Consider the following 57,671-nt stretch of genomic DNA (forward strand, 5'->3'; position numbering starts at 1 on the left):
GCTAGATAGTTCGCAATTTGAGTGGTATTATACTGATCCGAAATTGTGGTCTAAGGTAGCAGTAGGAGAGTTGCAGGTTTATCAAGTGCCGGGTGATCACCTGGGGATTCTCAAAGAACCCAATGTGACAGTTTTAGCAGAGTTTCTGAAAAAATCTTTGCAGCAAGGATAAGAGGCAATACCGTGAGGCAAAACAGGATGGAAGTCGAGCAAATTTCCCCAAGGATATCTGATAATAAACCGGGCAAACATTTACAAGATTTTCCCGAAGATGGGGAGCAATTGACGAGCCAATCACCGAGTAAAGGTTTAAATTTGCGCCCTTTGATGCGGTTATCTTTGCGGCGGTGGTATTTGATTGTTGGTTTCACGGCGTTGGCGGCTACAGCGGTTTGGTTGTTGGGTTTAAAAAAGCCGTCGGTTTATAAAAGTAGTTTTCGGTTATTAGTTGAGCCGGTGACTTCGGAAGCAAAATTAGCTGAACCGACAACGCTAACTCGCAGTGGAGGGATGCCGAGTGAGGGAATGTTTGCGTTAGACTACGCGACACAAATTCAAATTTTAACAGATAATCAAATGCTGTCTAAAATTTTAGAAGATGTGCGGGTTCGCTACCCTCAATTATCTTATGGTGCTCTCAAAGAAGGATTAACTGTAGAACGTGTGGGACAGGGTGATTCTGCTCGCACAAAATTAATAGAAGTTAGCTATCAAAACCACAATGCTGATGTGGTGCAGTTGGTTTTAGAGAGAACCGCTTATCGGTATTTAAAATATAGTTTAGAAGAGCGGAAAAGTCGTCTCAGCCAAGGGGTAAAATTTATCGAAGAACGGCTGCCGAAATTGCAAACTCAAGTGACGACGCTGCAAGCGCAATTGCAAAAGTTACAAGAGCAGTATGATTTGTCTGATCCCAAACAAAAAAATGATTTTTTGTATAAACAATTTCAAGATGTAACGGCGCTGCAATTAGATACGCAACGACAGCTAAAAGAAAATCAAGAACTTTATGCCAACCTTCAACAACAATTACAACTTACTCCTAGCGAAGGGTTAGCGGCAACAGCTTTAAGTGAAAATCAAAATTATCAGCAACTTGTCACCAAATATAAAGAAGTTGAACGACAAATTGCTACGGAGTCGGCGCGGTTTCAAATGGGGAGCCCGCAAATGCAAAATCTTGAAGCTCAACGCCAAAATTTGCTGGGTTTGATGCAGCAAGAAACGCAACAAATTGTCGGCGCAAATGTAACCACTTCTGGGGAAAATGGCGCTAACCTGGGAACGCAAAACCCGACTCGTTTAGTTTTAATTAAACAGTTGGTAGACACCGGCAATCAAATTAATGTGCTGGAAATTCGCAGCGCCGAAGTTGCCAAAGCAAAAGCCGATATTGAGCAACAACTTAACACAGTGCCGGCAATTTCTCGCCAGTATGATGACTTGCTACGCCAGTTAGAAATTGCCACAAAAACCCTTGATCAACTTTTAACGCAACGGCAAACGCTACAAATTGAAGCTGCTCAAAATGAGGTGCCTTGGGAATTGGTTTCTAAGCCGCAAGTATCGCGGGATGAAAAAGGCAACGCTGTGGCTGAACCGGCGGACTTGAAAAAGCAAATGACTCAGGCAATTATGGGAGGATTGCTGTTAGGTTTTCTGGCGGCTTTCTTGTTAGAAAAGTATCGCAATATTTATAATGGTACGCCTGATTTGGAAGATGCTGTAAAAGTGCCGATTTTGGGCGAAATTCCTTACTCAAATCTTGCAGCCAATCGGGTGGAAGATGGTAGGGAACAAAATAATCAGGCGCAGTTTTTTGATGCTTTTGAATCGCTTTATGCGAATCTGCGATTTTTATTTACTGACCGGCCTGTGCGTTCTTTAACTGTTTCTTCCGCCACCGCCGGCGATGGCAAATCAATTGTGGCTTTAAACCTTGCTAAAACAGCCGCAGCAATGGGGCATCGGGTGTTATTAGTAGATGCAGATTTTCGCTTTCCTCGCCTGCATCAGTTGTTGAATTTACCCAACCAAAAAGGTTTAACTGATTTACTTTCGAGCAATCAACCGGCCAATAATTTCATTCAGCGTCCCTTGGCAATGGATAACTTTTCGGTTCTCACATCTGGGCAACCTTTGCCTAATTCAATTCGCCAGCTTGCCTCGTCAAAAATGCAGTATCTCATCAAAGAATTTCAAAGCAATTATGATTTAGTTATTTATGATACGCCGCATCTTTTTAATTTGATGGACGCTCATTTTTTGGCAGATAATACCGATGGAGTTGTGATGGTGGTGGCGGTGGGCAAAACGCCGGCATCTGCTGTTACAAAAGTGATCAAACAGTTAGAAACCTATAGCATTCCTTGTTTGGGAGTTGTGGCAAATAACCTTAACCCCAAGGGCAAAAAAGCCCTACCAGCCACGCCGCCGGAAATGCTGGATGAGGTGGTGGTTGGTTAGGAGATGGTGGTTTTTTATTAACGGAACTGCCGAAAGGCGCAGTTAATAAAAAATCGCCCTTGTGGCAAAAACCCCTACCAGCAAAGCTTTAGCGTCCCAAAAATGTTAAAATAGCAACGATTGCAAGTTGGGAGAAACACCACACATGGGACGCCGCAAAGCCACCGTTACCTATACCGTAAAAGCCCACCCAGGAGTTACTATTACGGTGCCGGGAAAAGTTGATGATCAAAAAACCAGAGCAAGTGCGCTCGATGAAGCCTTGCGCTTGATGACAGAAGAAACCGGCCCGCTGGATAGTGATAGTTTCCCCGATGGGTTGGGAGTGGAAGATCTAATTTTTGTCGAAGCTTCCCACTCCGGGCTAACCGAAGCCGAAGAAACCCGGACGGAAAGAGAACTCGAACCTATGGAAAAAGCGGCAAAAACTGTTGCTGAATTCACGCTAAAACGGGCGGCTTTGCAACAACAACAAGCCAGCGCCCAAAAATATTTAGGGTTAATTGAGGCTGTATTTTCTCTGCAACCCCTCAGCGAAGAACAAATTGAAATGGCAACCGATAAAGCCTTCCCCAAAACTATCGAAAATTTAGCCATTGCCAAAATAGAATTTGATAAATTGCAGCCGCAAGCTGAAGACGCCTGGAAACTCTTAAAACCGGCCTTTTCCGCCGCTGAAGAACAAAAACCAGCGCCCAGCAACGGCACTAAACGGGAAAGTGAGCCGGTGGCCAAGGTAAAATAGCTGGTTGTCAATGGTCATTTGTTAAGGGTTTTTTGCCCCTAGACTAATGACTAATGACAAAACAAGGTAAACTCTAATATTGCACGTTAAATAGAGTCACCCGACTGCACGGAGTGAAACCTTGGGAATCGAGTTACGCAGTTATGTATATTTAGACAATTTGCAACCCCAGCACGCGGCGTATATCGGCACCGTTGCTCAGGGGTTTTTGCCATTACCGGGGGATGCGTCTTTGTGGATAGAAATCTCTCCGGGGATAGAAATTAACCGCATTACTGATGTGGCATTAAAATCTGCTACTGTGCGTCCTGGCGTGCAAATTGTGGAGCGACTTTATGGCCTCTTAGAAATACATTCTAGCAAACAAGGCGAAACGCGAGCCGCCGGCAGTGCAATTTTAGATATGCTTGGAGTGCGCCGCGAAGAATGTATTAAACCGCGTATTATTTCCAGCCAAATTATTCGCAATATTGACGCCCACCAAACGCAACTTATTAATCGTACCCGACGGGGACAACTTTTGCTGGCAGGACAAACGCTTTATGTGCTCGAAGTTGAACCGGCAGCTTATGCCGCACTGGCAGCCAATGAATCAGAAAAAGCAGCCTCTATTAATATATTAGAAATTCTGCCGGTGGGCAGCTTCGGACGTCTTTATTTAGGCGGAGAAGAACGCGATATTTTAGCTGCATCACGCGCTGCTATTGGTGCTATTGAAAATATCCCCGGACGAGATAGCCTTGCTGCCGGTGCGGGAAGGAAAGAATAAAAAACAACCAAAAACAAGAGAGTGGTGTCGTGATGCGATACATTGGAAAATTGGAAACTTGGGATTAGAAAAAAACCGGCTCATGGCAAATCAACAACATCTGGCACTGCTCAAACAAGGCGCAGTTAAATGGATTGAATGGCGCATCAAAAATCCCGACATTGAACTTGATTTAAGCGAAGCTTTTTTGAGTGGGGCAAATCTTCGCGGTGCCCAATTGCAGGGCGTAAATTTGCGACACTGCGACTTAGGCAACGCGAAACTAATAGCAGCTAATTTAAACCAAGCAAATCTCAGCCTTGCCAACTTATGCGATGCTGCCCTTGTGGAAGCTTGTTTAAATTCCGCTAACCTCACCGGCACTTATTTAATCAATGCCTTACTCAATGACAGTGATTTAACTAATGCCAATTTAATTGGTGCTGATTTGACTGGGGCAAATTTAACTGCTGCTGATTTAAGTTCGGCAAATTTGGTGGGTGCAAGTTTAAGAAAAGCCATTTTGCGCGAGGCAAATTTGTCTGGGGCAAGCCTTTCTCACGCCAGCGTCCAAAATGCCGAATTTATTAATGCTTATTTGTATAAAGTTGATTTCCAAAAAGCTAATTTATCCGAAGCTTATTTGAATGGATCTTATCTTTTTAAAGCCAATTTTACTGAGGCTGATTTGAGTGGGACAGATTTACGCTATTGCAACTTAAGCTATGCAAATTTGACTGGTGCAAACTTAAAAGGGGCAAAGTTGCGAGGGGCAAATTTAAAAGGGACGATTTTGGCAGGGGCTAATTTGGCGGGCGCTACTATGTCGGATGATACCTCACAGGAATGATGCGGAAATTACGCAAGCAAACTCAATAATAGTCGGCCTGGATTAGAAGTTTTCTGTGATAAAACAAGAGGCCGGTAGAAATGAGAATCGCTAAAAAACTAGACAAAAATCAGAAAAACAAACCACATAAACCAGTTAAATTGTTCCGGGGTAGATGGGATAGGGGAGTTGAGCTTTCTAAGATTTGCACAACTCCTCTACGCAAATACACGGAACTTTTATTTAAAATCCCACAAACTTTAAAGAATTTGATAGGGTTAATTATGAAGATATCACTCAAAAGGTAGAGGCAATCAACCGACCTCACTGTTACTTTAGAGAGTAGGTATCCGAGAAACAATCGAGCAGATACTTCGGGTTTCTGCCATTTAGTCCATGTCGAATTTGAGTAAAAATTAAGCTCAAACTCCAGGGTTGTATCTACCCAAAAATCTTTTACCTGGAGTCCACAAAATGTCTGTAAAATTATCTTCAACCCTTACAGAGAAAAACCTTCAACCCACTCCTGCTCGTTCTCTTGTCGTCATTGATAAAGGCGTAGAAAACTACCAAAGTCTCGCCGCCGGCTTGCCTCCCAACACCTCAGTAATTTTCTTAGAAAGTAATGCCAATGGCATTGAAACCATCACGAAAGAATTAGAAAAATATGCGTCACAAAATCAAAAAATTGATGCAATTTCTATTTTTTCTCACGGAAGCGCCGGCACTTTACAACTTGGCAACACAACTCTGTCAGCAGATAGCCTTGAAACTTATCAAATTCAACTGCAAAAATGGCAAACAGCCCTGAGTGAAAAGGCAGATATCCTGGTTTATGGTTGTGATTTCGCGGCTGGAAATGGCAGTGAATTGATTAACAAGTTGAGCCAAATAACCGGCGCTGATATTGCGGCTTCGACTGACTTAACCGGCAATGCGGCAAAAGGTGGAAATTGGAATCTCGAATATAACACCGGCAACATCGAAAGCACCAACCCTTTGTTAGCAGAAACCCAGGCAAATTATCAGGGAGTTTTAGCAACTATTACCGTTACCAATACAAATGATAGTGGTAGCGGTTCCTTGCGTCAAGCAATTGCGGATGCGGTTGCCGGTGATACCATTGCTTTTAATTTACCCGCCAATTCAGTTATCACCCTCAACAGCCAACTGGTGGTTAACAAAAGCATCACCATTGATGGTAGCGGTGCAGCAGGATTAACCCTCAATGGAAACAACGCAACCCGGATCATTTATAGTGATTGGGATTGGCAAACTCCCAACGGTTTTGTAATTAATCTCAGAAACCTTACCCTTGCCAATGGTAACACGAATGATGCCGAAGGCGGTGCCGGTGTTCGCACAGGATATTTAGGGCAATTAACTGTCGAAAACGTCACGTTTAGAAACAACATTGCTCAACAAGGTGCGAGTATTCGCGGCGGAAATGAAAGTAATATTACTGTCATTAACAGTGTTTTTGACAGCAATAATGCGACTTCTGGCACAACAGGTTTAATTCGAGAACGTGGTGCCGGTGGTATTACAGCACAAGGCGGAAATTTAACAGTAACCGGCAGTACCTTTAGCAACAATAAAGGTATTGTTGGCGCTGCAATAAACATCCTCAACACCAATTCAATTATCGAAAATAGCCGGTTTCTTAATAACGATACGACAGCCGGCGTTAACTTCTCCGGCTTTCAAAGTGGAAACGGCGGTGCTATTTATACCGATGGTGCCAATTCCCCCGGAGAAGTTGGCAGTATTATCGTCAAAAATAGCCGCTTTGAAGGTAATAAAGCAGCCGGTTTGGGGGGTGGATTGTTCTTAAGTGCCTATACACCTCATACCGTTTCAATTGAAAATTCCATCATCCAAAACAACGAAGTTATCAGAGATGCCAATAACAATGCTTTGGGTGGAGGAATTTACCATCAATCTGTGCCTTTAACTTTGACAAATTCTGCCCTTGCTAACAACAAAGCTGTTTATCAAGGAGGAGGTTTATGGTCAGATAAAGGTCAAGTTACTATCAGTAATAGTACCGTTTATGGCAACCAAGTCACAGATGCCAGTACCGGCTATGGCGGCGGAATTCGCATCGGCGGAACTAGCTTACCGGCTACCATCACAAACTCAACAATTGCTAATAACCGTGCTGGGTTTACTGTAGGTGGAATTTTGGCAGATAATACCACGCCAGTGACACTGAGAAATACGATTTTTAGTAACAACACTGCCGGCAATCCTTGGAATATTCAATACAACACCAACCGCGAATTAATCGATGGTGGTGGAAATATTCAATTTCCTGCCAAAGCTACGACTTTAGGCAATGATTATAACGCCACTGCAAGCATTACGATTGCCGATCCAAGATTGGGAACTCTGCAAGAAATTAATGGCGCTTTGGTGTTACCATTGCTGCCAGGAAGTGCTGCCATTGATGCAGGGGTAAATGTGGGCGCACCGGCAACGGATCAACGCGGTTTAGCACGTCCACAAGATGGTGATAATAATGGTTCGGCGTTGGTGGATAGTGGGGCTTATGAATTGGCGGGTAGCAGTCCAGAAATTCAAGTTTTGGAAGGCGCTACGGCGATTGCAGATAATTCCACAACGGCGATTAATTTTGGAACCACGAATCTAAGTACGCCAATTTCTAAAACGTTTACCGTCCAAAATATTGGCACTTCCGATTTAACTCTAAGCGGTTTATCATTGCCTTCTGGCTTTAGTTTGGTTGGCACTTTACCCGCTACGGTTGCTGCGGGGGGAACTGGGAATTTTGGTGTTCAAGTTGATGCTTTAGCAGCCGGCAATTTGTCGGGTGAAGTTTCATTTATCACCAATGATACTGATGAAAATCCTTTCAATTTTGCGATAGCCGGTGTTGTCAATTCTCCGACGCCAGATCCGACGCCAGATCCGACGCCAGATCCGACGCCAGATCCGACGCCAGATCCGACGCCCACGCCGACGCCAGATCCGACGCCCACACCAATAGAAGAAAATTGCCTTTCCGAGGAATTTCCCACACCGGCATTAATGCCAAATAGCGAAATTGCCACAACAATTCCTGGCACAGAAACGAATGATATCTTGATGGGAGATGCGTCAAATCAAACAATAAATAGCCTGGGAGGTAATGATATTGTTGTTGCACTGAGTGGCAGCGATAATATTGATGGAGGAATTGGCAACGATTTATTATTTGGCAACATGGGCACCGATTATATGGCCGGTGGTGAGGGGAATGATACAATTTTTGGAGGCAAAGATAACGATGCAATTCTGGGAGGAATTGGCGACGATATTCTGTTAGGAGATATTGGCGACGATACCCTAGATAGCGGTTCCGGAAATGATTTAGCCTTTGGAAATATGGGCAATGATTTTATTGCAGCCGGTGATGGGAATGATACAGTTTATGCCGGTCAAAATGATGACATTCTCAAAGGAGAATTAGGCGACGATATTCTACAAGGGGATGTTGGCAACGACAGCATTTCTGGAGGAGATGGAAAGGATTTGCTATTTGGCAATCAAGGTGCCGATTTAATCGATGGATGTGATGGGGATGATACCCTGTATGGAGGCCAAGAAAACGACTCTTTGATGGGGAATACCGGCAATGATTGGGTTTATGGAAATGCCGGCAACGATTTACTCGATGGTGGCACCGGCAATGATACCCTCATCGGCGGTAATGGAATAGATACCTTTGTTTTGGGTTCTCAAAAAGGAATAGATGTCATTACCAATTTTGAAATTGGGGTTGATTTCATTGGGTTAAGTGGAGGCTTAACGTTCAACGATTTAAACCTCACAGCCATTAACAATGACACCACAATCGCACTAAAAACCAGTGGTGAAATATTGGCGCAATTAAATGGCATCCAGCCAGCGTCTTTGACAGAGCAAAATTTTAGCCTGATTTAATATAGGGCTTAAGCAAAAAAACCCTGGTTTCTTAGAGAAACTGGGGTTTTCTACCCAAATCTTAGATTTGGCGATTTAGTTGTGATGAAAAACCTGGTTTGTGAATGTCACTCCCCAAACCCGAATTAAAAGAACAATCAAGAAACCTTCGTCAAACCAACATTAGCCGGTGCAACCGTAGCCACACGAGGGGAAGCAGAAACCGATGTTTCACGCGGACGAGGTAACAACAAAGACAAAAATTGTTCATCCATAATAGAACTGGCTAAAAGACGTCGGTATAAATCACTTAACTGGATAGCAACTCCCGCCCAGCTAAAATTTTGAGTTACCCGAACCGGCGCCAAACGTCGCAATTTTCGAGCCCATAATTCATCCATTAAAATGCGGTCAATTGCCGCCGTAAAACCGCTAACATCTTGAGGAGATACTAACAAACCGGTTTCTTCTGGAATTACCGTAAACTTCAAACCACCAACATTTGAAGCCACAACCGGCGTACCACAAGCCATTGCCTCAATAGCAACTAACCCAAAAGGTTCATAATGACTGGGAACCACACAAACATCAGCAGCCGCATAATAAAGGGGCAAAATATTGTGATCCAAACGCCCAGGAAAAATCGTTTGTGCGCTGAGTTTTAATTCTTCAACAAGTTTTTCAATGCGCTGGCGTTCGCGTCCATCTGCGCCTTCTTCATCACAACCGCCGGCAATAATTAAGCGGAATTTTCCTTCTTTTCTGGCTTCAGAAATTGCACAAGAACGTACTAAAGTTTCAATACCTTTGCGAGGGTCAAACCGGCCCACATAAAGCACAATTTGCTCATGGTGATCTAGCCCTAATTTTGTTCGCGCCTCCGCCTTTGGCAACACGCGGAAATTAGTAATATCTGTCCCGCAAGGAATCACCTCGACATGACCTTTTGCCGAAACTAAAGACCGCAAAACTTCTTCTTCTTGGGGGCTAGTTGCGACCACACAATGAGCTTTTTCTAAAATTTCTTGCTCAACTGCTAAACGAATTTCTGCACTGGCGGGCCGGTGGGAAACTGCTTGATATTTCACCGCACCCAAAGAGTGATAAGTATGAACTAACTGGATATTGCTTTTTTGTTTGAGTTGCAAACCCACCCAAGCCGACATCCAATAATTAGTATGAATTACGGGGTAACTTGTGCCTTCTTTAAGTTGGAACTTTTCAAAAGCCTCAACAAAAGCAGGCATATAATCAAACAACTCATCACGGGGAATAAACTTTTCTGGGCCGGCTTTTAAACGAATGGTTCGACAGTGAGGCGAATGTTGAACAATTGTCGGATCTTCTGGCTTTGTTTTGCGGGTAAACATATCAACTTGCCACCCCAATTTTGCCAAAGCTTCGCCAACTTGACGGACATAGACATTTTGGCCGCCGGCTTCTTCTTTACCAATTTCTGCCGCCGGATCGCCATGATCAGAAATTAAAGCGATTGGTTGCCGCCCCGGAATGGCCGGTCGTGCGGAAGCAAAAGGTGAAACTGAACGCTCACTTTTTGAAGGGGAAATTGGCGAAGAAATTTCCGTTTTCATTAGAGAAATCGGCTGTCCATCTTTCAAAGACATACCTGTACCCTCCTGCACCGAGTTGGATTAAATAAAAAGCCAGACGGGGGTTTTACGAGGGCTTCATACACCAGCCCTCACCCCGATATCACCTCTGCTTGATATTCAAATCGTTACAAAATGGTTGTTTACCAACCAGCCTGTAGGCAATTTTCAAGCGAGGAAATCGACAAAAAAGGTGGATTAAAATCCACCTAAACAGCACTTAAACTAGGCGTATGAAGATGACCATTTTTTGCAAAGCTTTGGCTGACAATTTGCCGGTAAACTGCTTCATATCCATCGGTCATCGCCTGGGCGCTAAATTTTTGCTGCACATAATCTCGACAAGCACGCCGGTTTAATTGCACAGCTTTATCAATGGCTGCAACGCACTCATCAACGCTATGGCATAAAAAGCCACTCAAATTATCTGCAATGACTTCCGAAGTAGACCCCAATTCCATCGCAATTACGGGGGTGCCGGTGGCCATTGATTCAATCATTACTAAACCAAAAGGTTCGCGCCAAGTAATCGGGAATAACGTTGCAACTGCATTCCCCATCAGCAGCGATTTTTGGGCGTGGTTGGCTTCACCGAGATATTCAATTTGTTTGCCGTCAATATGCGGCTTAATTTCGTTTTCAAAAAATTCTTGATCCACCGGATCTACTTTCCCAGCCATTTTTAAATGCCAGCCAGATTTCTTGGCAATTTCAATGGCTAAATGCGGCCCTTTTTCTGGAGAAAGTCGGCCTAAAAATGCTAAATATGGCGGATCTTGTGGCTTTTCATAAAATTGGTATGTGCTGATATCAACACCGTTATAAACTGTGGCAACGCAGTTTAACTTTAATCTCGGTTCCCTCTGAGCATTAGAAATGCTGACATAAGGTTGTTTGGCAGCGTGCCTAAACATTTTTTCGTTGTCGGGGGTAAAAATGCCGTGCAAAGTGTGAACTGTTGGAGTTTTGACTAAATTTGCAAACGGTAAAGCTGCACAACCCATGTGCGAGTGAATAATATCAAATTCACTTGCTTTTTCATAAACTCGGCTTAGTTGCAGCATTTCATAAATGCCGTATTCTTTTACCGAATTGTCTAGGCGAAGTGCTCGCGGGTGTACCGATTCTAATTTGGCGAGGCTAATTGAATCACCGCTTGCAAATAATGTTACTTCGTGACCCCGCCGTACTAATTCATCACAAAGTAATCCTACGACTAATTCTATACCTCCATAAGCTGGAGGGGGTACGCGCTCCCATAAAGGGGCAATTTGAGCAATCCGCATTATATACCTCCTGTTTGAGGTGAAGTAAATTTCACCCTCTTCTGTGCTGGTTAATTTTCTTTATCTGCTCTTGAACCTGCACAGGCTGTTACGTTTACACAAACTTTATATCTTTATGATTTGTTAAGCAATACGGTAAACCGAACTCAACAAAGTTCGGTTTTCAAAGTACACAGCACATCTGCTTAAAGATAGAAACCCCCTCAAACTTTAGACAGATTTTATGCTATTTTGAATTGTTTGTTTTGTTCGATAAAGATTGGGATCGCGTACTCAAAGGGATTTCGCTTTTTCCTTGATATCAGATTCAATCCTCGCTTCATAATCTTTTTTTCCAAAAATCTCAACAAATTTTGCTGATTACCCTGAGCGGATGCTTTTGATTTGTAATATTTTTTGCTTTTTCCCGCATAAAAGCCTAATTGTTAAGAATTGTTTAAATATTATTTAAAAAATTTTATAACTTTAGATATTTGGTAGGAATTACTATTTAAGTCTCAGGGTTGTTGACAACTATAGAGTTGTTGTTGTGGCCGGTTGCTAAGTGCTAGGGACAGGGGGCCGGTGCTTGCAAAAGCAATGAGTAATCTTACTTACAAACCTTTTAGGAGCCGGACTGTCTTCACAAAAATTTACTCTCAACCCCCTTACAAAGATTTCAGTAACTTTGGTAACATTTTTGTTATAAGTCAAGAGTTTTTAACAAGAAACCCTTTATTGAAAACATAGATAGCCAGCGAGTTGAAGGAGAATAACATGGTTGCCGTACAAATTTGGAACGACGAAGCCTTTGAAGACCAAGAAGCCATTACCTATCGTGCCGGTCAGAAAGTCGAACTCAAGAACCGACCGGGGAAGGTGTACACCATTGCCGAGTATGATGCGATGATGGTGCCGCCGGTGTGGCTAGAAGGCGACGCCAAACCCCGCTATCCCGAAGAATTAAACCTAGTTCAACAACGCCCCGTCAGCATGGGCTCAGTCAACCTCCCCAGTGGCTGCAAAATTCACTACATTGATTTTCAAGGTCACGTCAAAATTCTCAGCAAGACTTGTTAAAGTGGATTTCAACTCGGCAGGCTTTTCGGGCCATTGACTCCATTATTTTAGATCGTCGGCCAATCTCACAGCGCGTGTGGGTTGCCGGCGATTATTTTATTGGCCTGTAACTTGTGAGGTACGGAAGCTCTCACAACCAAGCCACAAAGCACTTTATCAAAAACTTAATGGCAAGAACCGACTGTTTTGGAGGAGATGTATATAAAATAGGGCGAAATTTTTACGAATTTGTGCAGAATTTCTGTTTGGGAAGAAAAGCTTACGAAGTTCTCCCCGAATTTATGCAACCAGACTTAGAAAGTATCCGACCTACAGAGGGCCGGTTTAAACTGGTTTATTAACAATGTGTTATTTTGTTTGTTTATGATTCATCTTGCTACAAAACCGGCCCGCCTCCTATCCCTTGATGTCTTTCGCGGTATCGCCATCACCGCCATGATCCTCGTCAATAACCCCGGAAGTTGGGATTATATATATCCCCCCCTCAAACACGCTAAATGGCATGGTTGCACCCCCACCGACCTTGTTTTTCCCTTCTTCCTCTTCATCGTCGGTGTCGCAATGCCATTATCCCTATCTAAATACACCCCAGAAAACCGGCCCACCAAAACCGTATATCAACGTATTATTCAGCGCTGTTTAATATTATTTGCTCTTGGTTTATTCCTTGCCATTCTTTCCCTCACCCTTGATGCCATCTTTAACAGCAAACCTTTTGATATTTCTACTCTCCGCATCATGGGAGTTTTACAACGAATTGCCCTTTGTTACCTTTTTGCTAGTTTGATCGTTCTCAACTTCTCGCCAAAACAACAATTTTTAACCAGCGCTATTATCCTAATAGGATATTGGTTAGCACTGCAATTTATCCCCGTCCCTGGCTATGGCACCGGCAACCTATCACCCAACGGAGAAGGCACCCTCATCGCCTACATAGACCGGCTCATTCTCACCCCTAAACATCTCCTTAAACCCAATCCAGGTTTCGATCCAGAAGGACTCCTCAGCACCCTTGCTGCTATCGTAAACGTATTAATTGGATACTTCACCGGCACCTATCTTAAACAAAACCCCAAACCCCAAAATCAAACCTGTATCCTCTTAATTATCACCGGCCTTTCTTGCCTCATTATCGGGCATTTGTGGAGTTATCTTTTCCCCCTCAACAAACAACTTTGGACAAGTTCATATACTCTTTATACAAGCGGATGGGCCTTATTATTACTTGCCGCACTTTACTACATCATCGACATTCGCAACGTGCGAAAATGGGCAAAATTCTTTGAAATCATGGGATTAAACGCCATTTTTCTCTTTGTCGGTTCTGGAATTGTTGCCCGTTTTCTGATTAAAACTCACATTGGGGCCGGAGACAAACCCCCCACAACTTATACTTTTATCTATGAAAACTTGTTTCGAGCCTGGGCCGGCCCCCTCAATGGTTCTCTAGCATTTGCAATTTGTACAGTAGTTTTTTGGTGGGGAATTTTATATTTTATGTACAAACGTAAATGGTTTTTCAAAATTTAATCTCAGCCAGATAACACTTATATAAAAAATAAAATTGCACCCCTAACAGCAACGGAGGTGTAAAAACCCTCCCCCTCCGCCCTTGCCTTATAAACGCTGTAAGATGCTTTTACCGTGAGTATCGGTACCACAAGTATTCAATAAACCGTACTCAGCACCAAGCTTGCACACCAAATCAGTTTGCCGCTCTGAAGGACGCCAAGGAGAAGGATTATTGTAAGCATAAAAAGCCTCAACCCCATCAATTCCCAACTGACGCGCCGCTGGAATTAAGTTTTCAACAGGAAGACGATACCGCTGCGGGTGAGCCAAAACCGCCAACCCACCGGCCCAGTGAATAGCCTCAATCACAGAACCGGCCAGATAATCCTTACCGTTAGTCGCTTTCCCTTGTAAATAAGGCTTCATCGAAGAACTTTCGGGATTAAAAGCATAACCGAGAATATGCACCTCACATCCGAGTAAATCCGCATTGATTTCCACCCCCGTCCAGAGATGAGGTAACGAAACATCAGAAGAGGATTCCTGCCGGTCAGAAAGCCAACTTTGAGCAACTTCATAACCACCGATACTGTGATGATCAGTAATTGCCAATCCTTGCAAGCCAAACTCAATAGCCTGCTCGATCAATTCTTCTGGCGTTAACTGACCGTCGGAATAAATCGTGTGCAGGTGAAAATTATACTGATGGGGACAAGAAGCAGCACCAATGCTTTGAAAGACTTGCTTGAGTGCCGGCATATCTTGTGCTGGTGGCTTAACCGAGAAACGAGCCAAAGCAAGATTAACCGCCATAACTGCCACAAAAAAAGTGAGTTCTTGTCTACTATATCTGAATTTTTGTAAAGAGTGCGACGTCAGGGGATTAAAGATTTTAAATTTTAGATGTAAGATTTTAAAAGCCTATTAAGCACAAGGCTTTGAAGATATCGCATAGCAGAGTAGTGATAAAATTGAGCCTCATCACTTGATGCTTGCCGACAGAGCAGAACCTTAAAAAACAGCGACCTGGTATAATTAACTAAACAAAAAGTTGGGGAAATAAGCATAAATAACTACCCCAAAAAGTCAACAGCGAACTTTTTAACAGGCATCAAAAGCTGGTGGCCGGTGAGGGAGAAAAACACCCCCTCAAACCGTTAACACAGCGTAGCTCATTATTGCTCCCCTCCATTACGAGTTTCCCAAGCTTGGTTTAAAAGCTGAGTCCAGCGTTTTTGCAATTGTTTTGCAGTACACTTGAGTGTTTTGGAAATTTCAGCATCGTTCAAACCACTGCGCTTAAGTTCCATAAGCTGCCGGTCTTCAGGGGAAAGCTTGCTGATAAAAGCTTGCCATTGTTGAGGAGCCATGCCCAAATTTTGATCAAGATCCGCACCTAACCACTGGTGTACCAACTTCCAGTTATGTGAGCGAGCAAACTTTTCGACATGATATTTAAAGCGCTGTTGCAGGTAATCACGTTGGCGGGCAGTCAGACCCAAAATTTCATCAATTTCTTGGGCCGCTAAATCTTGCAACTTCAAAACCAAATAATCAACGCAATCTTTTTGACCTTGAGCTTCGAGATATTCCACCAACTCCGCCACCACGCGGTCGCGCAACACAGCCTCAGCCGGGTCAACCGTATCGGCCACCATTTGTTCCCGCACTTGCTGGGCCGCATGAGAACGGTTTTGCGATTCAGCTTCCTCACCTTTGGGAAACTCCACCGCTTGCTCAATGTCAAGGACGGTTTCTTCTGGTTGGTTGTTAGCAAAACCTTGAGCGCGTAAAACAATCAACTGCTGAGCACCACGTCCCAAACTAATGCGGCGTTTGGCAAACTGTTCGGTAAAAGCCATATATTCGGCTAATTCAAGCTGGGTGCGGGGTTGATAGTTTTCTGGCAGTTGGTTTTCGCGGCGGAAGGCTCGCAGAGATTCAATGTAGAAACCTTGGAGGAAGTCTTCAATCAGGTTATACCGGCCTTGAAAACCGAGACGTGAACGCAAAGGAGCAACGTGGCGGTAAACCATTGAACTGAGGTTGCTGTGCAATTCAACGCGGCCTTGTTTCGAGCCTTTTTGGTAGTAATGCAAGCATTTTTGGACGCGATGACGAGCTAAAACTTGCTGCCAAGAGCGAACTTCACCAGAGTTTTGAATGCGGGGGCTTTTTGAGCAAATGCGCTCAATTTCTCTCGCCAAGCGCAGGGCAACCTCTGGGACACTGCGAGAGCTAGAGGAAATTTTATCGTGGAGTTCTTTGATGATTAAATTAGTAAGAGAAACTGTGTCAAAACCTGGCAGGTTATCGGTTACGGCTGTTGACTGCTCGGAATTGTCACGCTCGATATTGTTATCTGAATTTTCTGCATCCGGGTTGATGCTTACGTTGTTGGAAGTTTGATAAAAAGAGTTAGTGAGTGGGGAGTTCATAGTTAAACCTCTGGTGACGCACGCGGTGGGTTGTTTAGATAAAAAGTCAGAAACCGAAGCTGAATTTTTCAGTGTTGTTTCGTTTCAACTTTCTATACTCTGAATGTATGCGACTCCAAAGGTTGATAGGGGTGCTGGTGTGTGACTACTCAAAGCGGTATTGAATGAGTTTTTGCCAAGCTTGCCAGTTACAAAAGTAACTCTAAAAAACCGATCTGGTGAGCCTCTGTTTATGAGAGAGACTTTTTTTTAGTCAAATGGTTGCTGTGTAAGAATTGTTGGCTTGTCTGGCTGCGTGAGGAAAGCGATTTTTTGGCAGGGTTTTTAGAGTGGTGCCGATAGACAGTTTTGTAAGTGTCTTTTGAAGAGATTGGTTTGTCTGGGTAAAAATCAACCGACTGCCTAAGTGGCACAGTCTCTAGGGAACTAACTTAACTCAGCGGTAATTGAGGGGGGTGTAAAAAAACCTGATCACACAAAAGTTCAGGGATGCTGGATTGGCATCAGGATAGAAAACGAGGGGGGAGTAGCCCCCCAATCTCCAATCGCCAATTTTATTCGACCGGCACAGCACCCCAGGCTGCCGCTTCTTGCCATCCTAAACCTTGGCGGAGGATGACCGGTTCGCTGCCGGTGAGGTCTAAAATTGTGGAAACTTGATAGCCTGGTTCTTCGCCGCTGTCTATAATGATGTCCACTAAGTTGTCTAGGGCGTCAAAGAGTTCGGCGCGTCCGACTTGGGTTGTGATCATCGGCTGGCTGACGTCATCGTTAAAAAGGTGGGCGGAGGTAGAGATAATGGGGTTTTCGAGGGCGTTGAGGAGGGCTAAATTGACTGGGTGATCGGGAACGCGAATGCCGGTGGTTTTGCGTTTGGGGTTCATTACGACTTTGGGGACTAATTTTGTGGCCGGTAAGAGAAAGGTGTAGGTACCAGGCACTAAATGCCGCATGATTCGGTAGGCTTCATCGGTTACTACTGCATAATGAGCGACGTTGGAAAGTGAGGGACATAGAAAGGTTAAGGGTTTTTCGTTGGACATCTGCTTGATTTGCCGGACTCGTTCGATGGCGGATTTGGCGTTGAGATCGCAACCAATTGCATACACCGTATCGGTGGGGTAAAGCATGACAGCGCCGTTTTGCAGGGCGTTTTTGATTTCTTCGATGCGGCGCGATTGCGGGTTTTTTGGGTGAATTTCGTATATTGTTGCCATTGTTGAATTCTCAAGATTTGGTAAGAATTATCGAGCAACAGCAGCAGAAGAGCTACCTTAAAGAGGCTGTTGAGCGACTCAGAGTTTGTAAGGGTTTTTTGGGAGAATTGTTTTCTGTGCTACAATTGTACGGAAAAATGAGGCTCTGGTTTTTGCCGCCAATGCTGGAGACCCTTACAATCGTTAACGTTTGTGTACGGTTTACTCAGAATTTGGTCAAGTTGTGAGGCGATTTATTAACCTTTTTCTAAGAGTTGTTTCAAGTTGTGTTTTTTGGAGTTGGTTTTTTCTAAATTCAGGTATCGTAGTAGGAGCAGCCAAATAATTAAGGAAATCTTAAGATATGGGATGCCGGTCTGAGGGCCATTGGCCGTAAAGACTGATTTACCTACCATCACTCTCGATGGATTCACGCTTACGCGGAGGTTGTATGACTCCCTCAATGCTTCGCCAACTTTGGACGGTTGTTGAAAAAACTCAAGCAAATTTTCTGTTAACTTTGGATGATGCTAGTTTGGAGCAGTGGTTGCTCAAGCAGTTTAATCAGGAGCAGTCTCTTAATAGGGACGAGACGAATGTGCTCAATGGTTATATCCGCTCTAAGCTTTCTTTGATTCGCGATTTGGCGCAAGAGCGCCAGTTAACTGAACTGTTTGGGTAGGCCGGCGGAGAAACGGCACTTTCATCAAATAACCCTGACTCTTGGCTCCTGGTGCCGGCATCCAGCCACAATGATATCTAATGAAAATTGGGGCTGGCTAAGTTTTATGCCGGCTGAATTTTGCTGTCAAGAAGAGTTGCTCTGGCCTTATGTTTGTTGGGCCGGTGGCTGTATTTTGCTTGACTTTTGGAGGTGAGGGGAATTTTTGAGGTTGGTATGGTTTTTTGTCTTTGCCTCTAATTATACCAGGTTTGGTATTGGTTTGGGGATGTTGGGTTGGATAGATTCTTTGTTTTTTTGAGGGGCTGTTTTAGTGATTGGTTGGCTGCAAATGCTGAGAGTGAGATCAAAATTTCCTGAAGCTTAATCTCATAAATTGCATCGGCATCAAGTGATGGCTGCATATTTGGGAGGCAAATGTCAAGAACTCAAATATTTTTTTAATTATACCCCCCTAGATGGGTCTGTCCTCAAGGGTCTATCATAGGGAAGAGGGATTTGCATCCCAAAAAAAAACAATGTTCAAGTGTTTACACGAAAAGCTGATCAGGAGGTCTGCCTCAATGCCGAATAAAATTTTAGACACAAATATAGAAACAGCGCAGATTTTGATAAGTCCGCTTGAAATAAAATCAAAACTGCCTTTGACGGTGGCGAATAGCAATACTGTGGCGAAGTACCGCAAAGAAATACAAGATATTTTAGAAGCAAAAGATAATCGTAAATTTATCGTGGTTGGCCCTTGTTCGATCCATGATATCAAAGCTGGTGAAGAATATGCCCATCGCCTCAAAAGTTTATCGGAAAAAGTCAAAGATAAGTTTTTGTTGATTATGCGTGTTTATTTTGAGAAACCTAGAACTACGGTGGGGTGGAAAGGGTTAATTAATGACCCAGATATGGATGATTCTTTTCAGATTGAGAAGGGGTTGGAATTGGCGCGAAGTTTTTTGTTAAAAATCACGGATTTAGATTTACCAACGGCGACAGAAGCGCTTGATCCAATTGTGCCTCAATATATTGGGGAATTGATTAGCTGGACTGCGATAGGGGCGCGGACTACGGAATCGCAAACTCACCGGGAAATGGCTAGTGGTCTTTCGATGCCGGTGGGTTTTAAAAATAGTACGGATGGCAGTATTGAGGTGGCGCTAAATGCGATGCAAGCAGCGCGTACTCCTCACAGTTTTTTGGGGATTAATGCGCGGGGTTTGGTGTGTGTTTTTAAGACGAAGGGAAATCCCTATGCTCATATTATTTTACGGGGGGGAAACACCGGCCCGAACTATGGCACGCAGCACGTTACGGCGGTGGCGGAAAAGTTAAAGGCGGCGAATTTGCCGACGAATATTGTGATTGATTGCAGTCATGGCAATTCGAGTAAAGACCACCGCAAACAAGGGGTGGTTTTTAATAGTGTGATTGACCAAATGATTGAGGGAAATAAATTGCTGGTGGGGATGATGATTGAGTCTAATTTATATGAGGGCGGTCAATCAATCCCTTGTGATTTGGCACAGTTGAAGTATGGGGTTTCTGTGACGGATAAGTGTATTGGTTGGGAGGAAACTGAGGAGTTGATTTTGTCGGCTCATGCTAGACTTTAAGGTTGGTGTTTAAGTTGCCCCCTCTTTTTTTAGAGGGGGGCTAAGTAGGCGTAGGTGATGAGATTTTAAGGTTGGGTGTTCAAGGCGAGGTCACTGAGGTTTCACAGCTTGGTACAAGAGGGTATTTAGGGTTTTTTGGTTTTGTAGGAGGGTTGGTAGGATTTGCTGTTTCTGATTTGTCACGATATGCTGCAAAATGTTTGAAGTATGCAAAGGTACAGGTTTTTAGGATAAGTAAGGATGTCTGTCAAGTTTTCGCGTCGTCGGTTTCTTCAGTATGGTGGTTCGGCGTTTTTGGGTTTTGCTTCGACTGCGGGATCTAAGGCTTGCGCTCAGTTGAAACCGGAGGTTTCTGGGGATAAAATTGTTGCGAATTTGGAACGTTATATACCTGAGCTTATGCAGCAAGCAAGGGTGCCGGGGGCGGCGGTTGCGGTTGTTAGGGAGGGGCGTGTTTTGTGGGCGGGTGGCTTTGGGGTGAAAAGTGTCCAAACGGGGGAACGAGTAACAGAAAATACGGTGTTTGCTGCGGCTTCTTTGAGTAAGCCGGTGTTTGCTTATGCGGCGCTGAAAATGTGCGAACGGGGGCAGTTGAGTCTTGATTTGCCTTTAACTAATTATACTGCAAAACCTTATATTTCTGATGAGAGGATTCAACAGGTTACTACTCGAATGGTGCTTGCTCATACGGCGGGTTTTCCTAATTGGAGTGGGGATGAGCCGGTGTGGTTTGATTTTAATCCGGGGGCGAAATTTGGTTATTCGAGTGAGGGTTTTATTTATTTGCAAAGTGTGGTGGAACGATTGACAAAAGAGAATTTTAATGATTATATGATTCGCAATTTTTTTGCACCGTTGGGGATGGTAAATAGTAGTTATGTTTGGAGGCCGGCTTTTGAGTCTATGGCGGCAAATGGGCATGATCGGGGGGGTAAGGTTTATCCTTTAAACCGGCCAAAAGAGGCTGTTTCAGCGGGCAGTTTGCGAACGAATGTTACGGATTATGCTAAGTTTTTAATGGCGATGATGGAACCGGGGGTTTATGATAACCCGTTTCGTCTGAATGAGGATAGTTTGGCGCAAATGGTTCGGCAAAATAGTGCGATTAATTCTAATTTGGGTTGGGGGTTGGGTTGGGGTGTTGAAAAGACTCGCAATGGTGATTTTTTTTGGCATTGGGGGGATAGCGGAATTTATAAAAGTTTTGCTTTGGGTTCGCGGATGTTTCAAACCGGCGCTGTGATTTTAACGAATAGCGAAAATGGTTTAAAAATTTGCGATAATATTGTTAAGATGGCTTTGGGTGGAGAACATCCGGCTTTTGATTTTGAGATGATTGAGTATTAAATTTTGGCAAACATTAATTGCTTATTTGCTATAGGCTGCGTCGATTTGCGGTTGATTAAATAAACCGCTGATCAACCCAGCCTATAACAGATGATAGAAGAAAATTATGGCAGAGAAAGGGAGATTTAAAATTAGGCCGGTGAAGGTAGTTGTTATGATGAGGTTTCAATATATATTGATTTCCCAATCAAATTGTTATTATAGTGGTATAGTCTCTGCTCTGGCAATTGAGGATTTTTTGCATGACAATTTACTTTTACACTACCGGCGATAAATACGGCTGCTTTTCCAACTTTTCCGCGCATGGTTTTGAACTAGACGGAGTTTACTGGCCAACCTCCGAACATTACTTTCAAGCTCAAAAATTTGCCGGCACTCCCCATGCAGAGCAAATTGCAACAGCAAAAACCCCAAAAGATGCAGCAAAAATGGGGAGAGATCGCAAACGTCCCCTGCGTTCCGACTGGGAAAAAGTTAAAGATGATATCATGCGAAAAGCCGTACTCAAAAAATTTCAAACTCACCCAGAAATCCGCCAAATTTTATTAGAAACCGGCACTGAAGACATCATCGAAAACTCCCCCATAGATTATTATTGGGGATGCGGAAAAGACGGCACCGGCAAAAATATGCTCGGCAAAATCCTAGTAGAAACCCGCGAACTTCTCCGCAATTACCCTACCGAATAAACCCATTTTTTTTATCTGCGTTTATCTGCGTTTATCTGCGGTTAAAAAATGACCCAAAAATCACCATAAAAAATACACCGGCCTAACAGTAAACTAAAAATAGTAAAAAAACGACACCATGAAAATAGAAATCCAACCCTTCACAGTCCATAAACGCTTTGCCCTCACCATCAGTCGGGGAACCACAGCCCAAACAACGAATATTTGGGTAAAAATAGAACATGAAGGCATAGAAGGATGGGGAGAAGCCTCGCCATTTTCCACCGGCATTGAACCGCAAACAACAGAAATTCTCCTCAAAGCCTTACAAACTATTTCGCAAATTTCCGAAACCTTTAATCCCCACAACCGGCAACAAATAGAACGAGTATTAAACGAACTAAAAACCCCCTCCGCAGCCCGCGCCGCCATTGACACAGCCCTGCATGATTGGATAGGAAAAAAAGCCCAAATGCCCCTCTGGAAAATGTGGGGTTTAAATTCAACTTATATCCCCCCCACATCAGTAACCATTGGCATCAACACCCCCGAAAAAGTAAAAGAAAGAGTCCGAGACTGGCTAAATTTAACCCAAGCCAAAATATTAAAAGTAAAACTGGGAAGCCCCGATGGAATAGAAGCAGACAAAGCAATCATTTTAGCAGTCAAAGAACAAGCCCCCACCACAACCCAAATTACCATAGATGCCAACGGCGGATGGAACCTAGAAAACGCCATCAAAATGAGTGAATGGCTGGCAGAACAGCAAATAAAATATGTAGAACAACCGCTACCTCGCGGCCAAGAAAACGACCTACCCGCCCTCAAAAAACGCTCACCCCTGCCAATTTTTGTAGACGAAAGTTGCTTTACAAGTCGAGACATTCCCCCCTTGGCAAACTGCGTCGATGGTATTAACATAAAACTAATGAAAGCCGGTGGATTAACCGAAGCTCTGCGAATGATTCACACCGCCAAAGCCTGCGGATTACAAATCATGTTTGGGTGCTATTCTGACAGTACATTAGCCAACACAGCCATGTCCCACCTAGCACCCCTAGCCGATTATTTAGACCTAGACAGCCACCTAAACCTCACCGACGATTTCTTCACCGGCGCCACCCTCCAAAAAGGCTGTTTAACCCCCAACGAAAACCCAGGAATAGGCGTCACAAAAACCCACCCATAACCACAATTTCATTCATCAGTCTTCATCTGCGTTTATCTGCGTTTATCTGCGGTTAAAAAATCATGCTAACCCCCCAACATCGCCTCGCCATCCTATTACATGAAGGCATAAAAGGAACATCAGGAAAAACCGGCCTAGCCCTTCTCCGTTTCAGCCAAGCCGAAATCGTCGCCGTCATCGATAAACAAAGTGCTGGAGAATCCCTCACAAAACTAACCGGCATCCCACGCAATATTCCCATTGTTGCCTCACTTCAAGAAGCCCTCACATATAACCCCAACGTCCTCGCCATTGGCATCGCCCCTTCCGGCGGAGCCCTGCCCCCCGAATGGATAGCCGAAGTTAAACAAGCCATCAAAGCAGGCATATCCATCGCAAACGGACTGCACACCAAAGTCGCGCCCGAAGCCGAAACAGACTTGCAACCGGGACAATGGATTTGGGATATGCGCCAAGAACCGCCAGGGTTAAGCATTGGCGCTGCCAGAGCCAGAACACTGAATTGCCGGCGCGTCCTCACCGTCGGTACAGATATGAGCGTTGGCAAAATGTCTACAAGCATTGAACTTAATGGCGCCTCCCACCGGCGCGGCTTGCAATCCAAATTTCTCGCCACCGGCCAAGCTGGCTTAATGATTGCCGGCGATGGAATTGCCCTTGATGCCGTCCGCGTAGACTTTGCAGCCGGTGCCGTCGAGCAAATGGTGATGCGCTATGGCAGCGACTTTGATATTTTGTATATAGAAGGCCAAGGCTCACTTTTACACCCTGGCTCAACGGCGACTTTACCTTTATTGCGGGGGTCACAAGCGACTCACTTAGTATTAGTTCACCGCGCCGGTCAACTTCACGTCAAAAATAATCCTCACGTTTTGATACCCCCCTTGTCGGCAGTTATCCAACTCTACGAAGCAGTGGCCGGTGCAGCCGGTGCCTTAGAACCTGCCCGCGTTGTCGCCGTCGCCCTCAACACCCATCACCTCGACGAGCAAGCAGCCACCGCCTCTATCGCCCAAACTCAACAAGAAACCGGCCTTCCCTGCATTGATCCTGTACGGTTTGGGGCTGATGTAATTTTAGATGCAATTGTGAAGGAGTAATCGTTTTTTTCACTTCGTAACCAGGGTGAGGCTGGTTACGAAAAAACAGTTAAGAAAAAGATTATTTCCAGAGAAAAACCTTAGCAGTAAATTCCGGCAAATCAATCATCAACTGGTTATTTTCCACCGTCACATCATAATTATCTTTCCACTCATGCCAAGTGCCATTTTCAGGGAAATTTGGAACCATATAACCGGCCAAATAATCGCCCGAAAAATTAACAACAACCACCACCCGTGACCCCTCATTGTTCCAGCGAACATAAGCCAAAACATGACTATCTGTATTTTCGTGAAAAAAGTCAATATCAGACATCAAAAGAGCATGGTAATTCTCTTTTCGCATCGCAATTAAGCCTTTGTAAAAATTAAACAAATTGCGATTGCTGTCATTGTTTAACAAAGCCCAATGCAAAGCATTCTTTTCATTGGGTTTTCGGCGCGTATATTCGGCAAATTCTTGCCCCATCCAAATCATCGGAACGCCGGGGGCTGTCATCAAAATAGTTGCCGCTAATTCAATGCGTTGAAAAGCAGGTTCATCAAAAATGCCGCAATTTCCAAAATCTCGAATTAAGCGGTTTTGGTCGTGATTGCTGAGATAATTAATCACCTTTGAAACACCGACAGGATAGTCTTGCCGGCGCGGATCTAAAACCTGCTCAAGGTTCTCTAAATCAAACGTATTTGTACAAAGTTCTGAGACAATAAAATGATGGAAGCTGTCATGCCAACAGGCATCCATCGGCCCGTTAGGTGCAACAATTTCCGGTTTTTCGGGGACGTGCTCACCAATATTATAAAAAGGTTTGTCACCGGCAGCTTTTTTTGCCTCGCTGGTAAGCCATTCAAGAAACGGAAAATTATCTAATTGTTTGAGGGCATCATAGCGAATGCCATCAATGTGATATTCTTGAATCCAATAACGAACCACATCCCCCATAAACTCTTTCGCCGGAGAGATGCCGAGATTTTCATCATAATGATCGTAATTAAATTCTGGCCCCCAATAATACTGATCTCCAGGGTGATGCCGGTCATGGTAAAACCAGTAATCTCGGTTAATTTGAAACAGCGGATTATCTTCCGAACAATGATTATAAAGTTGGTCTAAAATCACCCGAATTCCTCGGCCATGACACTCATCAATCAGGCGTTTTAAATCTTCGGTAGAACCGTAACGGGGATTGAGTGCAAAAAATAAACTCGGCGTATAACCCCAGGAGTAATCATCCCCCGGACATTCACCCACCGGCATCAATTGAATGGCGTTAATTCCCAAATCAGATAAATAATCTAACTTATCAATCACATCTTGATAAGTTCCCTTCTTACCTTCATCTCCCTCACCTCCAGAAAAATCTTCAACGTGCATTTCATAAATTATTAATTCGCTATCGCTGGGTAGGTGTTTATCATCATGTCGCCAGACATAGGTATCAATAATTCTTTCCCCATCTTTGATGCGAACAATTCCATTTTTTGATTGCGCGTCAATTTTAGTTACATAGGGATCGTTAATCTCCACCCATTCATCAGGAGGTAGTGACCAACTTTGAGACTGGATGCGAAATTTATATTGATAAACGCCATCTTTCAAATCAACAACGCTGCGGAAATAACCCTTATCGTCTTTTTGCATAGCAATTTCTTGCCAATCACAAAAAGAACCAATCAGTTTAGCTTGATTGTTATAGGGAGCAAATAACTTAAATTCAATCTTAGCCATAAAAATTTATACTCCTTTGATCTTTATGCTATTAGTTTATCTCTTGCGAACGGGCCGGTGCATCCCACTAATGGCACAGCTTGCTGTGGGAATTTTCTGTTACTCTGGATACAGAAAACTACATATTTTATTAATGGGTGAGTCTGATTGCTTGCAGTTAGAAACTCAACCATTCATCTTACCTCTGACAGATGTTCGCCCGGGCGATTTCCGATAGCTTATTAATAAGAATAAAAACCCATTGCCCCGATTGAACTGCGCGTTTAGTGACAGTTCAAAAACATTCAACAGTCCGATATATTTAACGCCCCTTTAAGCGAGGGCGCGAAATGCCTATGGCGACTGTTGCCTGAAGACGCAAGCAAAGGAACCATTACAAATGTTGGTAGCAGAAGGTAGGAAAAGAGTACAAATAGAGGGAATTTCGCCAGAAATTGATGGCGGAAAATTTCCCATCAAACGAACAACCGGCGAATCTCTTCGCGTTGAAGTCGATATGTTTTGCGACGGACACGACGAAATTTCCGGTGTAATTTTATACCGAAAGGAAGACTCGCCCGCCTGGTTAGAAGCGCCGCTTTTTTACCTTGTTAATGACCGCTGGTATGGCAACTTTACCGTCACAGAAATCGGGCGTTATGTCTATACCATCACCGCCTGGGTCGATCATTTTTTAACCTGGCGCAAAGCAATGGGTAAAAAAGTCCAAGCGGGCCAAGATGTTTCGGTTGATTTATTAATTGGGGCGCAATTGGTGGAAGCAGCAAGTCAGCGAGCCACCGGCAACGATCAATCCCAACTGCAAAGCTGGGCAGAAACGTTGCGTTTAATCCAAAAAGAAGACCCTTATAACATCGAGCAAAAAGTTTTTTCCGAGCATATTGCCGGTTTAATGAAAAAATATCCAGACCGGAGTTTTGCCACAACCTACGAAAAAGAACTTCCCATCGTTGTAGACCGAGAAAAAGCACGATTTAGCGCTTGGTATGAAATGTTTCCGCGCTCGTGCGGCCAACCTGAAAAACACGGCAATTTTAAAGATGCGATTGCTCGATTACCCTACATTGCAGAATTGGGTTTTGATGTGCTTTATTTGCCTCCAATTCATCCAATTGGATATCAATTTCGCAAAGGCAAAAACAACTCGACGACTGCGGAACCGGCAGATGTAGGAGTGCCTTGGGGCATTGGTTCGGCGGACGGAGGCCACAAAGCAATTCATCCCGACTTAGGCACAATAGCTGACTTTAAAGAATTTGTCAAAAAAGTCGCTGAGTATAACATTGAAATTGCCCTTGATTTAGCCTATCAATGCTCGCCCGATCACCCCTATGTCAAAGAGCATCCGCAGTGGTTTAAATCCCGGCCTGATGGCACAATTCAATATGCCGAAAACCCACCAAAAAAATATCAAGATATCTACCCGATAGACTTTGAAACCGAAGATTGGGAGAATCTTTGGCAAGAGTTAAAAAGCGTGGTGGATTTTTGGATTGAGCAAGGCGTTAAAATTTTTCGCGTAGATAATCCCCATACCAAATCATTTTACTTTTGGGAATGGATGATTGGTGAAGTAAAGAAAAAACATCCCGAAGTGCTGTTTTTAGCAGAAGCATTTACCCGGCCAAAAATGATGTATCGGTTGGGAAAAATGGGGTTTAGCCAGTCTTATACCTATTTCACTTGGCGAAATGCGAAATGGGAATTAAGCCAATATTTTACCGAACTCACAACCCCGCCGGCCAGCGATATTTTCCGCCCCAATGTATGGCCAAATACCCCCGATATTTTGCATGAATATTTGCAGCATGGGGGACGACCGGCATTTATGATTCGCTATGTGTTGGCGGCGACACTAGCGGCGACTTATGGCATTTATGGGCCGGCCTTTGAAGTGTGCGAAAACCGGCCCGTGCGACCCGGAAGCGAAGAATATCTCGACTCGGAAAAATATCAGATTCGCCATTGGGATTTAAACAGTCCTTACAGCATCAAAAATATGATTTCACGGGTCAATGGAATTCGTCGCACCCATCGAGCCTTGCAAAGTAATCAAAGCTTGAAATTTCAAGAAATCAATAACGAGCAAATCATCTGTTATACCAAACAAACAGAAGACTTGAGCGATATTATTTTAGTAGTGGTAAATCTCGATCCTTTTAACACACAATCAGGGTGGATGTATTTACCCTTGCAAACGTTTGGCATTGATGCAAGTCAGGCTTATGAATTGCACGACTTACTCAATGATGAACATTACACCTGGCGGGGTGAATATAATTATCTCGAACTCAATCCCTATCAGAAGCCGGCTCATATTTTCTGGCTTCGGCAGTAATTTCTTCGTTCCCTTGTTACCAGGCTGAGCCTGGTAACAAGATAGAGCAGGCGGAGGCTCCTTCTCACAAACGAGCGCCTCCCTTTCCAAAACAAAAAACACTTGAATAAAACAGGGTTCCAAATGACAAATACGATTTTAAAAGACGATCCATTGTGGTTTAAGAATGCGATTATTTATGAAGTGCCGGTGCGGGCTTTTGCAGACAGTAATGGCGATGGTATTGGCGATTTTCGTGGCTTAACAGAAAAACTCGATTATTTGCAAGATTTGGGCGTAACGGCACTTTGGTTATTGCCCTTTTTTCCGTCTCCTTTAAAAGATGACGGCTATGATATTTCAGATTACACATCAGTAAACCCAATTTACGGCACATTAGAGGATTTTCAAGACTTTTTAGCTGCCTCACATCAGCGCGGGTTGCGGGTAATTATTGAGTTAATTGTTAACCACACTTCCGACCAACACCCCTGGTTTCAACGGGCAAGAAAAGCCCCGAAAGGTAGCCCCGAACGCGATTTTTATGTCTGGACGGATCACCCAGAAAAATACAAAGAAGCCAGAATTATTTTCAAAGATTTTGAAAGCTCTAACTGGAGTTGGGATGCCGTTGCTCAAAGTTATTATTGGCACCGGTTTTACTCCCACCAACCAGATTTAAACTATGACAGCCCAGCCGTGCAAAAAGCGGTTATTGATGTGCTGGATTTTTGGCTAGAAATGGGAGTAGATGGGTTACGTTTGGATGCCGTCCCCTACCTCTATGAACGCGAGGGAACAAACTGCGAAAACTTGCCAGAAACCCATGAATTTTTGAAGAAATTGCGCCGGCACGTTGATCAGAATTTCCCCAACAGAATGCTGCTTGCCGAGGCAAATCAATGGCCAGAAGATGCGGCACAATATTATGGGCAAGGGGATGAATGCCACATGAATTTTCATTTCCCCTTGATGCCGCGTTTATTTATGTCATTGCGGATGGAAGATAACTTTCCAATTAGCGATATTTTGGCCCAAACTCCCCCGATACCAGATAATTGTCAATGGGCGGTTTTCCTGCGAAATCACGATGAATTAACCCTGGAAATGGTAACAGATGAAGACCGGGATTATATGTACAGGGTTTATGCTCAAGACCAAGAAATGCGGGTGAATTTGGGCATCCGCCGGCGCTTAGCACCGCTATTAGGAAATGACCGCCGGCAGATTCAATTATTGAATAGTTTGTTGTTGTCTTTGCCAGGAACGCCGGTGCTTTATTATGGCGATGAAATTGGCATGGGAGATAATGTTTATGTGGGAGATCGCAATGGGGTAAGAACTCCGATGCAGTGGAGTCCAGATCGCAATGCCGGTTTCTCACAAGCCAATCCGCAAAAGTTGTATTTGCCGGTAATTATTGATTCGGAATATCACTTTACAGCCGTGAATGTGGAGGCACAACGGGCTAATCCTAACTCGCTTTGGTATTGGATGAAACGCTTAATTGCCACGCGAAATCGCTTTCAGGCATTGGGGCGAGGAACGTTTGAATTATTGCATCCAGATAACCGCAAAGTTTTGGCATTTACCCGCACCTACAATGATGAGCATATTTTGGTGGTGGCGAATTTATCGCGGTTTGTGCAAACCGTTGAGTTAGATTTGTCGGCATTTAAAGGCATGGTGCCGGTGGAAATTTTTGGTCGCACTGAGTTTCCGCCTATTAGCGAAACGTCTTATTTTCTCAGCATTAGTCCCTATGGGTTTTATTGGTTTAGTCTCAAACTGCAACCAAGTTTAACCAGTCTGCCCAGAGCGCAATCACAATTACCGCTTTTAACAGTCGAGCATAGTAATTTTGAAAAGATTTTTGCTCAGGCACAGTCTTTAGAAACTCGCAAGTTTGCGTCAAAATTAGAAGCGATTTTGCCTGATTATTTGCAAGGATGCCGGTGGTTTGGTGGCAAAGCTCGCCCCATTCAATCTACGCAAATTATAGAGACAATTTCTCTGCCTTACAAGGATGTTCACGCTCAAATGATTTTCTTGAAAGTTGATTACATTCAAGGAGATCCTGAAACGTATGTTTTGTTGCTTTCTTATGCTGAGGGCGAACAAGCGGCAAACTTGTTAACAGAAACGTCTCAAGCAGTTGTGGCTCGCTTGCAAATGGCCAATAAAAATGAAGCAGGAATCTTATTTGATGCAGTGGCAGATAAGAGCTTTTTAACCTTCCCCTTGGATGCTATTGCCAGCAATTCTTCCTTTAAGGGTGCCGAAGGTAAATTAGTGGCTCATTTAACCGATTTATTCCCGCAATTGCGCGGCGATGCTCCTTATTTAGAGCCTTCTCTTTTGAAAGGTGAGCAAAGCAATACCTCAATTTTTTATGGGGATCGCTTCATGCTTAAACTGTTCCGCAAAATTGAGGAAGGTATTAACCCAGATTTGGAAATCGGGCTATTTTTGGGCAAGACAAAATGCTTAGAACATTTTGCCAATATTGCCGGTTGGTTGGAATACCGACGTCCCAATAGTAAACCCATAACTCTCGGAATTTTGCAAGAATTAATTACCGAGGCACGGACTAGCTGGGATTACACTTTGGATAGCTTGCGAGATTATTTTGAGCGAGTTGAAGTGCTGCCGGCAGAAATAGGAGAACTGCCTTTTCCCACGCCGTTTAAATGGGAAGAAAACGAAATTCCTGAACTCGTAACAAACACCATTGGCGCTTATTTAGCCAATGCTCAAATTTTAGGGAAACGCACCGCCGAATTGCACCTTGCCCTCGCTTCCGACTCCGAACATCCCGACTTTTCCCCGGAACCTTTTACCTCTTTTTATCAGCGGTCGATTTATCAATATGCTCGCAACCAGTCAGGCAAAATTTTACTGCTGTTAAAACAACGAATCAAAACATTGCCCCCAGAAACGCAAAAGTTGGCTCAATCTGTTGTCAACCGGCAACAAGAAATCCTCGACCGATTCGGCTTAGTTATCAATCAAAAAATCACTGCAATGCGGACTCGTTTGCATGGCGACTATCACCTCGGCCAAGTGCTTTACACCGGCAAAGATTTTATTATCATAGACTTTGAAGGAGAGCCGGCCCACACTTTAAGTGAACGTCGCATGAAACGCTCACCTTTACGCGACGTTGCCGGGATGTTACAATCCTTTAAATATGCGGCCACAATGGCAGTCCGCAATGAAATGGAAAGCGGGATGGTGCGGGCTGAAAATGAGCCGATTATGCAAGAATGGGCGCATTTTTGGTACTCTTGGGTTAGCAGTGCTTTCTTAAATGCTTACCTAGAAACCGCCGCCCAAGACTCATTTTTGCCACAAACTCAGCAAGAATTGCAAGTGCTTTTGGATGCCTACATTTTGGAAAAAGCTATCTATGAATTGGGCTACGAACTCAACAACCGGCCCGACTGGGTAGACATTCCTTTGCAGCGCATTTTGGAATTACTTTCTTAGGGTAAATTATGCCCACCCGCCGGTGGGCAATGCCCAACTTACTAACAAAAATCAGGAGAATTATGACTGTTACATACCCAACGATCACCACAGATTTTTCCCTCATTACCGAAGACGATATTTACTTATTCAACGAAGGTTCCCACTTCCATCTCTACAACAAACTCGGTGCCCATTTTGTCACTCATAACGGCACCCAAGGAACTTATTTTGCAGTCTGGGCACCCAACGCCCGATATGTTGCCGTCAAAGGCGATTTTAATGGCTGGAGTAAAGACAGCCATCCTTTAAAATTACGCGGCTCATCAGGCATTTGGGAAGGCTTTATACCCAATCTTTCCAAAGGCACAGTCTACAAATATCACATCGTTGGGCATAACAATTACGAAGTAGAAAAAGCCGACACCCTAGCCCTCGCCAGCGAAGTTCCCCCCAAAACTGCCTCCGTTATTTGGGATAGCGAATACACCTGGAATGATAGCGACTGGATGGCAAAACGTAGCGCAATTAATAACCTCAATTCCCCCATTTCTATCTACGAATTGCACATCGGTTCATGGATGCGAGTGCCCGAAGATGGCAACCGTTCTCTTTCCTACCGAGAACTCGCCCCCAAACTGGCAGAATATATCCAAAAAATGAACTTTACCCACGTTGAATTTCTGCCAATAACTGAACATCCTTATTACCCTTCTTGGGGCTATCAAACCACCGGCTTTTTTGCCCCCACAAGCCGCTATGGAACCCCTCAAGACTTCATGTATTTGGTGGATTATTTACACCAAAATGATATCGGAGTTATCTTAGATTGGGTTCCCTCTCACTTCCCCACCGACTTACACGGACTGGCTTATTTTGACGGAACACATCTTTTTGAACACGCCGATCCTAGACAAGGTTATCACCCCGATTGGAACAGCGCAATTTTTAATTATGGACGCAATGAAGTCCGCAGTTTTTTAATTAGCAGTGCCTTTTTTTGGCTAGAACAATGTCACATTGATGGCTTGCGAGTAGATGCGGTTGCCTCAATGCTTTATCTCGATTATTCCCGCAAAAATGGTGAGTGGATACCCAACCAATACGGCAGCAATGAAAACCTCGAATCGATTGCCTTTTTACGCCGGCTAAATGAAGCGGTTTATACCCATTTTCCTGATACAATGACTATTGCCGAAGAGTCTACCTCTTGGTCAATGGTTTCTCGTCCTACTTATTTAGGCGGTTTGGGATTTGGTTTTAAGTGGGATATGGGGTGGATGCACGACACTTTGAGTTATATGTCTGAAGATCCCATTCACCGCAAATATCACCACAATAAGCTTACTTTCCGAATGCTTTATGCGTTCAATGAAAACTTTATTTTGCCGCTTTCCCATGATGAAGTGGTGCATGGCAAAGGTTCGCTGATTAACAAAATGCCGGGGGATTATTGGCAAAAATGCGCTAATTTGCGCGCACTTTATGGCTATATGTACGCCCAAGCAGCCAAAAAATTGCTGTTTATGGGATGCGAGTTTGGCCAGTGGAGTGAGTGGAATCATAATACAAGTTTAGACTGGCATTTGTTGGATAATCCTCTGCATTCTGGTTTGCAAAAATGGGTGGCGGATCTTAACCACATTTACCGCGAAGAACCGGCACTGCATGAGTTAGATTTTGATTGGGCCGGTTTTGATTGGGTTGATTGTAATGACTGGGAAAATAGCATTATCAGCTTGATTCGCAAGGGTAAAAATGCTGAGGAAACAGTATTTATTGCCTGCAATTTTACGCCGGTTCCTCGTTATAATTACCGCCTTGGTGTGCCGACTGCCGGTTTTTGGAAAGAAGTTTTGAATAGTGATGCCGGCGAATACGGCGGTAGTAATTTAGGCAATTTTGGTGGGGTTCATGCTGATGAGATTCCTTGTCATGGACATGATTTTTCTGTGAGTTTGACTTTGCCTCCTTTGGCTGTTGTTTTCTTTAAGTTGGGGTAATTTTTTAACCAGATAAAAAACGCCGAGAAACGCAGAAGAACCTCTGCGTTTCTTTTTTTGGTGTTAAACTAGAGGAGGTTTGTGTTTGGAGGAGAGTTTATGCCTTCGCCTTTTCCGGGGATGAATCCTTATTTAGAAAATCGTAAACTATGGCGGGATGTCCATCACAGGTTGATTACAGCCTTGGGTGATTACCTTTCCATACAACTTCGTCCTAAGTATATTGTGGCTGTTGAAATAGAAATTTATAAAACAACCGAAGAAAATATAATGGTTGGAGTTCCAGATGTCTCCGTACAACGTCCGCTAACTACAAAAAACCCCATAACAACCAATGTCGCCGTAGCGGAACCGGCAACCGAACCGTTAACAGTAACCCTACCGATGCCCGAAATTGTTAAACAAGGATATTTAGAAATTATAGATGTGGTGAAACAAGAAGTTGTAACAGCAATAGAACTTATTTCCCCAGCAAACAAGCGTTCTGGAAAAGGCCGCATCACTTATGAAAAAAAACGTTTAGAAATCTTGGGCAGTTCAACACATCTAGTCGAAATAGATTTATTGCGTTCTTGGCAACACCTGCCCTTTGAAAATGGCATTGAAAGTGACTATCGCATTTTGGTAAGTAGAGCAAATCACCGACCTAATGCTGAGTTATATGCTTTTAATATACAAGATAATATTCCTAAATTTCCTATTCCTTTGAAATCAGAAGATGTTGAGCCGATAATTAATTTACATGAGCTATTAGAAGGAGTCTATCACAGGGCAAGTTACGATCTCAGAATTGACTATAACCAAGAACCAACTCCACCATTCTCTGAAAAAGATGCAGTTTGGGCCGATAACTTATTACGACAAAAACAATGCCGGCAATAAAAAAGCCGATTTAAACAAACCGGCTTTTTTTTATCAACCTATCTCAACTTAAATCAGCGCAAAATCAGATGCCTCAATCAGCGAAACATCAACGCCGTTGAGGGTAGCCAGCAACTCGTCACCGCTACGGATTAAAGTTGCCGTTCCTTGGGAAGCAATTGTTAACTGTTGGAACGTTAAACCACCACCTAAAACAATCACATCTTCTCCGTTGGTAAAATCTAAAATCTCATCACTACCCTGTCCTTTTTGCAAGAAAAAGCGGTCATTTCCTGCACTCCCCGTCAGAGTATCATTGCCAAGATCACCGGCCAGAAAATCAGCGCCATTTTCCCCCGTCAAACTGTCATTATCCTTGCCTCCATAAAGGCTATCATTTCCCTCACCGCTATCAATTAAATCATTGCCAGCATTACCAAAAATCAAATCATTTCCATCTCCCCCATTAAGCGTATCATCCCCCAAATTTCCGCACAGAATATCAACCCCGCTATTTCCAAACAGCAAATCGTTATCTTTTCCACCGTGTAAGGTGTCGTTTCCGTCGCCACCTTCGAGAGAATCATTGCCGGTATTTCCAAACATCAAATCATTACCGCTATTGCCATAAACCAGGTCATTTCCTATTTCCCCCAGCAAGATATCATTGCCATCCAATCCCAATACCACATCATTATCTTTGCCGGCAAAAACAAAATCATCACCGTTCCCTGCATCAATATAATCAGCCCCGGTATTTCCAAACAGCAAATCATTGCCATCATTGCCATAAAGATTATCATTTCCGCCGCTACCAATTAACCAATCATTGCCGGTTAATCCGCTCAATTTTTCCGCAGCTTGACCGCCAATTATTGTATCATCTGTTGCTCCTCCCTCCTGTGTTTTTTCAACCGTATTCGCATTAGGAACCGGAACATTATCAGAAGTTGGTGCCGGTGTTGGCGTTGGTGCCGGTGTTGGCGTTGGTTGGGGTGTTGGTGTTGGTGTTGGTTCAGGTGTTGGCGTAGGTTCAGGTGTTGGCGTAGGCGCAGGAATTCCAAATAGCGTAACTGTCCCACTAACCTCATTAGAAACTGCCAACATCGGTTGATTATTTGGACTATTTTCTGCCGAAATAAACTTCAACCCTTCCGGTGAAATATCATTGCCTGTTTCCCCACTAAAATTATTGTTTTTCAAGTAGTGAACAAACACCGGCTTTGTCGGATCACTAATGTCATAAACCATCACCCCACTGATGCGTTCTAATCCAATAAACGCATAAGTTTTTCCATCAATAACGCCAGTCACAACGGCTTCCGGTTCTACACCTTTATTGTCGCTGCGAGTATCAAAACTTTCTGTATCTCCCTCCGAGTTAAATGCTTGAGGAAATAAAGCAGCAGTAATGCGTTCAAAGTCATCTCCGCTATCATAAACTAACTTGCCTTGTGCATCCCAAATTGAAAACGACCGGCCCCCAAAAGCAAACAATTGATCATAATCACCATCGCCATCCGTATCGCCATTTGCCGCCGTCACTTGTAACCGGCCTAATGCTTCATCCGCTTGCAATTCCGCAGCATTAGGAAAAGCTGTTTGATCAAGAATTAAATCTTTAACTCTTGTTTCCTCACTGTAACCATCATAATCGCGGCTGTCGCCTTCATTAGCAGTGATAATGTACGTTTGACCATTAATTTCAAAACTGGCGATAGCATCCGGTTGATACATACCAAAAACCGGCCAGTTTTTGATATTAATTCCCCCATCTCTATCACTGGCATCAAGCGCATTGTTAACCGCATAATCTTTAAAACCCAAAGGAACAATATTTGTAATCGTCCCCGTAGCAATATCCAAAATAGCCACCGCATTACTTTCTTGCAAAGTAATCCAAGCCGTCTGTGAATCCCCAGAAACCGTAATATATTCCGGTTCTACATCTTGATCCAGCGTTGCATTCGGCCCAAAAACGCGCAAACCTTGCGATTTTAAAGCATCCAATTGATCATTAAATGCCGTAAAAGATGCCGTAGTTACTGTCGCATTTGCCACCCCATTTGACAAATCAATCACACTTACAGAACCTTCAGGATCAGTAGTGTAATCGTCGCTGGGTTCCCCTTCATTTGCCACCAATACCTTTAACCCATCCGGGCTAAAAGTTACCATATCCGGCAGGGCACCCACCTCAACAGACTTTAAAAAAGTCCCATTCGTATTAAAAAATGCAATAGTTCCGGGTGCTTGTTTATTGGAATTTTCCACCGCTACCGCAACAATACTTTCACTTTCTCCGCCTGGCGAATACACCGCCACACTATTTGCAACAGCGCCATAAAGTTTGACATCAATTTCAGCAACTTTTGTGGGAATTGTAGGATTAGAAATATCCAAAACATCAATCACAGCCGCCTGTGCATTTACCACAAATAAACGCTGACTTTGAGAGTCATGGGCAACAATTTCTGCCGCACTTTCTCCCGTAATGCCGGTGCTGTAACTACCCAATTTTGTGAAATTAAATCCAGCTTGCACCGGCACCGTATCTTGCCGTACTGCTAAATTTTGAATTCGCTCATCTTCACTATTAGCAACATCCGCACCATTAAAACTTCCCACCGTTGCCAAATAATCCGCTAATGCTTTTTGTTCGCCGCCTTCCGTCGAAAAACTAACCGTCGTTCCCGCCGGCACTAAATCAACACGATTTAACGTTTCAGCAAACGCCGGAAACGGATAACTATCACCACCACCGGCCAAAAAATTCAGCGTAACCGTCCGAAAAGTTCGCAGTGGATCGCCAACAATTTCCCCATCTTTTACTACAGTATCTATCACATTGCCGGCGCTATTTTTTACCACCAAAGATTTCACCCGACTCCCCGCAGCCAAACTCGCATCAAAGCTAAATTCCATCCCTCCAACTTGCGGAAATTGACCCGGTGTTGCCCCTGGTGCCGTCGCCGCAACCCCATGCTCAATCACCTGTTTTAACTGCGCTGCATTCAACGTTAAAAGCGTCAGAGTATTATTAAACCTCAAGGAATTTTCGATATCTAATTGCGAAATTTCCCCCGCTTCTTTTCCTGCTTCTGGGTTCGCCACCGGCGGCGTTTTTTGTCCAGCATTAGGATCATTTCCCCCACTTCCCACAACCGCACCAATAGAAGCGCGAATTCCACCACCATTTTTAATCGAAATTACCACCGACGGATCGACTTTTTGAGCAGCAGATAAATTCGCATCCGCCGTGAGGTTTCCGAAATTCGTTTCTTGGGTGCGGACATCGTTTCTTTCCCCATTTAAAAATACCTCGGTTTTCCCGAAAGTATTACCATCTTTGCTAAAAATTACCCCAGAAAGCGCATCTGTAACCGCCACAATTTGCGGGTTAGGTGCCGCATTGCCGGTGTCTATCACCCCTTGCTCATCCGTCGCATAGGCACCGCTAATATTGGGGTCAATACTACTTGGAATTAACAACCCATTATCATCAAATTGTGCCACCAACCGGCCCACATATTCATAATTAGCAGCAGTATTAACAATCGCCACCGGCTCACCATTTGCCGTAGTTTCTAAAATGGGATAAACCCCACCCGGAGTATCACCAACCCGCAAACGATCTGTACTATCTGCCAACAAAGTATGAGAACCGCCGGCAATAATTACATCAACATTTCTCAACCGCGAAGCCAGGTCAATTTCTACTTGCAACTGCTGCATATGAGACAACAGAATAATCTTATTAATTCCTTGAGCAACTAAGGCATCTATAGCTGGTTGAATTGTTGCTGCCAACGCATCAAAATCTTCGGGATTTGCCGGTGAAACAACCACCCCACCCGGAGAAGAAATACTAGGCAATAAAGGTGTCGTTGCCCCCACAATTCCCACTGGTTGCCCTTGCACTTGAATCACCGTGCTTTTTGCAATTGTTTTCGGTTGAGGTGCTTGTCCATCCGCAACAACAAAGCCGGCTAAATTGCTATCATTTGTAAAGTCTAAATTTGCACTGAGATAAGGAAAAGCAGTCCCAACATAGCCATTTCCCGAACCAATTAAAGAGCCAACAGTTGCAGTGCCAAGATCAAATTCATGGTTGCCAAAAGCTGACGCTTGAAAACCAATATTATTAGCAATCACAATATCCGCTCGTCCGGTTCCTTCTCGACCTAAAACAGACCGCATACTGGCATCACCACCGGCCACTAAAAACGGCCCCGGAATGTAATTATCACCCGATGAAAGAATCAGTGTTTGTTCAGGATATTGAGCTTTCAGCGCGTTAATCACAGCAGAAAATCGCGGTGCATCTTCTAAAGCAGCGATACCGGCTTCCAAGTCAGAAGCGTGGAGAATTTGCAAAGTAATTGCCATAAATTAATTCTGGGGACTAGAGAGCCTTTTTTGCCATATTTTCAACTCCTACGCTCTCATTTAAAGCGCCCAACAGCGGTTATATTTCGGTTAAAGACTTAATAAGTTTTGGTTATTTAGTAGGTTGGGTTTTTCAACCCAACCTTTTTTTATACCCCAACTCCTTGAAGCTTTTATAAACTCTTTTCTTGATAATTTTCTTCCCAAAAAACCATTAGCCTTTTATTTCCTAAACACAGCCAACCCATTATGCACGCGAGCCGCTGTTTCTGGAAGCCGGTTAATTAACTGCCCTCCCAGATATAAACTCGTCGAACTTCCCCCATCTAAATTAAGCGCTTCTGTAGCCCCTAATTTCAGCATTAATTGAGCCGTTTCTGCAAACGTGACTCCCTTGCCACCCACGCGATTATGAATTGCCGCAATCAGCAATTCTCCTGCCGGTGTAATTCCTAAACAACTGCGAATCGCCATTTGTTTTACATAAGCATCGCTGAATTGTTCTGCCGGTGCATCAATAGCAACTTTTCCCTCTTGCAACAACACCGGCCCCGCCCCTAAAATATGAGGAAATTCCATAAAATCTGCCGGCACCGTTGCCGTCTCCAACTGTACTTTACTCCCCACCTTAAACGAAGCCGCCACCGAAGCAAATGCTCGCAACGTTAATAAATATCCATCCTTGGGAATAACAACCGGCTTTTTATTTGTTCCGGTTCCCCCAGGCGTTTGAGCAGTGACAGCATTATTCACAACAGAAATAATAATTTCATCATCCAATAACGGCGTATAATTTGCCCCCCATTCCCCTGTATAACGACTAATTCCTGCCTTGACAAAACCGCTATTTAATGCTATGCTCAAGTAGCGTTGTCCGTTTTCAGTAATCACCGTTTCTTGCAACGCCAAACGAGAAATTTTAACTCTTCCTTCATCATTCCAAGCAATTGCGCCTCGGTTAAAATTTGGGCCGGCCAGCCATTTGCCATCGCGGCGAATTGCCCCCAGCGGCAAAACATTATTCCGATTAAAAAATCCCGCATTAATCGCCGCCAAAGCTTGCCATTTTTGCGCCATTTGTAACAGGGAAGTCGTCCCCGCCATACTATTCGGATCTGCCCAAATAGGCCGTAAAATTAACTCAGTATCTTTTAAACTTACACTCAACCAATAAACGGGGAAACGGTCAGTATTAATCCTTAGATATTGCTGTTGCCAACGCAGCGAACTTACCCAAGAAATTTGTTTTTCAACTAAAGCATCAGGACGCAACTCTATGATCAATCTAGGAGGGTTTGCAACCGTAAAAAATTTCAATCCAAAACCATCAGGGAGATTGCTTCTGAGAGTGATTTGATTATTACTAGGAAATGCAAATGGTTGTCTGGGTCTTTCTTTTGCGGCGCCGGTTTCCCCTTCATTTTTATCGCCGGTTGGCTTAACATTTGGATTACTTAAATCGGGGGGGTCTATAGGTCTTGGTCTATACTGATCTAAAATATATTGCGGTGCCGTTGCTTCCAAAACAGCCACCCATTCGGCATTTTGTTGATAAACCTGTATAGGAGTAGGCCGGTTAAAATTAATTGTAATCCGACTCACTGGGTTTAAATCTTCAAAATTTATCATATCAATGGCTGCCGGTGGAGTAATAAGTTTGAGTGTATTTCCCTCAACTTCTACCAGCAAATTATTAGCTTTTAATAAGGCCGTTACATCCAAAAAACGCAAAGATTTTTCTAAGAGAATGGGCAAAACAAACGGTTTTGTCGGATCAGAAAACCACCCTACCGGCTGTTTAGAAACCTCCCCAGAACTTAATAACTCAATTCCCAGAATTTGCCCCGCCGCCACTTCACTTAAACCCGTCCGGGGAGAACTGCCATAACCCCACTGAACCCAAACACCGGCCCCCGATTTTCCATTAATAGAAATACTCTTACCTTCGCGGATAATTTTCGGTTTTGGTAGTTCTACAATAGCTGAAGAAACGATAGCCGGTGCTTGACCCAAACACACCAAAGCTTGATAAATAAAAGCCGCCACCTCACCACGAGTAGCACCGGCATTTGGATTAAAAACTTTAATATCAGAAAAATTAACAACCAACTTAGCAAAAGTCGCAATAGTTATCGGCTCTTTAGCATAACTAGGAATTTGATCAGCATCACTATAAAAATCAGATAAAACTAAACTCCCCGCATCTGCACCAACCCAAGAACCAATACCCAAACCGGCAACTAAAGACACCAAAGCTTGAACACGAGTAATATTATCTTGAGGCAAAAACCGCTTATTAGGAAAACCCGATAAAAACCCTGATTCAAAAGCCGTTTGAATAGCGCCAGCCCCCCAAAAAGAAGCCGGCACATCGATAAAATCAATATAATTTCGTACCTTCGGACGTTGAAAAGCCTTTAATAAAATAGCCGCAAATTGGGCCCGCGTCATTACCTGTTCAGGGCGAAAAGTACCATCAGGAAAACCGCTAACTATACCGCGACTTTGCAAAGCAGAAATAAAAGCTGCGGCGGGGTGATTAGAAATATCAGAAAAAACCGATAAAGCGTTAGTCATAGAATCAAACAAAACTTAGGGCGAGGCTCTGCCCACCATATCATAAGCCGGTAGGCAGAGTCCAGCCTAACCTATAAGCAAAGATTGACCACCATCAATCCAAATTTCTGTACCCGTGATATGGTCAGAAAGATCCGAAGCCAAAAATAGCACTAACTGTGCCACTTGTTCCGCCGTTCCAGACTTTCCATCCGTCAGAGGAATTTGACCCTCTGGGTATTCCACCGGCTCTTTTACCTCCTCAATATTTCTCCGTTCTGTATTGCTATCAATATTCGTAGTAATAGCACCCGGACAAATCACATTCACCCGAATTTTATAATCCGCTAATTCCAAAGCCACCATCTTTGCAAAAGCAACTTGAGCAGCTTTCGTAGAAGAATAAGCAGTGGCGCCGGTGTTACTAAAAACACGAGTTCCATTAATCGAAGAAGTGATAATAATTGACCCACCATTACGTTTTAATAACGGAATAGCATATTTAACAGTTAAAAACGTGCCGGTTAAATTAATCTTAATCGTTTTTTCCCATTCCTCCACCTCCAAATCTTCCAGAGGTGCCCACACCCCATTAATACCAGCATTAGCAAAAACAATATCCAACCGGCCCCATTTTTCCTCAACTTTTTGATAAGCCTGTATCATATCTTCCGGCTTAGAAATATCCCCAATAACCGGCATCGCCTCAACCCCAAACCTCTCAAGCTCTCTGACCACATCTTTTAACTCATCGTCTTTGCGGCCCAAAGCAGCCACTTTCACGCCCTTTTCAGCCAGCAAGACGGCGGCAGCTTTGCCAATTCCCGATCCCGCACCTGTAACTAACGCTACTTTATTTGCAAGTTCCATAAGCTAATACGCAAATTCTTCCTTTAGCTAGAGGCTATTAAAACGCTTCCACCGCTAAACTACATCTATCATTAGGAGCAAACTGCCGTGAAACTCAAAGAGATTATCGGCCTATTTAAACAAACCTTTGCCGAATGGCAAGAAGATAAAGCCTCCCGCTTAGCAGCAGCTTTAGCGTACTATACCGCTTTTTCCATTGCCCCTTTATTAATCATAGTAATTGCCATAGCAGGCTTAGTTTTTGGGCAAGATGCAGCCCAAGGAGAAATTGTCGGACAACTTCAAGGTTTAGTTGGCAGAGAAGGTGCCGAAGCCATCCAAACCATGATTGAAAATTCACGCAAACCAAGCGAAGGAATTATAGCCACGCTGATAGGTTTTGGCTTTTTAATTTTTGGTGCAACCGGCGTTTTTACCCAATTACAAGACGCCCTTAATACTATTTGGGAAGTCGCCCCAAAACCCGGAGGCGGCGTTACCGGTGTTGTTAAAGAGCGTTTTCCGTCCTTTGCAATGGTCTTAGGAATTGGCTTTTTATTATTAGTTTCTTTGATTTTAAGTGCCGGTTTAGCAGCCTTAAGCAATTATTTAGGGCATCTTATCCCCAGCCTGCAATTATTATGGCCGGTGGTAAACTTTCTCTTTTCTTTCTGCCTGATTACCGTTTTATTTGCGATGATTTATAGAGTTCTTCCCGATGCAGAAATTGCCTGGGGAGATGTGTGGATCGGCGCTGCAATTACTTCCTTTCTATTTAGCATTGGCAAAAGTTTAATAGGATTGTATTTAGGCAACAGCAGCATCGGTTCAACCTACGGCGCAGCCGGCTCATTTGTGGTTTTATTATTGTGGCTAAACTTTTCAGCACAGATTTTATTTTTTGGTGCCGAATTTACTCAAGTTTATGCGAACAAATACGGCTCAAGAATAGTGCCAACAAAAAATGCAGTGCGTCTCACCGCCGAAGATAGAGCCCAACAAGGCATTCCCCGCAACAAAGACCTCAAAGCCATTGCCGAACAAGACAACAACTGGCCGGCATCGGAAGAACCCCAGCAACCGCAAGTTACCCCCACCACCAAACGCAAACCACCCCACCCCGCAGCTATCGCACTCAGTATGCTAATAGGAGCATACCACACCGGCTCAAAACTTTTTGGTGGCAATAAACCTAGTAAAAGAAAGTAACTTTGTCATTTGTCATTGGTCATTTGTCATTTGTCATCCCCCCCTTTTTAAGGGGGGTTGGGGTGGTTCTCATTTGTGATTAGAAAAAAAATTGGTTAGGTTTTTTGGCCTCAACAAAACTCATCACCACTTTAAAAAAACTTAATTTTTTTCTGAGTCAAGAACCCTTTTTCCATTGTCATTATAAAAACTACGTTAACAGAGAGAAACTTAACCGATAAACACAATTTATTAATATTAAGTTTTCCTCAATTGCCAAAGGCCGGTTCGCTAAATCTATCTTGCAATTCTCTCTACAGGCAGATGTGCGAACTGGAGAATGGATTTTTAAATAAGAGATAAGACAAAATCTCTTTGAGGAAAAAAATTATGGGTTGGTTAAAACGACTCTTTGGCTTAGAAAAACCACAAGAAGGACAAGCCCCGCAACAACAACCGCAAGCCCAACAGCCGGTTTATCAACAACCGGCCTCAGCACCCGCAGCCAGCGCCCCGACTCCGCCCGAAAAAGTTGGTTTACACGGAGAATACGACCAAAGCGGCTTAGCCAAGCGTGTCGCCCTAGCATTTGATGAAAACGCAGAAGTCGCAGATATTGACACAGTTTATGTTGCCCAACTTGGCAGCACCGTTGTCCTAAAAGGCAAAGCACCCAGCCAAGAAATCCTTAATCAACTGGTTTCGATTGCCCGAAATGTACACGGAGCAACCGCAGTGCAAACCGATCAAGTTTCGATTGGCTAAAACCTCGAATGGTGGCGGAACTCCCCCTACCGCCACCGCACAATAAACGAGCCTTATTAAGAGGAAATTCATGTTTCAAATTACAAAAATAATCACAGAAGTGTCAACGGGGCAACTCTGGCTTGCCGAATTATTGTCAGGAGAGCGGATAGGCACCGCCGAAACAGCAGCACGCACCTTTTCGGGGCCAGAATTTTTAGTGGCATTGCTATCAGGAGTCGTTCTAGCTTTTGCCTTTCAACTATTATTCACAAACCTCTCTGTCGCCGCCGGCATCACCTACTTAGGACGTAAAGGAGACGACAACGACAAAGACAAAGATGATGACAGCGACTTTGGTTCAACGATCCGCAAAGTCAGCAACGGCGTAGGAATTTGGACAGTAGTCAGCGTCAGCGTAGCCATCTTCTTTGCCAGTTTGCTCGCCGTTAAACTCAGCTTAGTTTCCAGTCCTTGGCTGGGAGCAATCCTCGGCTTAGTCATCTGGGGAACCTACTTTTGCCTGCTCGTCTGGGTAAGTTCCACCACCGTCGGCTCGCTCGTTGGTTCCGTCGTCAATAGCGCCACCGCCGGCTTTCAAGCCCTTTTGGGAACCGCCACAGCCGCCCTTGGAGCCAAAGCAGCCAGTAACCAAGTAGTCTCCACCGCCAAAGACGCCGCCGCCGCAGTGCGCCGCGAACTCACCGCCGGTTTTGACCCCAACAGCCTGCGCGACAACGTAGAAGACTACCTCTCAGGTATCAAACCACCGGATCTTGACCTGCAAAAAATTCGCACTCAATTTGAAAACCTGCTCAACGATCCACAACTCAAAGAAGTTGTCAGCAGCGGCGGAATCGCAAACATCGACCGGCAAACCTTTGTCGATTTAGTTAGCGCACGCAGCGACCTTTCCAAACGCGATATCAACCGCATTGTAGACCAACTCGAAAAAGCCTGGAAACAAGTCGGCAGCCAACTACAACAGCCCGCAGACAACCTTTCCGCCCTCGTTAACTACCTCAAATCTGCCAATCCCAGCGACCTGCTTTCCGACCAACTTGGCAGCCGTGTTGATACAGTAGTAAACGAACTCAAAAAACGTGGCCAAAGCCAAAACCCCACAATGATGAGCCAAGCCGGCACCCTGGCTTTAAACACATTAATGGGAGTCGTTTTAGGCCGTACCGACTTATCAGACTTAGACGCCCAAACCGTCATCAATAAACTCAAAGAAGCCACTGATCAAGTCACAACAAAAGTAGATCAAGCCACCACTGCTGTCACCCAACCCATCCGCCCCTACAGCACAATTCGCGCCGACGTTGATAACTATCTGCTAAACACCCATTCTTGGCAGATGAACACCACCACCGTAGCGCCAGATTTCAGGGATGTATTATACGACCCAGACGCAGATCCAGGCACAATCCGCCGCGAAGTTGAACAACTCAACCGGCCTTATTTTGTCGAAAAACTCGCCAGTCGTGGATTGTTTACCCAAGCAAAAATCAAAGAACTGGCAGACACAATGGAAGCCGTGCGCCGCGAAATTTTATACGTCGTGAGTGCAGCCGAAGAAGAAGAAAAAGCCGTACAACTTCGGGATAAAGTCGAAGATTATATCCGCTTTACTCCCAAAGAAAATTTAACTAGCGGTGCCATTGAGCAAAACTTCAGACCGATTTTGCAAGATCCACATATCAGCTTTGAACAATTGCAAAATCGCCTCCGACCATTTGACCGGCCCACCCTGCTGCAAATTCTTTCTACTCGCCAAGATTTGACAGCAAATGAAACTAATTCCATCCTACTCAACCTAGAACATTCCCGCGATCTTGTCTTGAACGAGTCGCAAGAATTACAGGAACAAGCCAACACCCAACTCGTTGCCGTGCGGCAAAAACTTGAATCTTACCTGCGGAGCACCGGCAAAACCGAACTCAGCCCCGAAGGCATCAAGCGCGATTTACAAACCTTGTTCAACGACCCCCAAGCAGGGATGTGGGCATTGCGGGCACGATTTTCTAACTTTGACCGCGATACACTTGTCCAATTGCTGGCCCAGCGTCCAGACTTGAGCCAAGAAGAAGCAAATCAAATTATTGACCGCATCGAATCAAACTGGAATAGCGTAGTTTATGCCCCGCAAGCAGTAGCAGATAAAGCCAAAGAACAGTATGACAAAGTAACATCTGCCATTACAGATTATTTGCGGAGTACCGGCAAAGAGGAACTCAACCCGGAAGGCATCCGCCGCGATTTAACAAAACTGCTCACCGATCCAAAAACCGGTGCTTTATCACTGCGAGATCGTCTGTCTCACGTTGACCGCGATACCCTGGTAAAATTGCTTTCTCAACGGCAAGATATCAGCGAAACCCAAGTCAATGAAATTATCGACTCGGTGCAAGATACCATCGCTAATCTTATTCGTGCCCCGCGCCGTGTTGCCAAACGAGTACAGCAACAAGTCCGCGATTTCCCAAGTACCCTTTACGATTATTTGCGGAACACCGGCAAGGATGAATTAAACCCCGAAGCCATCAAACGCGATTTGCAATTGTTGCTTCACGATCCCTCGGTGGGTGCTCACTCTTTGGGCGAACGTTTATCACATTTTGACCGTTCAACCTTCGTGGCGCTATTGTCGCAACGCCCCGATATTTCCGAACAAGAAGCAAACCGCATCGCCGATCAAATTTTTGCAGTGCGCGATTCGATAGTGATGCAAATTCAAAAAATCCAAGACCGTGTTAAATCAGTAATTGATGGAATTTTGGCACGAATTCGGGATTATTTGAACTCGTTGGATCGCCCAGAATTAAATTATGACGGCATTCGCCGCGATGTGCGGAAGTTGTTTTACGATCCACAAGCTGGTTTTGATGCCTTGCGAGATCGTCTGTCTCATTTCAATCGGGATACTTTGGTGGCAATTATGAGTTCCCGCGAGGATATTTCCGAAGCGGATGCTAACCGAATTATCGATCAAATTGATGGGGCGCGGACGAATGTTCTCCAACGGGCTGAAAGTTTGCAAATGGAAGCCCAGCGACGTTTGGAAGAATTAAAGCTGCAAGCTCAAAAGTCTGCTGAAGAAACTCGCAAGGCGGCTGAGTCTGCCTCTTGGTGGTTGTTCTTTACGGCTTTGGTGTCGGCAATTGCCGGTGCCGGTGCCGGTTTTCTGGCGGTGCTCTAAGGGCTGTTACCTCCGTAAAGTCCCATTGGTATGAAATTTTGTCGAAGCGGGTGTGAGGTTTTGAAAAATCCCACGTCCCCGCCAACAGAAGGGAGAGACTTTACTCCCTTCTTTTTTTATTGTTTTCGCCGGCTGTCGATTAGTCTTGACTGCATTTTCTACAAAAAATAATTCAGATATCGGTTTTGAATCTCCTGCCGCCGCTGGGACTTTTGGCGCCCTCATATCTAAAATCTAGCCTTCTCGCCTCTTAAATTTTTTCGGACTTCCGCCCATCCCCCCTAGGTTCAATTGAAAAATTGTCGGTTTGTCAACTAGATATCTACGCAAAACCCCCCAATAAGCCTCTAAAGCGCGTTTGTCCTGTTTTTGTTTACTGCCAACCTCGCAAAGATTGCCGCTGAGTTATTTTTTCCCTCTTGCCAGATTTCTGCCCTGTCACTTCTCTAAAATCATTCGTTAGAGCGAGCATACAAGCTCAGCGACTTGTGGTAATGTTGAGATAACCGTCTTGATGATGGTTAATGTTTATCTCTATTCTTTTTGTGTTGCCCTGTGATCTATGCCAGACGATTCAACTCTTACTCGCGGCCAACTTGAGCGGGCTCTCTCGCAGCGTATCCTGGCTTTGTACCGCCACCAATTAGGACATAAGCCTGGGAAAGTTGACTGCCAAATTTGTGATGATAAAATTTCAATTGTTTTGGAGGATTCAATTACAAAACCTGAGCAATTGTTAGCAGAAAATGGTCAGGAAGAATTAGCTAAGCAAGTCCGCTCCGAGTTAAATGATATGATTCAAGTCCAACTTAAAGAACTTTTGGAGGAATTGTTAAATATTCCTGTACTAGATTTGCTCACTAACGCTAAGATAGACACCGGTCGCACCGGCACCATTGCGGTGTTAGAAAGAGCCCCTCAGTTTCGGGAACGTCCTTCAGGCTCTCCAGCTAAAAGAGAACCCTCCTGAAACTTAACTGGGCATTTACAACTGCTTCAAGGTCTTCTAATAGATAGGGCTTGCTTAGATAGCCAGCGCAACCGGCTTGTAGTATTCGCTGCCGGTCTTCTTGTTGTGCTAGTGCGGTGACTGCTACCACTGGAATTTTCAGGGTAGTTGGGTTGTTTCTGAGCCGACCTATCAACTCTAATCCGTGAATATCGGGTAAGAGAATATCGGACAAAATTAAGTCTGGTTGGTGGTTTTGGGCCAAAAAAAGCGCCGTTAGACCGTCTGCTGCTAAGAGTGATTCACAGCCAAACAAATCTAAAAATTGAGCCATGAGGTACAAGTTGTCTTCGTCGTCATCCACCGCCAAAACTAACGGGGTTCTGCCAACAAATTCGAGGCCGATCTTCAAACGGGGGTCGAACGCCATAGTCGGGTGAGTGCAATTCATTTACGAGCAAGTCCTCCTTGATCACAGGAATCTTGACGAGGCACTCTTGAAGCGGCGAGCAGGCGCTTGCAACAGATTGGCTCGTATCTAAATCAAGCTCATTGATAGGTCTTGCCGGTGCTAAGTTATGCCCAAAGGAAGACGCAATCTAAGCTAACTCTATTCAATTTTCACATCTCTGTTAACGCAGACTCTATAAAAATAACATTAAATTATAAAGTTTGTTGTCGGCTGTCAAGCAATATTTCTGGCCTTTTTGATTGTTGAGATTCGTTCTTAAATTCACTAGGCCGTCGATTTAGCGCTGAGTTGGTATGTTTGGATACACATTCTCACTGAAAACAAGAGCTATTTAATGAGTTCCCCCTCTAGGGTGATTCCCGCTGCGGCACTTTTTGAGTTTAATAGAGCTAACAGCTTGCTTTATTTCGGGAGCCTTGAATTTATCTCAGGCTCTCAAAATCTGTTTAACCTTTTTTTGTTAGAAAATCTTTAGACTTTTGTAGGGGCTTGCTGCCCATTTTTTCGCTAAAAACAAATTAATTGGGGGCTTTTGAGTAGTGATAAGAAAAAAGAAGAGGAGGAGTTAATATGACGTTTAACTCTTGGGAGAATTTGCCCGCATTTTCGGAAATAAATTTAGGAATTGGATCAGAAAAACGGCAAGAAGTCGCGGCTGGACTCTCTAGGGTTTTAGCAGATAGTTATACGCTTTACCTGAAGACTTATAACTTTTGCTGGAATGTGAGAGGGCCATTGTTTATTGTGCTGCATCAGTTGTTTGAGCAACAGCACGCACAACTGGGAGATGCTCTGCAAAAAATTGCCGAGCGCATCCGCACGTTAGGATTTCCAACACCGGCTACTTTTGCTGAATTTTCGAGCTTGAGTGTAATTCAAGAAACTGAGGGGATACTGTCAGCAGAAAAAATGATTTGCTCCTTAATAGAAGGGCATGAGACTTTGGTACGCACAGTGCGCTCGGTGTTGCGTTTGGCACAGCAAGCTGATGATCAAGTGACCGCGCTTATGTTAATTCAGCAAATGCAAATATATGAAAAAAATGCTTGGATTTTGCGAACTTTGTTAGAAGGTTAAGCTTAAAAAAATCGGCCCGCCTTGAGAAAATACCTCTATCCCTAAAAAAGACGACTAGGGAAGGTGAAAATAAATCTTTTACGACTTGATTCTGAGGCGAGGGGGGTAGGGGCAAGAGGTGAGATGGCGCTCAACACTAAATAGATATTTCTTTTGGTTATTTCCCTAGAGGGATTCGGGCAAGGGCAAGCAAGCGTTAGAAATATGAATATAGCCGACCAGGTTCAAAATGCCGGTGGAAACTGAGCAAAATAACTTAATACTATCGGCTGATTGGGAAATTTTTATTGTCCATCATTCTCGAAGTTTAATAGGTAATAACGCATGGAAACAACCGAACGCAACACTACACCTTACCCAAATATTCCGCCGGTGATTGAAACCCATAACAGTGAATATCACGACACCGGCATTCCCAGTAGCGTTAACATTGCCGGTCATCCGCTGCACCCAGCAATTGTACTTTTTCCGATTGCTTTTTTAGTGGGCGCCTTTGGCACGGATGTCGGCTATTGGTTAACCAAAGATCCTTTCTGGGCAAGAGCTTCGATTTGGTTGATTGGTAGCGGTTTTGTGGCCGGTATTGCAGCGGCTATCACCGGCTTTCTGGACTTTTTTAAAGTTAAACGAGTGCGCCAACGTAGCGCCGGCTGGCTTCACATGGGGGGTAATGTTGCGGTGATGGTTTTGTCCCTAATTAGCTGGATTATGCGCCTGGATAACACCGCTGGTTTTATTGTGCCTTGGGGTTTAGGCATTTCTTTAGTGGTGGCAACTTTGTTGGGAATTACCGGCTGGTTTGGTGGCGAGTTAAGTTTCCGTCACAAAGTCGGTGTGATTGGCACCAGCAGCCACTATGATTCTTAGTTTTTGTTGAGTTCAATCTTTAGGATGAAGGCAAAAAGTTAAATTTATATCTTCATCCTTTTTTCCTGAAAAAACCAAACAATAGCTAGAGGAGGTTAGTATGAATTACGCTGAGTTGTTGATGATAAAAACTGTTCGTTTAGTAACAATTCTTTCTGGGAGTTTGCTGTTTGGTGTGCTGGGGAGTTCTCTGGCCGGTGTGGCTGAGGAGCCTATGAATTCTCAGCCAATGAGGCAGCAAACCGAGCCAGGAGCGAGTCTTCCTTTGCCTGAGCAGCAACAAGGAGCGATGTTGCGGGTGATGCCGGTGGATGGTCAATTGATCGTAAAACTCATTAACCAAACTGGCGATCCGATTACTTATCAAGTTGTGGAAGATACCAAACCCCGCTTTCTTTCTGCTGATGGAGAAGTGCGGCTGACAGATTTAAAAGCGCCGCTGACTTTGACTTTTCATCGTCCGAATGGTGGACTGATTTCTGTGAGTTCACAGCCTTCTTCTGAAGCCGGAGTTTTGGAAGTGATGCTCAATCAAACAAGCAATTTGAGCGCCGATAAAAACGCTTTAGTTGTAGAAACAAATGGCTTGGTTTTTGTGTATTAATTCCGCTTGCAGCTAATCAAAGCAAGGAAAGTTTTAAGAAGAATTTAATTTTTGATTAGCTGCTCCAAAAGAATCTAAATATTTTCACACCGAAGAGAGAAAATTTCACTATGATTGTTAATTTGATAGAGACGGGCTGGGAAATTATTTACCATCGCGCTCATGCTTTGCTGGCTGCTCAAATAGCCGGTGAGTGGAACAGAGAAAATTCTCCGCCTCGTTTATATGAAACTGTGGCGGCTATTTCTCATCACGATGATTTGGAGAAGGAATGGGAAGGAAATCATTTAACTTCTGCCGGTGCTCCTTTAGATTTTACTTTGCAGACAGACTTTGATCTTCCGAAGATGAAAAACTTTACCCAAAATGCTCGCTATCGGGGCCGGTGGGTGGCTTTGTTGATTTCGATGCACATGAGTTTTATTAATGAAGTCCAACGCGGAGAATTCCCGGAGCTTGATGAGTTTCTTGATGAGCAATTAGAAAATCAAAAAAAATGGCGCGAAGAGTTAGGAATTACGAAAGAGGAAGGGGCTCGATATTATGCGTTTTTTCGCTGGTGTGACCGGCTTTCTTTAATTCTCTGTCAGCGCAAATTACCGGATCGTGAGCGTTCTTTGGAAATTACAACTTGGCCCGATGGCATACGCTATGAAGTGATGCAGCGTCAAGATCAGACGGTGACGGTAACACCTTGGCCTTTTGAAAAAAAAGAGTTTACGCTGAATGTAGAAGCGTCTAATCTTGAGCAAATTAAGTTTGAAAGTAGCAATGAACTCACGGAAGCTTTGCTAACGGCACCAATCCAGGTTTTAGAATGGAATTTTGTTAAGTGATGGGCAATTGCTGACTTTGTAGGAAAATTAAGATTTGGAGGCTGGGTTATTAACCCAGTCTATTTTTTTTGCTAGCAGAAAGAGTCCGAAAAAGGCTGTTTCTAAAAAAAGCTGGGTTTTTAACCTAGCGCAGTCACCAGAAAAAAGTTATAGTTATGGCGATAATTGTGGGGTAAAAATCTATGGATGTGAAAGCAGCAGTTGCTTGGGAAGCCGGTAAACCTTTAAGTCTTGAAACTGTTAATCTGGAAGGGCCAAAAGCCGGGGAAGTTTTGGTGGAAATTAAAGCCACCGGCATTTGTCATACGGATGCTTATACACTTTCTGGGGCTGATCCAGAGGGGTTATTTCCGGCGATTTTAGGCCACGAAGGTGCGGGAATTGTTGTGGAAGTTGGGGAGGGGGTGAAGAGTGTTAAAGTGGGCGATCATGTGATCCCTCTTTATACGCCAGAATGCCGGCAATGTAAGTTTTGTTTAAGCAGAAAAACGAATCTTTGTCAAGCAATTCGAGAAACTCAAGGACGCGGAGTAATGCCGGATGGAAGAAGCCGGTTTTCAATTGATGGGCAAATGATTCATCATTATATGGGTACTTCTACGTTTGCAAATTATACGGTTTTGCCGGAAATTGCAGTGGCAAAAATTCGTGAAGATGCACCGTTTGAGAAGGTTTGTTATATCGGTTGTGGGGTGACAACGGGTATCGGTGCGGTGATTTATACGGCAAAAGTTGAGCCTGGATCTAATGTGGTTGTGTTTGGTTTGGGGGGGATTGGTTTAAATGTGATTCAAGGGGCAAAAATGGTGGGGGCTGATAAGATTATAGGTGTGGATATTAATCCGTCTAAAAAGGCTTTGGCGGAAAAGTTTGGGATGACTCATTTTGTGAATCCGCATGAGTTAAATCGAGATTTGGTGCCGTATTTAGTGGAGTTGACGGGGGGTGGGGCAGATTATAGTTTTGAGTGTGTTGGAAATGTGAATTTGATGCGTCAGGCGTTGGAATGTTGCCATAAAGGTTGGGGGGTTAGTGTGATTATTGGGGTGGCGGCGGCGGGCCAAGAAATTAGCACTCGTCCGTTTCAATTGGTAACGGGAAGAGTTTGGAAGGGTTCGGCTTTTGGGGGTGCCAGAGGACGGACGGATGTGCCGAAGATTGTGGATTGGTATATGGATGGTAAGATTAATATTGATGATTTGATTACTCATGTTTTGCCGGTGGATAAGATTAATGAGGGGTTTGATTTGATGAAGCGGGGGGATTCTATTCGGACGGTTGTTACTTTTTAGGGGGGTTTTTTAACCGCAGATATAAAGCAGGCAGGATGCCTGCTCCACAGATGGGTTTATGGTTTTTTGTTGTTAGGTAAATGGTGAATGTTATGTCTGGGTTGGTAAATTTAGTTAGTGAAAGTTTGTGTTTTGGTGGGAAGGTTGGTTTTTATAGCCATCTCTCTTCCTGTTGTGGTTGTGAGATGCGGTTTGGGGTTTTTGTTCCTCCCCAGGCTCAGGAAAAACGGGTGCCGGTGCTTTATTTTTTGTCGGGTTTGACTTCGACGGAAGAAAATTTTTTGATGAAGTCTGGGGTGCAAAAATATGCGGCTGAATATGGTTTGATGATTGTTGCACCGGATACGAGTCCTCGTAATACGGGTACGCCTGGTGAGGATGATGATTGGAATTTGGGAACGGGTGCCGGTTTTTATGTTGATGCGACGGCGGAACCTTGGAATAAACATTATCAAATGTACAGTTATGTGGTAAAAGAGTTGCCTGGGGTTATTGCGGAGAATTTCCCAGCCCAAACAGAAAAGCAAGGGATTTTTGGGCATTCAATGGGGGGACATGGGGCGCTTATTTGTGCTTTGAGAAACCCGAATCAATATAAGTCGGTTTCTGCTTTTGCACCGATAGCGTCGCCGATTGCTTCTGAGTGGGGACAAAAGATTTTTGGCAGCTATTTAGGGGTAAATCAAGAGGCTTGGCGTGAGTATGATGCGAGTGAGTTGGTGTTAAGTCATCGGTATCCGGGGACTATTTTAATTGATCAAGGTACGAAGGATGATTATCTGGCTCAGTTATTGCCCCAAAAGTTTGAGGAAGCCTGTAAAAAAGCCGGTCAATCTCTGACATTAAGGATGCAAAAAGGTTATAATCATAGCTACTACTTTGTAGCGACCTTTATAGAAGACCACATCCGCCACCACGCCGGCATTTTAGGCTCCTAAATTTTGATTAAAATCCTCACCCAAACATAAAATTTATCTGCTATAGGCTGCGGTTAAAAAACCATGAAAAACAAACATACATGGCTAATCATAACAACTCTGATTTTCTTGCTATTATGGCAACAAAGACAGCCAGCAATCGCACAACCTGGAGTCGATTCGCGTGTTAGCAGATTGGAGTCAGAAATTGCTAGTTTGAGAGGGCAAGTTAGTCAATTGCAATCGCAAGTTTATCGTCTGAGTAATCGTGCTGATCCTGGGGGAACGGCACCTCGTGTGGAGGCTCCTGAACCGCAATATAGTCCACCAAATTATATTTCTAAATCGATGTTTGATCGCCTGGCTACTTTGGTGATTGAATTGAAAGAACGGATGGATACAATTGAGCAGCGAGTGAGGGTTTTGGAGAAAAGATGAGACGGAAAATTTTAGTGTTATAATAAAACTTGTCTTGCAATTAAGATAAAAAAATGAAAAACCAGTACGGGACAAATTGGCAAACGATAATTTTGGGAATTTTAGCAGCCTTGGTTCTTTTCTTGGGGTTAGATTCTTATGTGATTATTAACCCAGGGGAAGCCGGTGTGCTGAGTATTTTAGGAAAAGCAACAGACGGGGCTTTATTAGAGGGAATTCATGTGAAACCGCCGTTTATTTCTAAGGCGGATGTTTATGATGTAACGGTGCAGAAATTTGAGGTGCCGGCCCAAAGTTCAACGAAAGACTTACAGGAGTTATCGGCGAGGTTTGCCATTAACTTTCGGTTAGATCCAACGCAGGTGGTAGAAATTAGAAGAAAACAAGGCACTTTAGAAAATTTGGTCTCAAAAATAATTGCCCCACAAACACAAGAATCGTTTAAAATTGCCGCTGCTTTGAGAACGGTTGAAGAAGCAATTACAAAAAGAAATCAACTTAAAGAAGACTTTGATTTTGCTTTGGGGCAACGATTAGAAAAGTATGGGATTATTGTCTTAGATACAAGTGTGGTGGATTTAGCTTTTTCGCCAGAGTTTGCAAGAGCAGTGGAAGAAAAACAAATTGCTGAACAACGCGCACAAAGAGCGGTTTATATTGCTCAAGAGGCGGAACAAGAAGCGCAGGCGGATATTAATCGTGCTCAAGGGAAAGCGGAGGCGCAAAGGTTGCTTGCGGAAACGTTAAAGGCGCAGGGAGGACAGTTAGTTTTGCAAAAAGAAGCAATTGAGGCGTGGCGAAATGGCGGTGCTCAAATGCCAAAAGTTTTGGTGATGGGTGGTGAGAAAAATAATATGCCACCGTTTTTGTTTAATTTGAATAACCTTCAAGATGAGGTTGGTAAATAGAATTAAGTAAAATTAGAAACTGGGTTTTTAAAAATACCAGCTTTGAACTTTGAAGGCTGGCGAAAAACCCGGTTTCTCCAACGCCGTGCTTAAATCTTAAAGATGAAAAAGTTGGGTTTGGCAACCCAAACAACAATGATTAATGGCTCCAAATGAGTGATAATAGAATAAGAGTCTGTAGCGCATAGAAACGAAATGAGTATTTTTACCCTGCAATCCGTTAAAAAAGATTTTGGCATCAAAGAAATTTTGAAGGAAGCCAGCTTTAGTTTAGGTGCTACAGATAAGGTAGGCTTAATTGGTACGAATGGCTCAGGAAAATCAACTTTATTAAAGATGATTGCTGGTATTGAGCCGGTGGATAGCGGCCAAATTTTAGTTAATTCTGGGGTGAGAATTGTTTATGTGCCCCAAGAACCGATTTTAAATGAAAATTACACGGTTTTAGAACAAGTTTTTGCCAACTGTGGGGAGAAAATGATTTTGGTGCGTGAGTATGAAGAATTAAGCGATAAATTGGCTCATTCACCGGAAGATAGTGTTTTGATGTCGCGTTTTTCAAGTGTAATGCAGCGCATGGATGCTGAGAATGCGTGGGAGTTAGAAACGAATGCAAAAATTATTTTGACAAAGTTAGGAATTGTCGATTTTGAGGCAAAAATTGGCACGCTTTCTGGGGGGTATCGTAAGCGTATTGCGTTGGCTGCTTCTTTGTTGGCAGAACCTGATGTTTTGTTAATGGATGAACCGACAAACCATTTAGATGCGCTTTCTGTGGAGTGGTTACAAACGTATTTAAGCCGGTTTGGGGGAGCAATTTTATTGATTACTCACGACCGTTATTTTTTGGATAAAGTTACAAATCGCATCATCGAAATTGACCGGGGGGATTTTTACAGTTATGATGGCAATTATTCCTATTATTTGGAGAAAAAAGCTTTAGCTGAAGAGTCTGCGGTGAGTACGCAGCAAAAATTTAAAGGGGTATTACGGCGGGAATTGGAATGGTTAAAACGTGGGCCAAAAGCGCGGAGCACGAAACAAAAGGCTCGCATTCAACGCGTTGAAGGAATGCAAGAAAAAGAGTTTAAACAAGCACTAGGAAAGGTGGAAATTTCTACTCCGGGCCGGCGGATTGGTAAGAAAGTTATTGAGTTAGAAAATGTCTGTAAAAGTTATGATGGAAATGTTTTAGTTAAGGATTTTACTTATAATTTCACGCCGGAAGATCGGGTGGGAATTATTGGCGGTAATGGTTGTGGAAAATCAACGTTGATGGATATTATCACCGGCAGAGTGGAAGCAGATGCAGGAAAAGTTGAGTTAGGTACTACTATTCATATCGGCTATTTTGACCAGCATTCTGAAGAATTACTGGCGGGAATGAATGAAAATCAGCGCGTGATTGAGTACATTAAAGAAGAGGGGGAATTTGTTAAAACGGCTGACGGAACGCAGATAAGTGCGTCGCAAATGTTGGAGCGATTTTTATTCCCTGGAAGCGTGCAATATTCACCAATTCACAAACTTTCTGGTGGGGAAAAACGGCGGTTATTTTTGTTACGAGTTTTGATGGGTGCGCCGAATGTTTTGATTTTG

Annotated in this window: 42 protein-coding genes (2 of these 42 running past the window's edge); 32 read left to right on the top strand and 10 right to left on the bottom strand. The window is 43.9% G+C overall.

The window, feature by feature from the left end; genetic code table 11:
* The 6 genes from NG798_RS07860 to NG798_RS07885 form a co-directional block, all read left to right on the top strand.
* Window positions 1-172: the final stretch of a non-ribosomal peptide synthetase gene (locus NG798_RS07860; protein WP_261221703.1), read on the top strand. The gene continues 3,434 nt to the left of window position 1, outside the view; only the last 172 of its 3,606 coding nucleotides appear in the window; its start codon lies off the left edge, out of view; its stop codon occupies window positions 170-172.
* Between the two features lie 26 nt (window positions 173-198).
* Window positions 199-2,466 carry a polysaccharide biosynthesis tyrosine autokinase gene (locus tag NG798_RS07865; RefSeq protein WP_261221705.1) on the top strand — a complete coding sequence of 756 codons (2,268 nt, stop codon included), beginning with the start codon at window positions 199-201 and terminating at the stop codon, window positions 2,464-2,466.
* Between the two features lie 145 nt (window positions 2,467-2,611).
* The gene (locus tag NG798_RS07870) at window positions 2,612-3,211 is read left to right on the top strand and encodes a hypothetical protein (RefSeq protein ID WP_261221706.1); all 600 of its coding nucleotides are present in this window, start codon (window positions 2,612-2,614) and stop codon (window positions 3,209-3,211) included.
* Window positions 3,212-3,332: 121 nt separating this feature from the next.
* Window positions 3,333-3,980 carry a hypothetical protein gene (locus tag NG798_RS07875; RefSeq protein ID WP_261221708.1) on the top strand — a complete coding sequence of 216 codons (648 nt, stop codon included), beginning with the start codon at window positions 3,333-3,335 and terminating at the stop codon, window positions 3,978-3,980.
* Window positions 3,981-4,062: 82 nt separating this feature from the next.
* Entirely contained in the window at window positions 4,063-4,809 is a 747-nt protein-coding gene (locus NG798_RS07880; protein ID WP_261221709.1) for a pentapeptide repeat-containing protein, read from the top strand.
* 453 nt (window positions 4,810-5,262) lie between these two features.
* On the top strand, window positions 5,263-8,733 hold the full coding sequence (locus NG798_RS07885) for a DUF4347 domain-containing protein (protein ID WP_261221710.1): 3,471 nt from the start codon (window positions 5,263-5,265) through the stop codon (window positions 8,731-8,733).
* Between the two features lie 137 nt (window positions 8,734-8,870).
* Here the strand turns inward: NG798_RS07885 and NG798_RS07890 are convergent, their stop codons facing one another.
* On the bottom strand, window positions 8,871-10,337 hold the full coding sequence (locus tag NG798_RS07890; protein ID WP_261221712.1) for a glycosyltransferase family 1 protein: 1,467 nt from the start codon (window positions 10,335-10,337) through the stop codon (window positions 8,871-8,873).
* Between the two features lie 194 nt (window positions 10,338-10,531).
* On the bottom strand, window positions 10,532-11,608 hold the full coding sequence (locus NG798_RS07895) for a glycosyltransferase family 4 protein (protein ID WP_261221714.1): 1,077 nt from the start codon (window positions 11,606-11,608) through the stop codon (window positions 10,532-10,534).
* Window positions 11,609-12,364: 756 nt separating this feature from the next.
* Between NG798_RS07895 and NG798_RS07900 the strand changes: the two genes are divergently transcribed.
* The 3 genes from NG798_RS07900 to NG798_RS07910 all read left to right on the top strand — a co-directional run bounded on the left by NG798_RS07900 (window position 12,365) and on the right by NG798_RS07910 (window position 14,197).
* Window positions 12,365-12,667 carry a hypothetical protein gene (locus NG798_RS07900; RefSeq protein ID WP_261221716.1) on the top strand — a complete coding sequence of 101 codons (303 nt, stop codon included), beginning with the start codon at window positions 12,365-12,367 and terminating at the stop codon, window positions 12,665-12,667.
* A gap of 167 nt (window positions 12,668-12,834) precedes the next feature.
* Window positions 12,835-13,008, top strand: a complete 174-nt coding sequence (locus tag NG798_RS07905; RefSeq protein ID WP_261221718.1) for a hypothetical protein — start codon at window positions 12,835-12,837, stop codon at window positions 13,006-13,008.
* A gap of 22 nt (window positions 13,009-13,030) precedes the next feature.
* A complete protein-coding gene (locus NG798_RS07910; RefSeq protein ID WP_261221719.1) occupies window positions 13,031-14,197 on the top strand; it encodes an acyltransferase family protein in 1,167 nt (388 codons plus the stop codon).
* Window positions 14,198-14,284: 87 nt separating this feature from the next.
* Here the strand turns inward: NG798_RS07910 and NG798_RS07915 are convergent, their stop codons facing one another.
* From NG798_RS07915 to NG798_RS07925, 3 genes are all read right to left on the bottom strand, one after another.
* Window positions 14,285-14,992: a PHP domain-containing protein gene (locus tag NG798_RS07915; RefSeq protein ID WP_261221721.1), complete on the bottom strand. Its 708-nt coding sequence runs from the start codon at window positions 14,990-14,992 to the stop codon at window positions 14,285-14,287.
* 362 nt (window positions 14,993-15,354) lie between these two features.
* Window positions 15,355-16,617: a HetZ-related protein gene (locus tag NG798_RS07920; protein WP_261221723.1), complete on the bottom strand. Its 1,263-nt coding sequence runs from the start codon at window positions 16,615-16,617 to the stop codon at window positions 15,355-15,357.
* Between the two features lie 554 nt (window positions 16,618-17,171).
* Entirely contained in the window at window positions 17,172-17,834 is a 663-nt protein-coding gene (locus NG798_RS07925; RefSeq protein WP_261221724.1) for an L-threonylcarbamoyladenylate synthase, read from the bottom strand.
* A 430-nt stretch (window positions 17,835-18,264) separates the two neighbouring features.
* Here NG798_RS07925 and NG798_RS07930 point away from each other — a divergent pair, with 430 nt between their 5' ends.
* The 6 genes from NG798_RS07930 to NG798_RS07955 all read left to right on the top strand — a co-directional run bounded on the left by NG798_RS07930 (window position 18,265) and on the right by NG798_RS07955 (window position 24,406).
* A complete protein-coding gene (locus tag NG798_RS07930) occupies window positions 18,265-18,495 on the top strand; it encodes a hypothetical protein (RefSeq protein ID WP_261221725.1) in 231 nt (76 codons plus the stop codon).
* Between the two features lie 563 nt (window positions 18,496-19,058).
* On the top strand, window positions 19,059-20,102 hold the full coding sequence (locus NG798_RS07935; protein ID WP_261221728.1) for a 3-deoxy-7-phosphoheptulonate synthase: 1,044 nt from the start codon (window positions 19,059-19,061) through the stop codon (window positions 20,100-20,102).
* Between the two features lie 240 nt (window positions 20,103-20,342).
* Window positions 20,343-21,449 (top strand): serine hydrolase, encoded by a 1,107-nt coding sequence (locus NG798_RS07940; protein ID WP_261221730.1) that lies wholly within the window; start codon window positions 20,343-20,345, stop codon window positions 21,447-21,449.
* Between the two features lie 242 nt (window positions 21,450-21,691).
* Window positions 21,692-22,138, top strand: a complete 447-nt coding sequence (locus NG798_RS07945; protein WP_261221733.1) for an NADAR family protein — start codon at window positions 21,692-21,694, stop codon at window positions 22,136-22,138.
* A 118-nt stretch (window positions 22,139-22,256) separates the two neighbouring features.
* On the top strand, window positions 22,257-23,306 hold the full coding sequence (locus NG798_RS07950) for a dipeptide epimerase (protein WP_261221734.1): 1,050 nt from the start codon (window positions 22,257-22,259) through the stop codon (window positions 23,304-23,306).
* 62 nt (window positions 23,307-23,368) lie between these two features.
* A complete protein-coding gene (locus tag NG798_RS07955; RefSeq protein WP_261221735.1) occupies window positions 23,369-24,406 on the top strand; it encodes a DUF1611 domain-containing protein in 1,038 nt (345 codons plus the stop codon).
* A 61-nt stretch (window positions 24,407-24,467) separates the two neighbouring features.
* Here the strand turns inward: NG798_RS07955 and NG798_RS07960 are convergent, their stop codons facing one another.
* Window positions 24,468-26,135 carry an alpha-amylase family glycosyl hydrolase gene (locus tag NG798_RS07960; RefSeq protein ID WP_261221737.1) on the bottom strand — a complete coding sequence of 556 codons (1,668 nt, stop codon included), beginning with the start codon at window positions 26,133-26,135 and terminating at the stop codon, window positions 24,468-24,470.
* A gap of 379 nt (window positions 26,136-26,514) precedes the next feature.
* Between NG798_RS07960 and NG798_RS07965 the strand changes: the two genes are divergently transcribed.
* The 4 genes from NG798_RS07965 (at window position 26,515) to NG798_RS07980 (ending at window position 34,805) form a co-directional block, all read left to right on the top strand.
* On the top strand, window positions 26,515-28,473 hold the full coding sequence (locus NG798_RS07965; RefSeq protein WP_261221739.1) for an alpha-1,4-glucan--maltose-1-phosphate maltosyltransferase: 1,959 nt from the start codon (window positions 26,515-26,517) through the stop codon (window positions 28,471-28,473).
* A gap of 123 nt (window positions 28,474-28,596) precedes the next feature.
* Window positions 28,597-31,941, top strand: a complete 3,345-nt coding sequence (gene treS, locus NG798_RS07970) for a maltose alpha-D-glucosyltransferase (RefSeq protein WP_261221741.1) — start codon at window positions 28,597-28,599, stop codon at window positions 31,939-31,941.
* A 62-nt stretch (window positions 31,942-32,003) separates the two neighbouring features.
* Window positions 32,004-33,923 carry a 1,4-alpha-glucan branching protein GlgB gene (glgB, locus tag NG798_RS07975; RefSeq protein WP_261221743.1) on the top strand — a complete coding sequence of 640 codons (1,920 nt, stop codon included), beginning with the start codon at window positions 32,004-32,006 and terminating at the stop codon, window positions 33,921-33,923.
* A gap of 99 nt (window positions 33,924-34,022) precedes the next feature.
* Window positions 34,023-34,805, top strand: a complete 783-nt coding sequence (locus NG798_RS07980; RefSeq protein ID WP_261221746.1) for a DUF4058 family protein — start codon at window positions 34,023-34,025, stop codon at window positions 34,803-34,805.
* 48 nt (window positions 34,806-34,853) lie between these two features.
* On the opposite strand, the gene NG798_RS07985 is transcribed toward NG798_RS07980, so the two are convergent.
* The 3 genes from NG798_RS07985 to NG798_RS07995 form a co-directional block, all read right to left on the bottom strand.
* Window positions 34,854-39,173: a choice-of-anchor I family protein gene (locus tag NG798_RS07985; RefSeq protein WP_261221748.1), complete on the bottom strand. Its 4,320-nt coding sequence runs from the start codon at window positions 39,171-39,173 to the stop codon at window positions 34,854-34,856.
* Window positions 39,174-39,395: 222 nt separating this feature from the next.
* Window positions 39,396-41,750, bottom strand: coding sequence for a phosphodiester glycosidase family protein (locus tag NG798_RS07990; RefSeq protein ID WP_261221750.1), 2,355 nt, complete (start codon window positions 41,748-41,750; stop codon window positions 39,396-39,398).
* Window positions 41,751-41,816: 66 nt separating this feature from the next.
* Window positions 41,817-42,599: an SDR family NAD(P)-dependent oxidoreductase gene (locus NG798_RS07995; RefSeq protein ID WP_261221752.1), complete on the bottom strand. Its 783-nt coding sequence runs from the start codon at window positions 42,597-42,599 to the stop codon at window positions 41,817-41,819.
* Window positions 42,600-42,686: 87 nt separating this feature from the next.
* On the opposite strand from NG798_RS07995, the gene NG798_RS08000 reads away from it, so the two are divergent.
* The 4 genes from NG798_RS08000 to NG798_RS08015 all read left to right on the top strand — a co-directional run bounded on the left by NG798_RS08000 (window position 42,687) and on the right by NG798_RS08015 (window position 48,682).
* A complete protein-coding gene (locus tag NG798_RS08000; protein ID WP_261221754.1) occupies window positions 42,687-43,787 on the top strand; it encodes a YihY/virulence factor BrkB family protein in 1,101 nt (366 codons plus the stop codon).
* 369 nt (window positions 43,788-44,156) lie between these two features.
* Window positions 44,157-44,531: a BON domain-containing protein gene (locus tag NG798_RS08005; RefSeq protein ID WP_261221756.1), complete on the top strand. Its 375-nt coding sequence runs from the start codon at window positions 44,157-44,159 to the stop codon at window positions 44,529-44,531.
* A 70-nt stretch (window positions 44,532-44,601) separates the two neighbouring features.
* On the top strand, window positions 44,602-47,712 hold the full coding sequence (locus tag NG798_RS08010) for an MFS transporter (RefSeq protein WP_261221758.1): 3,111 nt from the start codon (window positions 44,602-44,604) through the stop codon (window positions 47,710-47,712).
* A gap of 562 nt (window positions 47,713-48,274) precedes the next feature.
* Window positions 48,275-48,682 (top strand): DUF2294 domain-containing protein, encoded by a 408-nt coding sequence (locus NG798_RS08015; protein WP_261221759.1) that lies wholly within the window; start codon window positions 48,275-48,277, stop codon window positions 48,680-48,682.
* Here the strand turns inward: NG798_RS08015 and NG798_RS08020 are convergent.
* A complete protein-coding gene (locus NG798_RS08020) occupies window positions 48,663-49,112 on the bottom strand; it encodes a response regulator (protein WP_261221760.1) in 450 nt (149 codons plus the stop codon). The two genes, NG798_RS08015 and NG798_RS08020, sit on opposite strands and share 20 nt — an antisense overlap.
* Before the next feature lie 591 nt (window positions 49,113-49,703).
* Between NG798_RS08020 and NG798_RS08025 the strand changes: the two genes are divergently transcribed.
* The 9 genes from NG798_RS08025 to NG798_RS08065 all read left to right on the top strand — a co-directional run.
* A complete protein-coding gene (locus NG798_RS08025) occupies window positions 49,704-50,210 on the top strand; it encodes a Dps family protein (RefSeq protein ID WP_261221761.1) in 507 nt (168 codons plus the stop codon).
* 324 nt (window positions 50,211-50,534) lie between these two features.
* Window positions 50,535-51,077, top strand: coding sequence for a DUF2231 domain-containing protein (locus NG798_RS08030; RefSeq protein ID WP_261221762.1), 543 nt, complete (start codon window positions 50,535-50,537; stop codon window positions 51,075-51,077).
* 100 nt (window positions 51,078-51,177) lie between these two features.
* On the top strand, window positions 51,178-51,681 hold the full coding sequence (locus tag NG798_RS08035) for a hypothetical protein (protein ID WP_261221764.1): 504 nt from the start codon (window positions 51,178-51,180) through the stop codon (window positions 51,679-51,681).
* Between the two features lie 110 nt (window positions 51,682-51,791).
* On the top strand, window positions 51,792-52,517 hold the full coding sequence (locus NG798_RS08040; protein ID WP_261221766.1) for a DUF3891 family protein: 726 nt from the start codon (window positions 51,792-51,794) through the stop codon (window positions 52,515-52,517).
* A 182-nt stretch (window positions 52,518-52,699) separates the two neighbouring features.
* On the top strand, window positions 52,700-53,809 hold the full coding sequence (locus tag NG798_RS08045) for an S-(hydroxymethyl)glutathione dehydrogenase/class III alcohol dehydrogenase (RefSeq protein WP_261221768.1): 1,110 nt from the start codon (window positions 52,700-52,702) through the stop codon (window positions 53,807-53,809).
* A gap of 80 nt (window positions 53,810-53,889) precedes the next feature.
* Entirely contained in the window at window positions 53,890-54,747 is an 858-nt protein-coding gene (gene fghA / locus NG798_RS08050; protein WP_261221769.1) for an S-formylglutathione hydrolase, read from the top strand.
* Between the two features lie 63 nt (window positions 54,748-54,810).
* Complete coding sequence (locus tag NG798_RS08055; RefSeq protein WP_261221770.1) at window positions 54,811-55,164, top strand: hypothetical protein; 354 nt, start codon at window positions 54,811-54,813, stop codon at window positions 55,162-55,164.
* Between the two features lie 53 nt (window positions 55,165-55,217).
* The gene (locus NG798_RS08060) at window positions 55,218-56,072 is read left to right on the top strand and encodes a prohibitin family protein (RefSeq protein ID WP_261221772.1); all 855 of its coding nucleotides are present in this window, start codon (window positions 55,218-55,220) and stop codon (window positions 56,070-56,072) included.
* A gap of 195 nt (window positions 56,073-56,267) precedes the next feature.
* Window positions 56,268-57,671, top strand: the 5' portion of a protein-coding gene (locus tag NG798_RS08065; protein WP_261221774.1) for an ABC-F family ATP-binding cassette domain-containing protein. 522 nt of this gene lie beyond the right edge of the window; only the first 1,404 of its 1,926 coding nucleotides appear in the window; the start codon lies at window positions 56,268-56,270; its stop codon lies beyond the right edge, outside the window.

Source organism: Ancylothrix sp. D3o, assembly GCF_025370775.1.
Classification (GTDB): Bacteria; Cyanobacteriota; Cyanobacteriia; order Cyanobacteriales; family Oscillatoriaceae; genus Ancylothrix.

Coding starts and splice junctions, on each gene's coding strand:
- NG798_RS07865 (WP_261221705.1), top strand. CDS start 199: ATGGAAGTCGAGCAAATTTCCCCAAGGATATCTGATAATAAACCGGGC.
- NG798_RS07870 (WP_261221706.1), top strand. CDS start 2,612: ATGGGACGCCGCAAAGCCACCGTTACCTATACCGTAAAAGCCCACCCA.
- NG798_RS07880 (WP_261221709.1), top strand. CDS start 4,063: ATGGCAAATCAACAACATCTGGCACTGCTCAAACAAGGCGCAGTTAAA.
- NG798_RS07885 (WP_261221710.1), top strand. CDS start 5,263: ATGTCTGTAAAATTATCTTCAACCCTTACAGAGAAAAACCTTCAACCC.
- NG798_RS07890 (WP_261221712.1), bottom strand. CDS start 10,337: ATGTCTTTGAAAGATGGACAGCCGATTTCTCTAATGAAAACGGAAATT.
- NG798_RS07895 (WP_261221714.1), bottom strand. CDS start 11,608: ATGCGGATTGCTCAAATTGCCCCTTTATGGGAGCGCGTACCCCCTCCA.
- NG798_RS07900 (WP_261221716.1), top strand. CDS start 12,365: ATGGTTGCCGTACAAATTTGGAACGACGAAGCCTTTGAAGACCAAGAA.
- NG798_RS07905 (WP_261221718.1), top strand. CDS start 12,835: ATGGCAAGAACCGACTGTTTTGGAGGAGATGTATATAAAATAGGGCGA.
- NG798_RS07910 (WP_261221719.1), top strand. CDS start 13,031: ATGATTCATCTTGCTACAAAACCGGCCCGCCTCCTATCCCTTGATGTC.
- NG798_RS07915 (WP_261221721.1), bottom strand. CDS start 14,992: ATGGCGGTTAATCTTGCTTTGGCTCGTTTCTCGGTTAAGCCACCAGCA.
- NG798_RS07920 (WP_261221723.1), bottom strand. CDS start 16,617: ATGAACTCCCCACTCACTAACTCTTTTTATCAAACTTCCAACAACGTA.
- NG798_RS07925 (WP_261221724.1), bottom strand. CDS start 17,834: ATGGCAACAATATACGAAATTCACCCAAAAAACCCGCAATCGCGCCGC.
- NG798_RS07930 (WP_261221725.1), top strand. CDS start 18,265: ATGACTCCCTCAATGCTTCGCCAACTTTGGACGGTTGTTGAAAAAACT.
- NG798_RS07935 (WP_261221728.1), top strand. CDS start 19,059: ATGCCGAATAAAATTTTAGACACAAATATAGAAACAGCGCAGATTTTG.
- NG798_RS07940 (WP_261221730.1), top strand. CDS start 20,343: ATGTCTGTCAAGTTTTCGCGTCGTCGGTTTCTTCAGTATGGTGGTTCG.
- NG798_RS07945 (WP_261221733.1), top strand. CDS start 21,692: ATGACAATTTACTTTTACACTACCGGCGATAAATACGGCTGCTTTTCC.
- NG798_RS07950 (WP_261221734.1), top strand. CDS start 22,257: ATGAAAATAGAAATCCAACCCTTCACAGTCCATAAACGCTTTGCCCTC.
- NG798_RS07955 (WP_261221735.1), top strand. CDS start 23,369: ATGCTAACCCCCCAACATCGCCTCGCCATCCTATTACATGAAGGCATA.
- NG798_RS07960 (WP_261221737.1), bottom strand. CDS start 26,135: ATGGCTAAGATTGAATTTAAGTTATTTGCTCCCTATAACAATCAAGCT.
- NG798_RS07965 (WP_261221739.1), top strand. CDS start 26,515: ATGTTGGTAGCAGAAGGTAGGAAAAGAGTACAAATAGAGGGAATTTCG.
- treS (WP_261221741.1), top strand. CDS start 28,597: ATGACAAATACGATTTTAAAAGACGATCCATTGTGGTTTAAGAATGCG.
- glgB (WP_261221743.1), top strand. CDS start 32,004: ATGACTGTTACATACCCAACGATCACCACAGATTTTTCCCTCATTACC.
- NG798_RS07980 (WP_261221746.1), top strand. CDS start 34,023: ATGCCTTCGCCTTTTCCGGGGATGAATCCTTATTTAGAAAATCGTAAA.
- NG798_RS07985 (WP_261221748.1), bottom strand. CDS start 39,173: ATGGCAATTACTTTGCAAATTCTCCACGCTTCTGACTTGGAAGCCGGT.
- NG798_RS07990 (WP_261221750.1), bottom strand. CDS start 41,750: ATGACTAACGCTTTATCGGTTTTTTCTGATATTTCTAATCACCCCGCC.
- NG798_RS07995 (WP_261221752.1), bottom strand. CDS start 42,599: ATGGAACTTGCAAATAAAGTAGCGTTAGTTACAGGTGCGGGATCGGGA.
- NG798_RS08005 (WP_261221756.1), top strand. CDS start 44,157: ATGGGTTGGTTAAAACGACTCTTTGGCTTAGAAAAACCACAAGAAGGA.
- NG798_RS08010 (WP_261221758.1), top strand. CDS start 44,602: ATGTTTCAAATTACAAAAATAATCACAGAAGTGTCAACGGGGCAACTC.
- NG798_RS08015 (WP_261221759.1), top strand. CDS start 48,275: ATGCCAGACGATTCAACTCTTACTCGCGGCCAACTTGAGCGGGCTCTC.
- NG798_RS08020 (WP_261221760.1), bottom strand. CDS start 49,112: ATGAATTGCACTCACCCGACTATGGCGTTCGACCCCCGTTTGAAGATC.
- NG798_RS08025 (WP_261221761.1), top strand. CDS start 49,704: ATGACGTTTAACTCTTGGGAGAATTTGCCCGCATTTTCGGAAATAAAT.
- NG798_RS08030 (WP_261221762.1), top strand. CDS start 50,535: ATGGAAACAACCGAACGCAACACTACACCTTACCCAAATATTCCGCCG.
- NG798_RS08035 (WP_261221764.1), top strand. CDS start 51,178: ATGAATTACGCTGAGTTGTTGATGATAAAAACTGTTCGTTTAGTAACA.
- NG798_RS08040 (WP_261221766.1), top strand. CDS start 51,792: ATGATTGTTAATTTGATAGAGACGGGCTGGGAAATTATTTACCATCGC.
- NG798_RS08045 (WP_261221768.1), top strand. CDS start 52,700: ATGGATGTGAAAGCAGCAGTTGCTTGGGAAGCCGGTAAACCTTTAAGT.
- fghA (WP_261221769.1), top strand. CDS start 53,890: ATGGTGAATGTTATGTCTGGGTTGGTAAATTTAGTTAGTGAAAGTTTG.
- NG798_RS08055 (WP_261221770.1), top strand. CDS start 54,811: ATGAAAAACAAACATACATGGCTAATCATAACAACTCTGATTTTCTTG.
- NG798_RS08060 (WP_261221772.1), top strand. CDS start 55,218: ATGAAAAACCAGTACGGGACAAATTGGCAAACGATAATTTTGGGAATT.